General features: G+C 70.9%; 42 protein-coding genes and 2 rRNA genes (1 of these 44 cut by a window edge). 10 read left to right on the top strand and 34 right to left on the bottom strand.

Features of this window, described 5'->3' with window-relative positions; all coding sequences use genetic code 11:
* Together Aiant_RS27820 and Aiant_RS46620 are read left to right on the top strand one after the other, a co-directional pair.
* A protein-coding gene (locus tag Aiant_RS27820; protein WP_425322622.1) for a hypothetical protein crosses the window boundary here: on the top strand, positions 1–613 show its 3' portion. Its footprint begins 248 nt before the window's first position; the window shows 613 of its 861 coding nt (coding positions 249–861); its start codon lies off the left edge, out of view; the stop codon is at positions 611–613.
* 113 nt (positions 614–726) lie between these two features.
* Positions 727–2358 carry a PAS domain-containing protein gene (locus Aiant_RS46620; RefSeq protein WP_189336204.1) on the top strand — a complete coding sequence of 544 codons (1632 nt, stop codon included), beginning with the start codon at positions 727–729 and terminating at the stop codon, positions 2356–2358.
* 78 nt (positions 2359–2436) lie between these two features.
* Here the strand turns inward: Aiant_RS46620 and Aiant_RS27810 are convergent, their stop codons facing one another.
* From Aiant_RS27810 to Aiant_RS27800, 3 genes are all read right to left on the bottom strand, one after another.
* Positions 2437–2712, bottom strand: a complete 276-nt coding sequence (locus tag Aiant_RS27810; RefSeq protein ID WP_189336205.1) for a GlsB/YeaQ/YmgE family stress response membrane protein — start codon at positions 2710–2712, stop codon at positions 2437–2439.
* An 83-nt stretch (positions 2713–2795) separates the two neighbouring features.
* Positions 2796–4700: a translation elongation factor 4 gene (lepA, locus tag Aiant_RS27805; protein WP_229831398.1), complete on the bottom strand. Its 1905-nt coding sequence runs from the start codon at positions 4698–4700 to the stop codon at positions 2796–2798.
* Positions 4701–5077: 377 nt separating this feature from the next.
* Positions 5078–5611, bottom strand: a complete 534-nt coding sequence (locus tag Aiant_RS27800; RefSeq protein WP_189336207.1) for a DUF4240 domain-containing protein — start codon at positions 5609–5611, stop codon at positions 5078–5080.
* A 64-nt stretch (positions 5612–5675) separates the two neighbouring features.
* Between Aiant_RS27800 and Aiant_RS27795 the strand changes: the two genes are divergently transcribed.
* Together Aiant_RS27795 and rpsT are read left to right on the top strand one after the other, a co-directional pair.
* Complete coding sequence (locus tag Aiant_RS27795) at positions 5676–6674, top strand: phosphotransferase (protein WP_189336208.1); 999 nt, start codon at positions 5676–5678, stop codon at positions 6672–6674.
* Positions 6675–7017: 343 nt separating this feature from the next.
* A complete protein-coding gene (rpsT, locus tag Aiant_RS27790; RefSeq protein WP_014688364.1) occupies positions 7018–7284 on the top strand; it encodes a 30S ribosomal protein S20 in 267 nt (88 codons plus the stop codon).
* Positions 7285–7825: 541 nt separating this feature from the next.
* On the opposite strand, the gene Aiant_RS45930 is transcribed toward rpsT, so the two are convergent.
* The 4 genes from Aiant_RS45930 to Aiant_RS27770 all read right to left on the bottom strand — a co-directional run bounded on the left by Aiant_RS45930 (position 7826) and on the right by Aiant_RS27770 (position 13113).
* Positions 7826–8395 (bottom strand): hypothetical protein, encoded by a 570-nt coding sequence (locus Aiant_RS45930; protein WP_229831399.1) that lies wholly within the window; start codon positions 8393–8395, stop codon positions 7826–7828.
* A complete protein-coding gene (holA, locus tag Aiant_RS27780) occupies positions 8392–9375 on the bottom strand; it encodes a DNA polymerase III subunit delta (protein WP_189336209.1) in 984 nt (327 codons plus the stop codon). Before holA ends, Aiant_RS45930 begins: the two co-directional genes overlap by 4 nt.
* A 298-nt stretch (positions 9376–9673) precedes the next feature.
* Positions 9674–11986: a ComEC/Rec2 family competence protein gene (locus tag Aiant_RS27775; protein ID WP_425322719.1), complete on the bottom strand. Its 2313-nt coding sequence runs from the start codon at positions 11984–11986 to the stop codon at positions 9674–9676.
* Between the two features lie 266 nt (positions 11987–12252).
* Positions 12253–13113 (bottom strand): ComEA family DNA-binding protein, encoded by an 861-nt coding sequence (locus Aiant_RS27770; RefSeq protein ID WP_425322718.1) that lies wholly within the window; start codon positions 13111–13113, stop codon positions 12253–12255.
* Positions 13114–13321: 208 nt separating this feature from the next.
* Here Aiant_RS27770 and Aiant_RS27765 point away from each other — a divergent pair, with 208 nt between their 5' ends.
* Together Aiant_RS27765 and Aiant_RS27760 are read left to right on the top strand one after the other, a co-directional pair.
* Complete coding sequence (locus Aiant_RS27765; RefSeq protein WP_189336211.1) at positions 13322–14083, top strand: putative protein N(5)-glutamine methyltransferase; 762 nt, start codon at positions 13322–13324, stop codon at positions 14081–14083.
* Positions 14084–14093: 10 nt separating this feature from the next.
* Positions 14094–14915, top strand: a complete 822-nt coding sequence (locus Aiant_RS27760; protein WP_189336212.1) for a DUF1444 domain-containing protein — start codon at positions 14094–14096, stop codon at positions 14913–14915.
* A 33-nt stretch (positions 14916–14948) separates the two neighbouring features.
* Here the strand turns inward: Aiant_RS27760 and Aiant_RS27755 are convergent, their stop codons facing one another.
* The 7 genes from Aiant_RS27755 to pepN form a co-directional block, all read right to left on the bottom strand.
* The gene (locus Aiant_RS27755; RefSeq protein WP_189336213.1) at positions 14949–15797 is read right to left on the bottom strand and encodes a DegV family protein; all 849 of its coding nucleotides are present in this window, start codon (positions 15795–15797) and stop codon (positions 14949–14951) included.
* A gap of 34 nt (positions 15798–15831) precedes the next feature.
* Positions 15832–16245, bottom strand: coding sequence for a hypothetical protein (locus Aiant_RS27750; RefSeq protein ID WP_189336214.1), 414 nt, complete (start codon positions 16243–16245; stop codon positions 15832–15834).
* Positions 16246–16280: 35 nt separating this feature from the next.
* Complete coding sequence (locus Aiant_RS27745; RefSeq protein WP_189336215.1) at positions 16281–16904, bottom strand: histidine phosphatase family protein; 624 nt, start codon at positions 16902–16904, stop codon at positions 16281–16283.
* On the bottom strand, positions 16901–17305 hold the full coding sequence (gene rsfS, locus Aiant_RS27740; RefSeq protein ID WP_189336216.1) for a ribosome silencing factor: 405 nt from the start codon (positions 17303–17305) through the stop codon (positions 16901–16903). Before rsfS ends, Aiant_RS27745 begins: the two co-directional genes overlap by 4 nt.
* 40 nt (positions 17306–17345) lie before the next feature.
* The gene (nadD, locus tag Aiant_RS27735; protein WP_189336217.1) at positions 17346–17951 is read right to left on the bottom strand and encodes a nicotinate-nucleotide adenylyltransferase; all 606 of its coding nucleotides are present in this window, start codon (positions 17949–17951) and stop codon (positions 17346–17348) included.
* A 26-nt stretch (positions 17952–17977) separates the two neighbouring features.
* Entirely contained in the window at positions 17978–19480 is a 1503-nt protein-coding gene (locus Aiant_RS27730; RefSeq protein WP_189336218.1) for an ATP-binding protein, read from the bottom strand.
* Positions 19481–19599: 119 nt separating this feature from the next.
* On the bottom strand, positions 19600–22098 hold the full coding sequence (gene pepN / locus Aiant_RS27725) for an aminopeptidase N (protein WP_189336219.1): 2499 nt from the start codon (positions 22096–22098) through the stop codon (positions 19600–19602).
* Between the two features lie 252 nt (positions 22099–22350).
* On the opposite strand from pepN, the gene trpS reads away from it, so the two are divergent.
* Positions 22351–23340 (top strand): tryptophan--tRNA ligase, encoded by a 990-nt coding sequence (trpS, locus tag Aiant_RS27720; protein WP_189336220.1) that lies wholly within the window; start codon positions 22351–22353, stop codon positions 23338–23340.
* Here the strand turns inward: trpS and Aiant_RS27715 are convergent.
* From Aiant_RS27715 to Aiant_RS27665, 11 genes are all read right to left on the bottom strand, one after another.
* Positions 23329–23748 (bottom strand): GNAT family N-acetyltransferase, encoded by a 420-nt coding sequence (locus tag Aiant_RS27715; protein ID WP_189336221.1) that lies wholly within the window; start codon positions 23746–23748, stop codon positions 23329–23331. The two genes, trpS and Aiant_RS27715, sit on opposite strands and share 12 nt — an antisense overlap.
* 57 nt (positions 23749–23805) lie before the next feature.
* The gene (gene obgE / locus Aiant_RS27710) at positions 23806–25302 is read right to left on the bottom strand and encodes a GTPase ObgE (RefSeq protein ID WP_189336222.1); all 1497 of its coding nucleotides are present in this window, start codon (positions 25300–25302) and stop codon (positions 23806–23808) included.
* 140 nt (positions 25303–25442) lie between these two features.
* Positions 25443–25700 (bottom strand): 50S ribosomal protein L27, encoded by a 258-nt coding sequence (gene rpmA, locus Aiant_RS27705; RefSeq protein WP_189336223.1) that lies wholly within the window; start codon positions 25698–25700, stop codon positions 25443–25445.
* Positions 25701–25708: 8 nt separating this feature from the next.
* Entirely contained in the window at positions 25709–26023 is a 315-nt protein-coding gene (gene rplU / locus Aiant_RS27700) for a 50S ribosomal protein L21 (RefSeq protein WP_014688346.1), read from the bottom strand.
* Between the two features lie 161 nt (positions 26024–26184).
* On the bottom strand, positions 26185–26694 hold the full coding sequence (locus Aiant_RS27695; protein WP_189336224.1) for a hypothetical protein: 510 nt from the start codon (positions 26692–26694) through the stop codon (positions 26185–26187).
* 105 nt (positions 26695–26799) lie between these two features.
* Complete coding sequence (locus Aiant_RS27690; protein WP_189336225.1) at positions 26800–29949, bottom strand: Rne/Rng family ribonuclease; 3150 nt, start codon at positions 29947–29949, stop codon at positions 26800–26802.
* Between the two features lie 130 nt (positions 29950–30079).
* The gene (locus Aiant_RS27685) at positions 30080–30775 is read right to left on the bottom strand and encodes a TIGR03936 family radical SAM-associated protein (RefSeq protein WP_229831407.1); all 696 of its coding nucleotides are present in this window, start codon (positions 30773–30775) and stop codon (positions 30080–30082) included.
* A gap of 90 nt (positions 30776–30865) precedes the next feature.
* Positions 30866–32809 carry a TIGR03960 family B12-binding radical SAM protein gene (locus Aiant_RS27680; RefSeq protein ID WP_189336226.1) on the bottom strand — a complete coding sequence of 648 codons (1944 nt, stop codon included), beginning with the start codon at positions 32807–32809 and terminating at the stop codon, positions 30866–30868.
* 23 nt (positions 32810–32832) lie between these two features.
* The gene (locus Aiant_RS27675) at positions 32833–33177 is read right to left on the bottom strand and encodes an STAS domain-containing protein (protein ID WP_189336227.1); all 345 of its coding nucleotides are present in this window, start codon (positions 33175–33177) and stop codon (positions 32833–32835) included.
* On the bottom strand, positions 33177–35672 hold the full coding sequence (locus tag Aiant_RS27670; RefSeq protein WP_189336228.1) for a SpoIIE family protein phosphatase: 2496 nt from the start codon (positions 35670–35672) through the stop codon (positions 33177–33179). Before Aiant_RS27670 ends, Aiant_RS27675 begins: the two co-directional genes overlap by 1 nt.
* 29 nt (positions 35673–35701) lie before the next feature.
* Positions 35702–36499, bottom strand: coding sequence for an alpha/beta fold hydrolase (locus tag Aiant_RS27665; protein WP_189336229.1), 798 nt, complete (start codon positions 36497–36499; stop codon positions 35702–35704).
* 233 nt (positions 36500–36732) lie between these two features.
* Here Aiant_RS27665 and Aiant_RS27660 point away from each other — a divergent pair, with 233 nt between their 5' ends.
* Complete coding sequence (locus tag Aiant_RS27660; protein ID WP_189336230.1) at positions 36733–38007, top strand: hypothetical protein; 1275 nt, start codon at positions 36733–36735, stop codon at positions 38005–38007.
* On the opposite strand, the gene Aiant_RS27655 is transcribed toward Aiant_RS27660, so the two are convergent.
* From Aiant_RS27655 to ndk, 4 genes are all read right to left on the bottom strand, one after another.
* Positions 38008–38676: a lysophospholipid acyltransferase family protein gene (locus Aiant_RS27655; protein WP_189336231.1), complete on the bottom strand. Its 669-nt coding sequence runs from the start codon at positions 38674–38676 to the stop codon at positions 38008–38010.
* 140 nt (positions 38677–38816) lie between these two features.
* Entirely contained in the window at positions 38817–41924 is a 3108-nt protein-coding gene (ileS, locus tag Aiant_RS27650) for an isoleucine--tRNA ligase (protein WP_189336232.1), read from the bottom strand.
* Positions 41925–42359: 435 nt separating this feature from the next.
* Positions 42360–43880, bottom strand: coding sequence for an alkaline phosphatase D family protein (locus Aiant_RS27645; protein ID WP_189336233.1), 1521 nt, complete (start codon positions 43878–43880; stop codon positions 42360–42362).
* 103 nt (positions 43881–43983) lie between these two features.
* On the bottom strand, positions 43984–44400 hold the full coding sequence (gene ndk / locus Aiant_RS27640; protein WP_189336234.1) for a nucleoside-diphosphate kinase: 417 nt from the start codon (positions 44398–44400) through the stop codon (positions 43984–43986).
* 249 nt (positions 44401–44649) lie between these two features.
* Here ndk and Aiant_RS27635 point away from each other — a divergent pair, with 249 nt between their 5' ends.
* Positions 44650–48621: a VOC family protein gene (locus Aiant_RS27635; RefSeq protein ID WP_212846528.1), complete on the top strand. Its 3972-nt coding sequence runs from the start codon at positions 44650–44652 to the stop codon at positions 48619–48621.
* A 55-nt stretch (positions 48622–48676) separates the two neighbouring features.
* Here the strand turns inward: Aiant_RS27635 and Aiant_RS27630 are convergent, their stop codons facing one another.
* From Aiant_RS27630 to Aiant_RS27620, 3 genes are read right to left on the bottom strand one after another with little or no spacing between them, the layout of a single operon-like run.
* On the bottom strand, positions 48677–49051 hold the full coding sequence (locus Aiant_RS27630) for a DUF4233 domain-containing protein (RefSeq protein ID WP_229831400.1): 375 nt from the start codon (positions 49049–49051) through the stop codon (positions 48677–48679).
* 26 nt (positions 49052–49077) lie between these two features.
* Positions 49078–50403, bottom strand: coding sequence for a bifunctional folylpolyglutamate synthase/dihydrofolate synthase (locus Aiant_RS27625; protein ID WP_189336237.1), 1326 nt, complete (start codon positions 50401–50403; stop codon positions 49078–49080).
* A gap of 44 nt (positions 50404–50447) precedes the next feature.
* Entirely contained in the window at positions 50448–53087 is a 2640-nt protein-coding gene (locus tag Aiant_RS27620; protein WP_189336238.1) for a valine--tRNA ligase, read from the bottom strand.
* Positions 53088–53161: 74 nt separating this feature from the next.
* On the opposite strand from Aiant_RS27620, the gene Aiant_RS27615 reads away from it, so the two are divergent.
* Positions 53162–53920, top strand: a complete 759-nt coding sequence (locus tag Aiant_RS27615) for a hypothetical protein (protein ID WP_189336239.1) — start codon at positions 53162–53164, stop codon at positions 53918–53920.
* Between the two features lie 131 nt (positions 53921–54051).
* Here Aiant_RS27615 and rrf read toward each other — a convergent pair.
* Both rrf and Aiant_RS27605 read right to left on the bottom strand, forming a co-directional pair.
* A 5S ribosomal RNA gene (gene rrf / locus Aiant_RS27610) occupies positions 54052–54168 on the bottom strand.
* Positions 54169–54268: 100 nt separating this feature from the next.
* Positions 54269–57345: ribosomal RNA gene (locus tag Aiant_RS27605) — 23S ribosomal RNA — on the bottom strand.
* Between the last annotated feature and the right edge of the window lie 326 nt (positions 57346–57671).

The following is a 57671-nucleotide window of genomic DNA, read 5'->3' as shown; positions in this document are numbered from 1 at the left end:
CACCGCGCTCCAAGAGTCCAAGCTGGAAAATCTGGACGACGGCGACCGGGACTCGGTCGGCCTCTTCCAGCAGCGGCCCAGCCAGGGCTGGGGCACGATCGAGCAGATCAAGAATCCGAGGTACGCGGCCGGCAAGTTCTACACCGCCCTGAAAAAGGTGAAGGGCTGGCAGGACATGCGGGTCACCGACGCCGCGCAGCGGGTGCAGCGCTCGGCGTACCCGAATGCGTACGAGAAGTGGGCGGACGAGTCCCGGGTGCTGGCCCGCGCCCTGATGGGCAAGGCCACCGGCGCGGTCGAGTGCACCGTCTCCGGCGCCCCGGTGGTGCGCGGCGCCGCCGCGGCGGCCGCCCTGCTGGAGGGCCTCAAGCTGGACTGGGGCAAGAAACTGGACTACGCGAACACCGAGGCGGCCGGCCTGACGGTCGCGGTCAGCAACCCGAGCAGCGGCTGGCGGTACGCGCACTGGCTGGTCTCGCACGCCTCCGCGACCGGCCTCGAACGGGTACGTTTCGGCGACCTGGAGTGGCACGCCCCGGACGGAAAGTGGCAGCAAGTAACCACCGCCGCCGCGGCCGACGACGGCCGTGTCGTCGCCGAGGTCTTCAGCTGACGACACTCCGCAACTTTCGGTGACTTGCGGTAGTTATCGGCGACGGACCGGCGCATCGCGCTGCGTATACATCGACATGGACACTGCGCAACCGCCCTGGTACTAAGTAGGACGTGTTCTGGGGAGCGCTCGAATGGATCCTGCTGGGAGCGGGGGGCCTCGGAGCGATCGCCTACGGCGTGCGCCGCCACCGACCGGTGCGGCGGGCACCGTGGTGGCTGCTCGCCGGCTCCCTGGTGGCTCTCGCGGCGGGGGACGTCTTCTACTCGTACCGGTTGCGCGATGTCGCCGACGGCTGGTACCTCGCCATGTTCGGCCTGGTCGCGCTCTGCCTGCTCCAGTTCACCCGGGGCGGCGCGCTGCTGGTCGACCGGGCCCGGCTGATCGACCTGCTCGCCTTCACCTGCTCGGCGCTGCTGATCGTCTGGGTGTTCGTGATCGGCCCGGACGGGCAGTTCGGCGCGGTGCCGCCCGCCGACGTGATCGGTGACCTGCTGCTGATCGGGGTGGCCGGCCGGCTGGTCGCCGGGGACCGGCGCAACGTCTCGGCCTGGCTGCTGCTCACCGGCGCGCTCGGGATGCTGGCCGGCGACATCGGCTATCCGCTGGCCGCGGGCCCGCTGACCGAGTCGGCGTACGTGGTGCTCTACGTCTGCTGGGCGCTGGCCGCGCTGCACCCGTCGATGGTCCGGCTCACCGAGCCGGCCGCGACCCCGCCCAGTCCCTGGCAGTTCCGGTGGTCGGCGATGCTCGCCGTGTCGGCCTGCGGGCCGCCCACGGTGCTGCTGATCGAGTCGCTGCACGGCCGGATCGACGACGGCCCGGTGATCGCCATCACCGGGGCGCTCACCCTGCTGCTGACCATCACCCGGCTGGCCGACGCGATCCGGCAGCACGGCCAGGCGCTCACCCGGGAGCGCGGCCTGCGCGCGGCGACCGCGGCGCTGGTCGCGGCCGCGGACCGGCCGGCCGTCGACGCCGCGGTGCGGGCCGCGGTCACCCAGTTGCTGCCGCCGCAAGCGGTGCGCCGGGTGTCGCTCGCCGACGAGCTGTCCCCCGCCGAGCAGCCGCCCGCCGAGTCCGGTCCGGCGGTCCGCAGCTGGTGGCTGGCCGCCGCCGACCCGGACGACCGCACCCTGGTCTGCCCGCTGCGGCTGACGCCGCTCGACGTGGCCCGGCCCAGCGGCGGTGCGCTGATCATCACCGGTCGCCGGGAGGACCTGGTCGCCGGGCACGACGCCCTGGAGGTGCTGGCCGGGCAGGCCGCGCTGGCCCTGGACCGGATCACCCTGGTCGAGGCGGTCGGCCGGCGGGACAGCGACCTCTACCTGCGCGCTGTGATTCGCAACACCGCCGAGCTGATGGCGGTGCTCGACGCCGACCAGCGGGTCCGCTACGCCAGTCCGGCGCTGCGCGACCTGCTCGGCCTGGCCGAGCTGCCCCCGCTGACCACGCTGGACGAGCTGGTGCACCCGGCCGATCGGGCGCTGGTCCGCAACGCGTTGCGCTCGCCGGGCGACGGCACCGCGCACTGCGCCCTCCAGCGGGCCGACGATCGCCAGGTGCTGGTCGAGCTGACCTATCGGGACCTGCGCGAGGACCGACTGGTGCAGGGCCTGGTGGTGACCATGCGGGACGTCACCCGCAACCACGACCCGGCCGAGCGGCACCCGCGGCAGGAGCACACCGGCGAGATGCCCGCCTGGGTCAACCGCCGCAGCGCCCAGCAGCGTTTCCGCTATTGAGCAATGCAAACCCCGTTTCGCGTACGACATAAAAAGCGCCGGGCCTCGTGAAAGAGGCCCGGCGCTTTTCGTACGTCGTTATCGGGTCAGGCCACGACGGCCGGTGACACCGACCGTGAGAGCCACACCGATCGCGGCGAGCACGACCTGGAAGAAGAGCTCGATCCAGTCGAAACCCTTGGTGTCGGCGACACCGAACGCCCGGGCCAGCACCGTGCCCAGCAGCGCCGCGACAACACCGATGACCATGGTGAGCCAGATCGGGATGTTCTGCTTGCCGGGTACGACCAGGCGACCCAGAGCACCGATGATCAGACCGACGACGAGGGCGGTGATGATGCCGGTGATGGTCATGTGGTTCCTCCTCGGGGGTGGAGCTTTTACGGTTGCGTCCGTCGAGCCCCAGGATTCCCGACCTCGGGAAAACTCAAACCGCCCTATTTTTTGGCGCCTTTCGGGTCGGCCGCCTCGGTGGTGGAGAGCGCGGCGATGAAGGCCTCCTGCGGCACCTCCACGCGGCCCACCATCTTCATCCGCTTCTTGCCTTCCTTCTGCTTCTCGAGCAGCTTGCGCTTGCGGCTGATGTCACCGCCGTAGCACTTGGCGAGCACGTCCTTGCGGATCGCCCGGATCGTCTCGCGGGCGATGATCCGGGAGCCGATGGCCGCCTGGATGGGCACCTCGAACTGCTGCCGCGGGATGAGTTTTTGCAGCTTGGCGGCGATCGTCGTGCCGTACGAGTAGGCCTTGTCCTTGTGCACGATGGCGCTGAACGCGTCGACCGGCTCGCCGTGCAGCAGGATGTCCACCTTGACCAGGTCGGCGACCTGCTCGCCGGAGGGCTCGTAGTCCAGCGAGGCATAGCCCTTGGTCTTGCTCTTCAGCTGGTCGAAGAAGTCGAAGATGATCTCGGCGAGCGGCAGCGTGTAGCGCAGCTCCACCCGTTCGGAGGACAGGTACTCCATGCCGAGCAGGCTGCCCCGGCGGCTCTGGCACAGCTCCATGACGGCGCCGACATACTCGTTGGGCACCAGAACTGTGGCGCGCACCACAGGCTCGTGGATCTCGGCGATCTTGCCGGCCGGGAACTCGCTCGGGTTGGTGACCGTCTGCTCCTTCCCGTCCTCGGTGACCACCTGGTACACCACGTTCGGCGCGGTGGAGATCAGGTCCAGGCCGAACTCGCGCTCCAGCCGCTCGCCGATGATCTCCAGGTGCAGCAGGCCGAGGTAGCCGACCCGGAAGCCGAAGCCGAGCGCGGCCGACGTCTCCGGCTCGTAGGTGAGCGCGGCGTCGTTGAGCTTCAGCTTGTCGAGCGCGTCCCGCAGCGCCGGGTAGTCCGAGCCGTCGATCGGGTAGAGGCCCGAGTAGACCATCGGTTTCGGGTCCTTGTAGCCGCCCAGGGCCTCTTTCGCCGGGCGGTTGTTGCCGGTGACGGTGTCGCCGACCTTCGACTGGCGGACGTCTTTCACGCCGGTGATCAGGTAACCCACCTCGCCGACGCCGAGCGCGCCGGCCTTCTCCATCTCCGGCGAGGCGACACCCAGCTCCAGCAGCTCGTGCACGGCGCCGGTGGACATCATCTTGATCCGGTCGCGGGCCTCGATCCGGCCGTCGATCACCCGGACGTAGGTGACCACGCCGCGATACACGTCGTACACCGAGTCGAAGATCATCGCGCGGGCCGGGCCGTCCGGGTCGCCGACCGGCGGCTTGAACTGCCGGACGATCTCGTCGAGCAGGTGGTCCACGCCGACGCCGGTCTTGCCGGAGACCCGGAGCACGTCGGTGGGCTCGACGCCGATGAGCTTGGCCAGCTCCTCGGCGTACTTCTCCGGCTGCGCGGCGGGCAGGTCGATCTTGTTGAGCACCGGGATGATGTGCAGGTCGTTCTCCATCGCCAGGTACAGGTTGGCGAGGGTCTGCGCCTCGATCCCCTGCGCGGCGTCGACCAGCAGGATCGCGCCCTCACAGGCGGCGAGGCTGCGGGAGACCTCGTAGGTGAAGTCGACGTGTCCCGGGGTGTCGATCATGTTGAGGACGGCGGTGTCGCCCTTGCCGTCCCCCTCGCGCACGGTCCACGGCATGCGGACGGCCTGCGACTTGATGGTGATGCCGCGCTCACGCTCGATGTCCATCCGGTCGAGGTACTGCGCGCGCATCTGCCGCGGGTCGACCACCCCGGTGATCTGCAACATCCGGTCGGCCAGCGTCGACTTGCCGTGGTCGATGTGGGCGATGATGCAGAAGTTGCGGATGCGGCTGGGATCGGTCGATCCGATCACGTTCACGCCGGGGTCGAGCGGTCCAGGCACGGTCGTCCGTTCTTCTCGGGCTGGCATGCTTCTCGAGCTGCGCTGTGGTCTGCGGGACGCCGGCTGACACGCCGGCACTCCCTATCGTCCCACGCCCGGATGGGCAGGTCCGATCACACCCGTACGCCAGGCCCACCCGACCCCCGCCGGACCGCCCCCAAAACGCCGACAACCGGATACCCCGGCCAGATCCGCCCGTTCCTCCGTCCGCGCCGTCTCTCCCCCTTCTCCCCGGCTCCCGGCCCGGCGGCCCGGCAGCGTCCGCGGCCCGCCAGCGTCCGCGGCCCGGCAGCGTCCGCGGCCCGGCAGCGTCCGCGGCCCGGCGACGTCCAGCCCCTTGGCGCCCACGTCGCCTGCCCGCGGGCGTCCTCGCCGCCCTGTCCCCCGCTCCCGGCTCGGTGGCGTCAGTCCGGCGGCTCCAGGAACAGCGCCGACAGCTTGGGCAGGCGGCGGCGCATCTCGTCCTCGTTGTCGAAGTCCCACAGGTCGGCGACCTCGGGGCGGATCCGGGCGGGCTCGCCGGGTGGCAGCTGGTCGCCGGTGGCCTGCTGATAGGCCCGGGCCGCGATGCCGAGCACCTCCTCGGCCTCGAAGACCGCGCCGGTGTCCGCCGCCTGCTTGATCACCACCACGTTGGCCAGCACGTCGGGTTTCTGCACGGCGGCGGCGACCGCCTTGCGCCCGTGCGCGATCAGCCAGCCACGGAAGGCGTCGAAGCCCGCCTCGTCGGCGCCGCTGTTGATCAGATAGGCGGCGGCCCAGAGGTCCTCCGTGCCGGAGGCCACCATCACCCGGTCCAGGTGGCGGGCCCAGGCGACGATCTCCTCCGGATCGTGGGTGGCCAGCTCGGCGACGGCACGCTCGGCCACCTCGGCGGGGGACGCCGGCCGCTCGGCGGTCGCGCGGTCGATGACCGCCCAGAAATCGTCGGTTCGCATGCCAGGGATCCTGCCAGTGCCCTCCGACATTTTCCGCGCCGACCGGGCGGGCAGGATGGGACTCATGCGGCCGATCACGCTTCCCGACGTTCCGTACAGTGCCACCGCCGTACGTCCGGAATGGTCCGACCTGCCGCCCGCCGTGCGGGACGCGATCACCTCGCGCCTCGGCTCCCCGGTGTCCGCCGCGCGCAGCGCCGGCGGCGGTTTCACCCGCGCCTTCGCGGCCGTGCTCGAGACCGAGGCGGGGACCAGCGCGTTCGTCAAGGCGGCGCCGCTGAGCGACCCGGCCTCGCAGTGGTACGCCCGGGAGGCGGCGATCACGGCGGCCCTCCCGGCCGAGGTGACCGCGGCCCGCCCATGCTGGACGATGAGCGAGGCCGGCTGGTTCGTGCTGTGCCTGGAGGCGGTCGACGGACGGCTCCCGGCGCTGCCCTGGTCGGCGACCGACCTGGACGCGGCACTGCGCAGCTGGTCGGCGGCGGCGACCGCCCTCGCCTATCCGTCACCGCCGCTGCTGGCGGTCGGGCTGCCCGCGCTGCCGGACATCCTGCGCAGTGAGATGTCGTGGTGGTCACTGATCGCGAAACGCCGCGAGCCGATGCCGGAGCCGGCCCGGGAGACCGTCGCCCCGCACCACCTGGCCGACCTGGCCCGGCTCGAACGCGCCCTGCCCGGCCTGGCCGCCGGTGACGGCATGCTGCACGGCGACCTGCGGCTGGACAACGTGCTGATCGACACGGACGGCCGGGCCTGGCTCTGCGACTGGACCTGGCCGTGTCTGGGCGCACCCTGGTTCGACACCGTGACGCTGCTGGTCAGTGCTTATGCCAGCGGCCGGGACACGGACGCGGTTCTGCGCGCCTGGGGCGCGCCGGAGGAGGGGGTGGACGGGGCGCTGGCCGCGCTTTCCGGGTATTGGCTGGTGTCGGCCGGGAGTGGGCCGAGCAGCGCCTCTCCGCACAGTCGCCAGCATCAGCGGTTCAGCGGGCAGCAGGCGCTGGCCTGGCTCGCCGAACGCCGCGGCTGGGAGGATCCCGGCAAGCGCCGCTGGTGGCGCTGACCCTCCACCACAGCCCGGCCCGCCGCACCCCGCACGCGGCGCCGCCCCCTCCGCCACAGCCCGGCCGACCGCACCCCGCACGCGGCGCCGCCCCCTCCGCCACAGCCCGGCCCAACGCACCCCGCACGCGGCGCCGCCCCCTCCGCCACAGCCCGGCGCGGCGGCCCCCCGCCGGGGGTGCTGGTCCGGAGCCGTTTTGGCGGCTCGGAGGCGTGCTGGTAATCTGTTTCTTCGCGTGTGGTGACACGCTGTTGTTTCCTGCACCGGCCTCGCCGGGTGAGACGGCCGCGCGGTGACCACTCGTCGAGACCATTTTCCGCTCTAGTCAGGACAAGGCTGTCGCGTGGCGAACATCAAGTCCCAGATCAAGCGCAACCGGCAGAACGAGAAGGCCCGTCTGCGCAACAAGTCGGTCAAGTCTTCGCTGAAGACCGTGATCCGCAAGCTCCACGAGGCGAGCGACGCGGGCAACGTCGAGACGGCGACCACTCTGCTGCGTGACGCCTCGCGTCAGCTCGACAAGGCTGTCAGCAAGGGCGTCATCCACAAGAACCAGGCGGCCAACCGGAAGTCGGCCATCGCCAAGAAGATCGCCTCGCTGTCCGCCTGATCCTCGGATCAGATCGGTGGCCGCACGGACGCGGCCAGCAGCTCCGCCCGCCGGCGGGCGGGCAGTAGCAAGCAAGCACACCCGGGCATCGCCGGACCGTTCGCGGTCCGGCGGTGCCCGGTTTGCTGTGTGCCGGGCACCGCGGAGCACCCGCTTCAGGAGTACGCGCGAAAGCCGCCCCTATAGCCCTGGTCGGGCAGCCACAGAAGCGGCAGATCTTCCCGACACGCAGACCGCGCCAGCAGCGACCGCGGGAAGCAGCAGACCGCGCCAGCAGCGACCGCGGGAAGCAGCAGACCGCGCGAAACAGCGGACCGCGCAAAACAGCGGACCGCGCAAACAGCAGACCGCGCCGCAGCAGATCGCGCCCAGGAGCGGACCGCGCCGCAGCAGACCGCGCGAAATAGCAGACCGCGCCCAGCAGCGGACCACGCCGCAGCAGCGGACCCCGGAGAACAGATCAGGCGAACAGCAGAACGCGGAGACTCACTTCGCGACGGAGCCGCCCCACCGGGACGGCCCTCACACACCGCCGAAGCGGCTATTCGTACCGACGAGTCGCCGACTGCCGGGCCATCTGCTGGCGGACATCAAGCTCCTCCGCCCAAGGCCGCCGAACAGGCCCAGCCGCCGTCTGCTCCGGCGCCACCTCCACCGGCCGCCCGGACCGCCCGTACCCGGTGTTCTCCCCCGGGAACCAGACCACACCCGTCGACCGCGCCGCCTCGACCGGCGGCGTCACCACCGGTGTCCGCACCCGCGGCGTCTGCCACTCACCGGTCTGCTGACCGGATCGCGGCCGGTGGGTGTGCCGCTCCCGGTGCACCGCGACCCGGGCCGCCACCGGCTCGACCGCCGGCGCGGGCGGCGCCAGCCACCCGGCGACCAGGTCGTTGAATTTCACCATCACCGCCACCGCTGCCGGCAGCACCAGCACGCCCCACCAGCTGACCAGCTCGGCCAGGGCGAGCAGGACGCCGAGCGCGACCGCTCCCTCCAGGAAGACGAAGCAGAGCAGCCCACCCGGGCTGAGGTGCCGCAGGCGCAGCACCCGCGCGTACAGCGGCTGGTGGGCCGCGCCGGCCCGCCGGGAACGCACCGTCCGGGTCATCGGGCGCCCCCGCCCCGCCGGGCCGCGGCCACCGCGAAGACGGCCTGCTCCAGCGCATAGCCCCGGTCCTCGGCGCCACCCTTGACCGCGGCGTTGCAGTCGGCGGCCGCCCGCATCGCGTCGACCAGCCCCTCCGGCGTCCAGCCGCGGCTGCGCTCCTGCGCCCGCTGAATCTTCCAGGCCGGCATGCCGAGCGTGCTGGCCAGCTGATAGGGGTTGCCCTTGCCGGCCGAAGCGACCCGGGCTACGGTCCGCACGCCGTCGGCGATCGCGTCGGCGATCGGCACCGGGTCGACACCGACGTGCAGCGCCCAGCGCAACGCCTCCAGCGCGCCCGGCAGGTCGCCGACCATCGCCGCGTCGGCCACGGTGAAACCGCTCACCTCGGCGCGTCCCTTGTAATAGCGCGCGACGACGGCCTCGGTCACCTTGCCGTCGGTGTCGGCGATCAGCTGCGAGCAGGCCGCGGCGATCTCCCGCAGGTCGTTGCCGACCGAGGCGAGCAGCGCGGACGCGGCCGCCTCGTCGCACCGGCCGCCGGCCCGGCGGAACTCCTCGCGCACGAAGGCGATCCGGTCCCGGTCGCCTTTGAGCTTCATCGCGGGCACCACGGTGGCGCCCGCTTTCTGCAAGCCGTCGGCGAACGCCTTGCCTTTCGCCCCACCCAGATGGGTCACGATCAGGGTGACCTCGGGATCGGGACTTTTCGCATAGGCCAGCAGGGCGGCGGCGAGCTCCTTGCGTGCGTCCTGCCCGCTGCGCAGCACCAGCACCCGGCGCCCGCCGAACAGCGACGGGCTGAGCATCTCGGCGATCTCGCCCGGGGTGAGCTGACCGGCCTCGTACTCCCGGACGTCCGCGCCCGGATCGGCGGCTCGGGCCGCGTCCACCGCCGCGGTGACGGCACGGGCGGCGAGCAGCTCCTCGTCGCCTTGGACGAGCAGCAACGAGGGCGGTGGCGCGGCGTTCACGCCCGACATCGTCGCACGTCCGGCCGACAGTCCGACGAGGCTCACTCTTTGGCGCAGGGCAACCGATCACCGAACGCGAAACCCGACATATCAACCACCGCGCATGCTTCGCATGCTCTGACCTGCATCGCTGTCCACTTCTGACCGATCTTTCCGCAGACCGCCCGCTATTTCGTACGATCAGAAAAATTGCCCCTTAATCCGGCATGTCGCCCATCTCGCCCAGCCAGGGAGCACCCGCGAACGCGGCGCACCAGCCCACCAAGAACCCAGCGCATCAGCCCACCACGAAGCCGGCAACGCCAGCTCACCCCGGCCCCGGCACACCCCGACTCGTCACCGCGAGCCCGTCCCCGCTGACCAGCACCGCCAGATCCCCGGAAAGATCGGTACGCAACACCCGAGCCCCGTCCCGAGCCAGCCGAGCCAGCAACGCCCCGTTCGGATGCCCGTAGTCGTTCCCCTCCCCCACCGACACCAGCGCCACCGCCGGATCCACCGCGTCCAGCAGCTCCGGCGCCTGCAACGCGCTGCCGTGATGCGCCACCTTCAACACGTCCGCCCGCAGCGCCGCCGCCCCGAGCCGGTCGACCAGATCGGCCTGCTCCTCCGTCTCGGCGTCCCCGGGCAGCAGCACCGTCCGCCCGCCGAGCGTGGCCCGCAACACCAGCGAGTTGTTGTTCGGATCCGAGTTCGTGCCGTGCAGCGCCGCCAGCGGCCCGAGCGCCTCCAGCCGCAGACCACCCACCTCGTACGCCCACCCCGGACCGACCGGCTGCACCGGCGTCCCGGCCCCGGCCGCGGCTGCCGCGACCTGCTCCCGCCCACCGGCCGGCTCCGGCCAGTCCGGCGCCACCACCGCGCCCACCGCCCGCCCCCGGAAGATCCCGGCCACCCCGCCGACGTGATCCGCGTGATAGTGGCTGACCGCGAAGAGGACCACCTGCCGTACGCCCAGCCGCCGCAGGCACCGGTCCACCGGGTCCGGCTCCGGACCGGCGTCGACCACCACCGCCCGACCGGCGCCGGCCGGCAGCACGATCGCGTCGCCCTGCCCCACCGAGCAGGCCACCACCAGCCAGCCCGGCGGTGGCCAGCCCGCGACGAGCAGGCGTACCGGCAGCGCCCCGAGCACCGCGCACGCCGCCACCACCGCGGCCAGCTTCCGGACCACCGCGTGCCGGGCCGCGACCAGCGCCACGACGGTGAGCCCGGCCAGCAGCAGCGCCCCGGGCACCCCGCCCGGCCAGGGCACCGCGCCGGCCAGCAACCGGGCCCCGATCCGGGCGACCAGCACCAGCCACGCGGCCGGCCAGTGCCCGAGCCAGGCGGCGAACTCGGCGCCGGCCGGCCACACCGGGGAGAGCAGCGCGGCGGCCACGCCGAGCAGGGTCGCCGGGGCGATCGCCGGCACCACGATCAGGTTCGCCGGCACCGCGACCAGGCTGACCGTCCCGGACAGCCCGGCGATCACCGGGCCGCAGGCGACCTGCGCGGCGGCCGGCACCGCCAGGGCCTCGGCCGCGCCGGGCGGCCAGCGCCGGGCGCGTAACGCGTCCCGCCAGCCCGGGGCGAGCAGCAGCAGGCCGGCGGTGGCCAGCGCGGACAGCGCGAACCCGGCGTCGGCGGCCAGTTCCGGATCGGCCAGCAGCAGCACCGCGGCCGCCGCGGCCAGCGCGGGGACCGCTGCCCGGGGCCGGCCGGTGGCGAGCCCGAGCAGGCCGATCGCGCCCATCGCGGCGGCCCGGATCACGCTCGGCGACGGGCGGGCCAGGATCACGAAGCCGGCCAGCGCCACCCCGCACACCACCGCGCAGAGCACCGGCCCGGCCCCGGTCCGCCGGGTCAGGAACAGGATCACGCCCAGGATGATCGCTACGTTGGACCCGGAAACAGCGGTCAGATGCGTCATGCCGGTCGCCTGGAAGTCCGCTTTCAGAGCCGGGTCGAGGCGGCTGATGTCGCCCACCACGAGCCCCGGCAGCAGGCCGCCGGAGTCGTCCGGGAGCGGCTCGCAGGCCCGTTGCAGGCCGGACCGCAGCACCCCCGCGGCGCGCTGCGCCCAGGACGGTTCGCCGATCAGACGAGGCGCTTTGCGTACGGAGACGACAGCCGCCCGCAGGTCGCCGGCCCGAGGTGGCAACAGTTTCCCGATCGCGATCACGTGCTGACCGGGCAGCAGCCCGCGCCAGCCGTCGTCGCTGCCCAGGACGAGCGCCCGCGCGGAGAGCCGGACCGGCTCGCCACCGTCCACCCGGCGCACCCGCTCCAACTCCACCGCCACCAGATAGGTGGGCGGCCCGGTGCCCCCGCGCAACGCCCGCGGGTCGTCCCGCACCACCGCCGCCACCTCGACCGGGTCGCCCGCCTCGATCAGCGCGACCAGCGGAGCCGCCTCCCGGACACTCATCCGCGCCGCGGTCGCCACCGCCCCGCACCCCGCCCCGAGCGCCACCGCCACACAAATCCACCGAGCCGCCACCCGAACCCGCGCCCGACCCACCCGGCCCGACAAACCCGCCGCCGCCCGCGCCCGACCCACCCGGCCCGACAAACCCGCCGCCGCCCGCGTCCGATCCACCCGGCCTGACAAGTCCTCAGCCGCCCGCGTCCGACCCATCCCACCTGACGAACCCGCCACCGCCCGCGCCCGGCCCACCGAGGCGGGCGACCCCGGCTCAGCCATCCGCGCCGGGCCCGCCCCGGTCCCCTGGCGCCAGGCTCGGCCGGTCAGCGCACCGGCCCCCGCCACGATCAGCGCCACGCCCCCACCGACCGCCGCGACCCGGGCCGGCTGATAGAGCGCCACCACCGAGGCCAGCCACACTCCCACCGCGAACCCGGCCAGCCGCAGATCCGGCACCACCCGCGCCGCGACCGGGCGACTCACACCGTCACCAGGTCTTTGAGCTGCTCATACCGCGAGTCCCCGATCCCGTCCACCTTGCGCAGGTCACTGACCGCCCGGAACCCGCCCTGCGCATCCCGGGCGTCCAGGATCCGCTGCGCCAGCACCGGCCCCACCCCGGGCAGCGTGTCCAGCTCCGCCAGCGTCGCGGTGTTCAGATTGACCAGCCCACCGCCGGACCCGCCCGACGCCGCCGGCCCCGGCACGGCGGTCTGGCCCGGCGGCGGACTCACCCCGACCATGATCAGCTCACCGTCGGTGACCTTGCGGGCCAGATTTAGCCCGGCCACGTCCACCCCCGGCTCCGCCCCGCCGGCCGCGGTCAGTGCATCAGCCACCCGGGCACCGGGCGCCAGCCGGACCAGCCCCGGCTTGCGAACCTTGCCCCCGACCGCCACCACCACCTCGGCCGTGCCGCCACCAACGGCCGGGGAACCGACGGCCGAGGCGGCCGGGGGAACGGCCGGCGGTCCCGGCGCGACCGGATCCACCCGGGGCCGCGCCCGCCACGCCAGAAACGCCGCGACCAGCACCACCACCACCGCGACCCCGAGCAGCGCCCGCACCCCGGGCCGCCCCGGGTCGAACGCCCGCAACCACCCCCGGGACTCCTCGAACGCCCCCTTCCCGGGAAGGGCCGGCTCCGGTCCGGCCGCCGGCTCCCCCTCGAACTCCCAGGCATACGTGTCCCCGGAAGGACGCGCCCAGTCCGGCACCCCAGCACCTCCGGAAACCCGGGCAGGCACCGGAACCCCACCGGCCCCCCGATCTCTGGCAGGCAAACCACGCTCATCCCCTCTGCCACCTGGTTGATCGTCGGCCTCCGACCAGGCCGGGATGATGTCCGACCAGCGCAGCGGCCCGCCGCGCCCGGCCAGGTCCCCCGGCGCCGCCGGTCCTGCGTCCCGCAGCGCCCGCATCCGGGCCGCCACGACGTCGTCGGTATCCTTCGCCTCTCGCACGGCGCTGAAGTCTGCGACTTCCGCCCGGGCGGGGCCGGTCCCGCTGTGGACAACCCGGCACTGTGGACAACTCCGAGGACGGCGAGTGACCCGAGACCAGGCAATCCTTCAGCTCCGCGCGGCCGGCTGCGTGTTCGCCGAGGAGGAGGCGGACGTGCTGGCCGAGGCCGCCGCCGACGACGCCACGATGCGGGCGCTGGTCGGTCGGCGCTGCGCCGGGGAGCCCCTGGAGCAGGTGGTCGGTTACGCCGACTTCGGCGGCGTCCGGGTCCGCCTGCGCCCCGGCGTCTTCGTCCCCCGGGTCCGCAGCGAGTTGCTGGTCCGCCTGGCCGCCGACGAGGCGGCCGGTCATCCGGAGCCGCTGGTGGTCGACCTCTGCTGCGGCTCCGGCGCGCTCGGCCTGGCGGTCCGCCACCGACTACCCGGCATCACCCTGCACGCCGCCGACCTGGACCCGGCCGCGGTCGCCTGCGCCCAGGACAACCTCGGCGAGAACGTCCACCAGGGCGACCTCTTCACCGCCCTCCCCGCGCCGCTCCGCGGCCGGATCACCGTGCTGCTCGCCAACGTCCCCTACGTAGCCATCCGCCATCTGGAGTTCCTGCCGGCCGAGGCCCGCGACCACGAGCCGGCGACCGCCCTGGACGGCGGCGACGACGGCCTGGCCGTTTTCCGGGCGGTCCTCGCCGGGGCGCGGAGCTGGCTGGCCCCGGACGGCCTGCTGCTGTCCGAGATCACCGAGGCGCAGGTCGGCGCGGCGGTGGCAGCCGTCGACGAGAATGGATTGACGCCCGCAGTCCACACCGACGATGATCTCGACGCCCGTGTGATCACCGCGAGACGTTAGGGGCAGTGCTGTGGGGCTCCTTCGCAGGCTGGTCCGCGCCCGGCTGGCCGCCCGATGCATCCGGCGGCTGCGTCGCGCCGGCATCCCGGGCGCCCGTTACGACCGCGCCCGTTTCGCGGTCCGCTGCACGCTGCCGGGCGACACCGAACCGACCATCCTGCCGCTCGCGCCGCTGCTCGGCCGCGGCCGCCGGGAGCTGGACGCCTACCTGGCGGGCGTGTTGCGTACCGGGACGGTGCCGGACGTCTGGGCGGACGCCGCGCCGCGGCTGCGTCCGGTGCTGCGCGGCGGCGCGCCGGGTGCGGCGCTGCGCCGTCCGGCGTTGCCGCACCTGTCCGAGTTCGTGGTGGTCGACCATCCGGAGACCATCACGTACGTCACTCCGGACCAGCTGGCGACCTGGGGCGTCACCGCCGAGCAGGCGTTCGCCGCGGCGCGGGACAACCTGTCCGGCGCGGTGCTGCGCGGGACTCCGGCGAACAAGCCGGTGGTGGTCCGGTTCGTCGACGACGGGAATGCGTACTGGACCTCGCACCTGCTGCTGCCCGGCTGGCTGGACCAGCTTGCCGGGCAGGTCGGCGGGCGGCCGGTGGCCTTCGCCCCGGAACGCGGGACGTTGCTGGTCACCGCGGACGACAGCGATCTGCTGCGGGGGTTGTTCGCGCAGGCCGAGGAGATCTACGCGAGCTCGGCGCGGTCGCTGACCCCGATGGCCTACGTCAGCGATCCGGACGGCTGCACGGTCCCCTACTCCGCGCCGCCCGGCCACCCGCTGCACGACGCGGTGACGCGGGCCGAGCAGATCCTGGCCGACGAGGAGTGGCCGGAGTGATCAGCCGCCGGCGCGTACCGTCAATGGGGTTGATCAGGCACGCCGGTGCACGACGACGCCGGCCAGTCCCGGGCCGGTGTGTGCCGCGACCACCGCGCCCACCTCGGTCAGATAGCAGTCCTGCAGCCGGTCGCCGAGTCGCATCGAGATCGCGTCGACCAGCGCGTTCGCCCGCTCCGGGGTGCCCAGGTGGTGGACCGCGACGTCGGCCTCACCCGGCCCGGCGGCCTCCACCGCCAGGTCGACCAGGCGGCTCAGCGCCCGCCCGGCGGTGCGGACCTTGTCCTTGACCACCACCACGCCGTCCGCCACGTGCAGGATCGGCTTGACCGACAGGGCGGTGCCGACCAGCGCCGACGCGGCCCCGATCCGGCCGCCGCGGCGCAGGAACTCCAGCGTGTCGACGTAGAAGAAGGTGCTGACCCGGGCCGCGTGCTCGACCGCGGCCTGCTCCACCGCGGCCAGGTCGTGCCCCTGCGAGGCGGCGAAGGCGGCGGCCAGCGCCGGGAAGCCCAGGCCCATCGCCGCGGTGCCGCTGTCCACCACCCGCACCTGCGGGCCGATCTCGGCGGCGGCCAGCTGGGCCGCCTCGAAGGTGCCGGAGAGCTTGGCGGACAGGTGCACCGAGACGACACCGTCGGCGCCGCCGTCGAGCAGCCGCCGATACTGCTCGGCGAACTGGGACGGGGCGGGCCGGGAGGTGCTCACCGAGGAACGGCGCGCGCCGAGAGCCCGCGCCACCTCGGCCGGGGAGATCTCCAGGCCCTCGATGCCGTCCCACCCGTTGATCACGACGGTGAGCGGCACGATGGTCAGCTCATAGCGCCCGTCGAGCTCGGCGGGCAGATAGGCGGTGGAATCGGTGACGACCGCGATGGCCATGCTGGAACTCTACTGATCGCATGCCCGCCGGGGATCAGCGTGGCGTGACCGAGGACACCATGAACGGCTCGCCCTGCTGGCAGGTGGACATCATGCCGGGTTTCGGGACGCCGGTGACCTGCACCTGGCTGCCGACCGGCGCCGACGCGCGGAGCGTCTCGTCCTGGAAGACGAGCAGGTGGGTGGACGAGCCGTCCTGCAGCAGCAGGCAGCCCGGCTCCACGCCGGCCGTCACCGTGCCGCTGATGGTGGTGGTCGGGCCGCTCGCCGGTTTGGTGATGGTCAGCTCCGGCAGTGGGCTCGACGGAGCCGCGGAGGGCGCGGCCGCGCTGGGCGAGGCGACGACGGACGGGGCGGTGCCGGCCGACCCGGCCTCATCCTGCGGCCGCGCGCAGCCGCCGAGGAACAGCGAGAACAGGACGGCGGGGATGACGATGCGACGGATCATGGCAGTTGGACGCTCCGGGTCGAAGGATGGTTCCGTCAGACCGGTGGCGGGACCGGCCGCTCGGCGAAGACGCCCACGTTGTACGCCCCCAGCTGCCACCCACGCGCCTCGTCGTGGGACAGCTCGACCCAGTGACAATTCTGCAGGGCGCGCAGCGTGCGGATCTGCTCGCGGGGCCAGCCGAGCAGGTGCGCGACGCCCTGCCGGACCGCCGCCCCGTGCGTGGCGACCACCACGGTGGCGCCCAGCGTGGCCGCGTCCTCAAGCGCGTCGCTGACCCGTTTGCCCAGCACGTCGAGGTCCTCGACGTCGCCGCCGACCTCCTCGCCGGCTTTCCACCGGGCGAACTCGAGCGGCCTCGCGAGAGCCACCTCGTCCATGGTGAGGCCCTGCCAGGCGCCGAAGTGCCGCTCGCGCAGCCGCTCGTCGTGGGTCACCGCGTGCCCGGTCAGGGCGGCCAGCGCGGCGGCGGTGTCGGCGGCCCGCCGCAGATCGCTGGAGACGATCGCGTCCGGCCGCATCGCCGCCAGCAGCTCCGCCGCCTGCGCCGCCTGCCGGCGACCGAGGTCGTTGAGCGGCACGTCGGTCTGCCCCTGGACGCGGCTGCCCGCGTTCCAGTCGGTGTTGCCGTGCCGCCAGACCAGCAGGCGGCGGGTCACGGAGCCTCGGTGCCCGTGGCACCGGCGTCGACCATGTCACGGTCGACGAACGGAATCGTCGGGCAGTCCTTCCACAGCTTGTCCAGGGCGTAGAACTCGCGCTCCTCGGAGTGCTGCACGTGGACCACGATGTCGATGTAGTCCAGCAGCACCCAGCGGCCCTGACGCTCGCCCTCGCGCCGCACCGGTTTCGCCTTCTCCGGCAGGTTGACCAGGGCTTCCTCGATGGCGTCGACGATCGCGACCACCTGACGCTCGTTCGACGCGGAAGCGATCACGAAGGCGTCGGTGATGGCGAGCTGGTCGCCCACGTCGATGACGGAGATGTCCTGCGCCTTCTTGTCGGCGGCGGCCTGCGCGGCCGTCATCGCCAGTTCGTAAGCGCGCTCGTTAATCGGCAAAAGAGCCCCTTCAATCGGGTTCATGAACAGGTCAAGTCTCTCACGCGGGTCCGACAAACCCCGAGTCCCGATACAGCCCTCGCTTGTTGATGTACTGCACGACACCATCCGGGACCAGGTACCAGACCGGGAGACCCTCGGCGACCCGCCGGCGGCAGTCGCTCGACGAGATGGCCATCGCCGGCACCTCGACCAGGGTCACGCTCTCCTCCGGCAGGTTCGCCGCGGAGAGCTCGAAGCCCGGCCGGGTCACCCCGATGAAGTGCGCCAGGCCCAGCATGGTCAGGGCGTCGCGCCAGGACATGATCCGGGCCAGCGCGTCCGCGCCGGTGATGAAGTACAGCTCGGCGGACTGTCCGTAGACGGCCCGCATGTCGCGCAGGGTGTCGACGGTGTAGGTGGGCCCGTCCCGGTCCATGTCCGCCCGGCTCACGTGGAAGCGCGGGTTGGAGGCGGTGGCGATCACCGTCATCAGGTAGCGGTCCTCGGCGGGCGAGACCTTTCCCTTTTCGTACGGCTGCCCGGTCGGGACGAACATCACCTCGTCCAGCTGGAACCGGGCCTGCACCTCACTCGCGGCGACCAGATGGCCGTGGTGGATGGGATCGAAGGTCCCACCCATGATCCCGACGCGCCTGCTGGACATCGGAGAAGAATAGCGTCGAAGCTGGTTCAGCCGTCCAGTCGTTTCCGGACGGCGGTCAGCAGGTCATTGGCGGAGAACGGCTTCTCCAGCAGCACGACGCCGGGGTCCAGGTTCCCCTGCGAGGCCAGCACCGGCTGGGCATAACCGGACATGTACAGCACCCGCGTCTTCGGGCGCACGTCGGTCAGCCGCTCGGCCAGCTCCTTGCCCAGCATCCCGGGCATCACCACGTCGCTGAGCAGCAGATCGATCTCGCCGGGGTGCCGGGCCGCCACCTCCAGGGCCGTGGCGCCGCACTCCGCCGTGAGCACCTGGTAACCCGCGCCGGAGAGGATCCGGCCGGCCACGTCGCGCAGCGCGTCCTCGTCCTCGGCCACCAGCACGGTCTCGCCGTGCCCGCGGGTGGCGGCCGGCGCCTCCTCGGCCGTCTCCGGCACCACCGGCTCGCCGGCCGGGAGCAGCACGGTGACCGTGGTGCCCAGGCCCGGCTCGCTGGTCAGGCTCACCTCGCCGCCGGCCTGGGTGACGATGCCGTAGACGGTGGCCAGGCCGAGGCCGGTCGCCTCGCCCTTGGGCTTGGTGGTGAAGAACGGGTCGAACGCCCGGTCCACCACGTCGGCCGGCATCCCCCGGCCGGAGTCGCAGATCCGCAGCCGGACCCGGTCACCCAGGCTGCCGGTGTCGATCACCAGGTTGCCGCCGTTCGGCATCGCGTCCCGGGCGTTGGCCACCAGGCTGGTCAGCATCTGCTCGACCTGCCCGGGGTCCCAGGTGACCGACGGCAGGTCCGGGCCGGGCCGGTAGAGCAGGGTGACCTGGTCGCCCAGCGACGCGCGCAGCGTCTCCTCCAGCTCGCCGATAACCGCGTTCAGGTCGAGCGGCTGCGGCCGGACCACGTCCCGGCGGGCGAAGGCGAGCAACTGGTGGGTGAGGTCGGTGCCGCGGGTGCCGGCCCGGACCACCTGCTTGGCGTCGGCCGCGATCGCCGCCAGGTCGGGCTCGGCGGCCTCGGCCTCCTCGATCACGAAGTTGGCGTAGTTGAGGATCACGCCGAGCATGTTGTTGAAGTCGTGGGCGATGCCGCCGGCCAGCTGACCGAGGCTCTCCAGCCGCTGACTGCGGTGGGTGTGCGCCTCGGCGCGCAGCCGGTTCTTCTCCTCCTCGGCGCGCAACCGGTCGGTGACGTCGCGGACCACCGTGACGGCGAACCGGCCCTGCGGCGTCTCGACGATCGCGGTGGACGACTCGACCGGGAACTCGGTGCCGTCCCGGCGGCGGGCGCTGGTCACCACGGTGCCGATCGAGCCGGGCCGGCCGGACAGGATCAGCTCCTGGCGCTCCGGCACCAGGGCCCGGGACCCGTCGGTGAGCAGGACGTCGACGGACTGGCCGACCAGCTCGGCGCTGGGCCAGCCGTACATCTGCCCGGCCCGGTCGTTGGCCAGCACGATCCGCATGCCGTCGAGGACCAGGATCGCGTCCGGCGCGGCCTGTAACAGGCCGCTGGACAATTCAGCGGACCATTCCACGCATTCACCCCCGCAGCATCAGGCTACGGGTTCGAGACGCATAAAACCGGAATTTCGGTCACCCGCGCGCCAGCGAAGCCCCGCGCGAGCCGAAGCCCCGCGCCGGTCGAGGTCACACGTCAACCGAGGCCGCGGGCCAGCAGCGCACGCCGCATGTCGTCGTCGTTGTCCTGCACCACCCGCCGCAGGATCGGGTTCACCCCCGGCCCGGCCAGCAGCCCGGCGGCCAGCTCCCGGGTCCGCTCGGCGACCATCACCGCCGGGAACGCCGCGAGCGCGATCTTCTCGGCGCTCATCCCCGAGCGGATCCGCATCATCTCCGGCATCTCGGCGAAATACCGCGCCACATACGGCTCCAGCAACTCCCGCTGCTCGGCCTGCCAGAATCCGATCGCGGTCAGCTCGGCCAGCCGGTTGGAGAGCGCGGCGTCCCCGACGATCGCCGCCCACGCCGCCTCCTTGGCCGCCGGGTCGGGCAGCGCGGCCCGGCACCGGGCGGCCCACTGCTCGCCGCTCGCGCTGCGGTCGGCGGCCAGCTCGGCCTCGATCCCCGCCGGGTCGGTCGCACCCAGCACGGCCAGCCGGTACCGGATCAGCCAGCGCAGGTCGGCGTCGACGGCCAGCCCGTCCGGCACCCCGTCGCCGGCCAGCCAGTCGCGCAGGCGGGCGGTGTCGACGGTGGCGCCGATCAGTCCGCGCGCCGCGACCAGCTGCCGGGAGCCACCGGCCGGGGACGCGGCGAGCAGCCGGTCGGCGGCCTGGGCGACCAGTTCCAGGGCGGCCGGGCGGGTCTCCGCGGTGGCGTACCGGTCGACCAGGCCACGGGTGGCGCGCAGCACGTCCTCGACGATCACCGTCTCGGTCTCCACCGGCAGCGCGGCCAGCACCAGGGTGACCAGCTCGGCCACCGGGCGCTCGCCGTCGACCACGGAGTCCAGCATCGAGGCCCAGATCACGGCGCGGGACAGCGAGTCGGTGAGCAGCGGGAGCAGCAGCGGGACGGCGGCGGCCGACTCGTCGTCGAGACGGATCTTTCCGTACGCCAGATCCCCGTCATTGAGCAGCAGAAGGTCGGCCACCCGCTGCCCGGCCAGCCCCGGCAGCACGGTCCGCCCGGTCGCGTCCAGTTCCGCCTCGATCAGCTCCCGCCGGACGACGGCACCGTCCCGGTGGTCGTACAGCCCGATCCCGATCCGGTGCGGCCGCAGCGTGCCGTACCCCTCCGGCGCCGTCTGCACGACCGCCACCTCGGCGTACGTGTCCCCGTCCCGCCGCACCTCGGCCCGCAGCGTGTTCACCTGGGCACGGCGCAGCCAGAGCTCGGCCCAGCCGGACAGGTCCCGCCCACCGGACTTGGCGAGCGCCCCGAGCAGGTCGGCGAGCGTGGCGTTGCCGTACGCGTGCGCCTCGAAGTGCGCGTTCACCCCGGCCAGGAACGCCTCGTCGCCGAGCCAGGCGACCAGCTGCTTGAGCACCGAGGCGCCCTTGGCGTACGAGATCCCGTCGAAGTTCAGCAGCGCCTGGTCGGTGTCGGCCACCTCGGACGGCGCCACCGGGTGGGTGGACGGCCGCTGGTCGGCGCGCAGCCCCCAGGCCTTGCGGTGCAGGGCGAAGGTGGTCCAGGTGCCGGTGAACCGGGTCGCCTCGGCGGCCACCCGGGAGCCCAGGTACTCGGCGAACGACTCGTTCAGCCACAGGTCGTCCCACCAGGCCATGGTGACCAGGTCGCCGAACCACTGATGGGCCATCTCGTGGGCGATCACGCTGGCCCGGTACTCCCGCTCGGTGTGCGTCATCGCGGAGCGGGGCACCAGGTCGTCGCGGAACACCACGATGCCCGGGTACTCCATCGCGCCGAAGTTGAACTCCGGGGCGAAGGCCTGCTGGTAGTGCCCGAACGGGTAGCGGATCTCGAACATCTCGTGGAACCGGTCCAGGCACTGCTTGGTGACCTCGAAGATCTCCGGGGCCTGGGCGTCCAGCTGCTCGGCGAGGGCGGCGCGGGCGTACAGCGTCAGCGGGATGCCGTCGTGCTCGTCGACGCACGCGTGCCAGGGGCCGGCGATCAGCGAGGCCAGGTACGTCGAGATCCGCTCGGTGGCGGCGAACTCCCAGCGCCCGCCGTCCCGGGAGACCAGCCGCCCGTTGGTGGCCACCGTCCACTCGGCCGGGGCGGTCACGCTCACCCGGAACGACGCCTTCAGGTCGGGCTGGTCGAAGCAGGGCAGCACCCGGCCACCGTTGTTGATGAACAGGTGCTGGTAGAGGTAGACCGCGCCGTCCGCCGGGTCGGTGTAGCGGTGCAGGCCCTCGCCGTTGTTCGAATACCGCATGGTCGCGTCGACGACCAGCTCGTTCGTCTCGGCCAGGCCGTGCAGCGCGAGCCGGGCGCCGTCGGCCGCGGTGGCCGGGACCGGCTGCCCGTTCAGCGTCATCGAGGCGATCGCGACCGGCTCGAACTCGACGAAGGTGGCGGCGCCGGACCGGGCCCGGAATCGGACCACGGTGCGGGACCGGAAGGTGTCACCGTCCCCGGTGAGATCCAGGTCGACGTGGTAGCTCTCGACGTCGACGAGGGACGCCCGTTCGGCGGCCTCGGCACGGGTCAGGGTCGGCATGCCGACAATCATGCCGGTAACCCCCCGCGCCCCGTGCAGGCACGTCGGTGATCTCTTGCCGGCCGACCGGTGGCCGCGCTACCTTCGTCCCATGCGCGCGTTGCGAAAGAACTGGTGGCGGCCCTGACCGGGCGGCTACTCCTGCACGCGTGACCTCTTCCGCGGCCGCCCACTCCGGGCGGCCGTTTTCGTGTCATCACCAGGTCTCCGGGGTCGGGCGGTCAGTCGTACCGAAAGAATCGGAGACCTGTCATGACCATCACCGTGACCGCCGCGCCGACCCGGACCCGCCGCCTCACCGGCTTCCAGTCGACCGGCAACCTGCACCTGGGCAACCTGCTGGGCGCGATGCGCCCGCTGATCGCGGCGCAGGACGCCGCGGACTCCGTCGTGCTGATCGCGGACCTGCACGCGATGACCGTCGAGCACGACCCCGCCCAGGTCCGCGCCTGCGCGCTGGAGCAGGCGACGATCATGCTGGCCGCCGGGGTGGACCCGGAACGCACCCCGATCGTCCTGCAGTCCCAGGTCCGCGAGCACACCGAGCTGCACTACCTGCTGGAGTGCGTGGCCGGGTACGGCGAGGCGGCCCGGATGATCCAGTTCAAGGAGAAGTCGGCGGCCGGCGGCCCGGTCCGGCTCAGCCTGCTCACCTACCCGGTGCTGATGGCCGCGGACATCCTGCTCTACGACGTCGACCAGGTGCCGGTCGGCGAGGACCAGAACCAGCACCTGGAGCTCACCCGCACGCTCGCCGTCCGGTTCAACACCAGGTACGGCGAGACCTTCCGGGTGCCCGAAGGGGTCCGCCCGGACTCCGCGGCCCGGATCATGGACCTGGCCGAGCCGGCCGCCAAGATGAGCAAGAGCACCGGCACCGGCCGGATCGGCCTGCTGGACCCGCCCGAGGTGATCCGCAAGACCGTCGCGCGGGCCGCCACGGACACCCTCGCTCTGGTGCGCCGGGACCGGGCGAACCAGCCCGGCGTGACCAACCTGATCGACATCCTGGCCGGGTGCACGGGTCGCGCGCCGGCCGACCCGACCTCCTACGCGGCACTGAAACGGGAGGTCGTGGACGCGGTGGAGGCGCTGCTCGCGCCGATCCGCGCGCGGCACGGTGAGCTTTCGGCAGACCCGGCTTTCGTACGGCGGGTGCTCGCGGACGGCGCCGAGCGGGTACGCCCGACCGCCGCGGCCACGGTGCGCCGGGCCCGCGCCGCGATCGGGCTACTGGACTAACGCGGGGAGCCGCTTCTCGAAGCGACTCCCGGCGCCGGGCAGTTGGTGATACCCCGAGGACTGGCAGAGGGCGCTCACCGCGGGCAGGTCGGTCTCCACCCGGATGACCGGGCAGCCCGCGGCGAACGCCTCCTCCTCGACCGCCACGATCAGCTGGCGGGCCAGGCCGCGGCCGCGGAACGCCGGGCGGACGTACATGCGCAGCAGCTCGGCGGCCCCGCGCTCGGGGGCCCGCCAGGCGGCGCAGGCGACCGCCCGTCCGTTCACCACCCCGATCAGATACGCCACGTCATCGTGCGGCTCGAATATCGCGGCCGCCCCGGGCACCGACTCGGCCATCTCGCGCTGCTGAGCAGTGGCGAGAGCGGCAAGTTCGGGGTCAAGGGCGGGTCGCGATTCGATCAGCACAGAGGTGACTCTAGGTGATGACCGTTTCCTGCGGGTTGCGCTGATCTGGACGGTCCGCTATTCGTCGGTGTCGTCCTCGTCGGTAACCAGCACCGGCAGCTGCGAGTTGGCGACGCTGGTGACCGTGCCGTCGGCGGCCATGTGCGCGATCTCGTCCTCGGAGCGCACCCGCCGGGCCTTGCGGGCGGCGAGCCGCTGCGCCGCGGAGGGCCGGTGGTCCAGCTCCTCCAGGCGGGCGTCGCTGCCGCGCGGGCCGGAGACGTACTCACCGGCATTCGGCTGCCAGTCGAACTCGCGGGTGCCGATCCGGACCGGGTCGCCGGCCTGGGCGCCGAGCTTGCCGAGCTTCTCCTCGACGCCGAGCCGCTCCAGCCGGTCGGCCAGGTAACCGACCGCCTCGTCGTTGTCGAAGTTGGTCTGCTTGATCCAGCGCTCCACCTGGGCGCCGCGGATCACGTAGACGCCGTCCTCGTCCTGCTCGATGGTGAAGCCGGTGTCGTCCACCGCGCGCGGGCGCAGCACCACCCGGGTCGCCTCGACCACCGGCTTCGCGGCCCGGAACTCGGCGACGGCCTTGGCCAGCGCGTAGTTGAACTCCCGGAGACCCTCCCGGGTCACCGCGCTCACCTCGTACACCTGGTAGCCGCGGGCCTCCAGATCCGGCCGGACGATGTCGGCCAGGTCCCGCCCGTCCGGGATGTCGATCTTGTTGAGCGCCACCAGCCGGGGCCGGTCCTCCAGGCCGCCGTAAGCGCTGAGCTCGGCCTCGATCGCGTCGAGGTCGGCCAGCGGGTCCCGGTCGATCTCCGGGGTGGCCGCGTCCAGCACGTGCACCAGCACCGAGGTGCGCTCGATGTGCCGGAGGAACTGCATGCCCAGGCCCTTGCCGGTGGCCGCACCGGGGATCAGCCCGGGCACGTCCGCGATGACGAAGGTCTCCTCGCCGGCCTGCACCACGCCGAGGTTGGGCACCAGGGTGGTGAACGGGTAGTCGGCGATCTTCGGCTTGGCCGCGGAGAGCACCGAGATCAGCGACGACTTGCCGGCCGAGGGGAAGCCGACCAGGCCGACGTCGGCGACGCTCTTCAGCTCCAGCACCACGTCCAGCTGGTCGCCGGGCTCACCCAGCTCGGCGAAGCCGGGCACCTTGCGGCGGGTGTTCGCGAGCGAGCGGTTGCCCCGGCCGCCACGGCCACCGCGGGCCACCTCGAACTCGGTGCCGGTGCCGACCAGGTCGGCCAGCACCTCGCCGTCGGTGGTCAGCACCACCGTGCCGTCCGGCACCTTGAGGACCAGGTCCTTGCCGTTCGCCCCGTCCCGGTTGGCGCCGGCGCCACCGCCGCCGTTGCTCGCCTTGACGTGCGGGTGGAAGTGGAAGTCCAGCAGGGTGTGCTGCTGCGGGTCGACGACCAGCGTGATGCTGCCGCCGTGCCCGCCGTTGCCGCCGTCCGGGCCACCGAGCGGCTTGAACTTCTCCCGGTGCACGGAGACACAGCCGTGCCCGCCGTCACCCGCTTGCAGGTGCAGCACGACCCGGTCGACGAACGTGGTCACTTCGGCACTCCTCGCTTCTCCGGCCGCGGCCGTTCCCTGTTCGCCCAACGCCGGCCAGGGTCACCGTCTTCCCGCACGCTTTCCGCACAAACAAAAGCGGGCCGTGGACCTCGAGAGGTCCGCGGCCCGCTTCGGCAGTATTACTCCGCGACCGGCACGATGCTGACGGTCTTGCGGCCACGAGCCGTGCCGAACAGCACGTTGCCCGCGGAGAGCGCGAACAGCGTGTCGTCCGCGCCCCGGCCGACCAGGTCGCCCGGGTGGAACTTGGTGCCACGCTGACGGATCAGGATCTCGCCGGCCTTGACGAGCTGGCCACCGAAACGCTTGACGCCGAGGCGCTGAGCGGCGGAGTCACGGCCGTTACGCGAGCTGGATGCACCCTTTTTGTGAGCCATGTCTACGCCTACTTCCCGCTCTTGATGCCGGTCACCTTGACGCGGGTCAGCGGCTGGCGGTGACCCTGGCGTTTGTGGTAGCCGGTCTTGTTCTTGAACTTGTGGATCCGGATCTTCGGACCCTTGGTGTGCTCGGCGATCTCGCCGGACACCGTAACGTTGGCAAGCTTGGCCGCGTCGGTCACCAGGTTGTCACCGTCGACGAGGAGGACCGCGGCGAGCGTCAGAGCGTCGCCGGGCTCGCCCACGAGCTTCTCGACCTCGATCACGTCGCCCTCGGCAACCTTGTACTGCTTGCCGCCGGTCTTGACGATCGCGTACATAGGACGCGGACTCCCTGAGACTTACGCAGCCGGAAAATAAGCTGCTGGCGGATACTGCTTGGAGTCCCGGCGAGGCCGGCTGGGCCGCGCGCACGGAACAGGCGCCGAAAAAGCGCCGTCGGCAAGCCTACTTCATCGGCGTGCCGAGAGCCAAAACGGGGTTAACTCTTGCCGCAGGCCTTGGCCAGCTTGGCGCTGATCCCGGCGAGCTGTTTGTCGTCAATCTTGGCGAAATCACCCTTGAGTGCGGTCACCTGGGCGCCCATCGAGGCGAGCGCCTTCTTCAGCGACGGGTCGGAGGTGAGCTTCGACATGTCCAGGAGGGCGTACGCGTACCCGTCCACGGTCCGGGCCACCTTCTCCTTGGCCCGCGCCCGAGCCTCCGCGCCCTGCGCCTTGGCGCCCTTGAAGACCTGGTAGTCGGCGGCGAAGTTGGTGCCGAAGCTCTCTCCGGTCCGCTCCGCCTGGGCACAGATGGCCTTGGTGTCGGCGGACAGCGCGGCGTCGGCGGAGGCGGCCACCGCGGGGTCGGCGGCGGCGGTGGTCGCCGCGGCGGTGTCCGTGGCCGGCGTGGGAGCCGCCGCGGTGGGCTCCTGCTTGTCGCCGCCGGAACAGCCGGCGCCGAGCAGGGCGAAGGACAGGGCGGCCACGGCCGCGAAGTGACGTCGCACGGGGATCTCCTCGGGGGACGGGGATCAGTCCGCCGAGGGTAACGGAAAACCCGCCCCGGTAGTTAACCTTCTTTACAGCTAACTTCCGGGGCGGGTCTCAACAAGCTAGGGACGGGTGCGGCGGCGGGTGCTGCTCCGGCGGGACCGGCGGCGACCGGTACCGGCGGCGACCGACTCGTCGTCGTCCTCGTCCTCCTCGGCGGCGTCCGGGTCGTCCGCGCCGACCAGCCGCATCGGCTCCACGTCGGCCTCGTCCACGGACTCGTACCGGGACAGGTCGTAGCCGCTCATGTCGTAGTCGTCGTCGTCCGAGGTGGTCAGCGCCGGCTGCACCGGCCGGATCACCCCGGACCGGATCACGCCGGAGCCGGCGACCGGGGCCGCCGGAGCCTCCGGCGCCGGTGGCACCTCGGCCACCTCCGCCGCCGGACCGGTCTCCTCGGCCTCGGGCTCGATCACGGCCACCGGCTCGATCACCGGCGACTCGACCGGCTCGACCGCCGCGGGCTCGCCACCCCGGCGCCGCCGCGACCGCCCGGTGGTGGCCGCCGGCTGCGCCGGAGCCTCGGTACGCGCGGCCGCCGCCACCGCCTTCACCTGGGTGCCCGCGCCGCCGCCGCCGCCGTTGCCGCCGTTCGACCGCTTCTCCGGCACCGGCTCGGGGTGGATCACCACGCCCCGGCCCTTGCAGTGGTCGCAGGTCTCGCTGAACGCCTCGAGCAGGCCCGCGCCGATCCGCTTGCGGGTCATCTGCACCAGGCCGAGCGAGGTGATCTCGGTGACCTGGTGCTTGGTCCGGTCCCGGCCCAGGCACTCGGTCAGCCGGCGGAGCACCAGCTCCCGGTTGCTCTCCAGCACCATGTCGATGAAGTCGATCACCACGATGCCACCGAGGTCGCGCAGCCGCAGCTGACGCACGATCTCCTCGGCCGCCTCCAGGTTGTTGCGGGTGACCGTCTCCTCCAGGTTGCCGCCCGCACCGGTGTACTTGCCGGTGTTGACGTCGACCACGGTCATCGCCTCGGTCCGGTCGATCACCAGGTGACCGCCGGACGGGAGGAAGACCTTGCGGTCCAGGCCCTTGAGGATCTGCTCGTCGATCCGGTGCTCGGCGAAGACGTCGGCCACCCCGGTGTGCCGGTGCAGCCGCTCGACCAGGTCCGGCGAGACCGAGTGGAGGTAGCTCTCCACCTCGGCGTACGCCTGCTCGCCCTGCACGACCAGCTCCCGGAAGTCCTCGTTGAAGAGGTCCCGGACCACCCGGATCACCAGGTCGGGCTCCTCGGAGAGGGCGCGCGGGGCGTTGCCCTCGGCGGCCTTCGCCTGGATGTCCTCCCACTGCGCCTGCAGCCGCTTCACGTCGCGGGCCAGTTCGTCCTCGCTGGCGCCCTCGGCGGCGGTCCGGACGATCACGCCGGCGCCGTCCGGCACCAGCTTCTTCAGGATGTCCCGGAGGCGCTTGCGCTCGTTGTCCGGCAGCTTGCGGCTGATCCCCGAGGCGTTGCCGTTCGGCACGTAGACCAGGTGCCGGCCGGAGAGCGCGATGTGGCTGGTCAGCCGCGCGCCCTTGTGCCCGATCGGGTCCTTGGTGACCTGGACCAGCACCGAGTCGCCGGAGCGCAGCGCCTGCTCGATCGAGCGGGCCCGGCCCTCCAGCCCGGTGGCGTCCCAGTTCACCTCGCCGGCGTACAGCACCGCGTTGCGGCCCCGGCCGACGTCGACGAAGGCGGCCTCCATGCTGGGCAGCACGTTCTGCACCTTGCCCAGGTACACGTTGCCGACCATGGTGCCGGAGGTGGCCCGGGCCACGTAGTGCTCGACCAGGATGCCGTCCTCGAGCACGGCGATCTGGGTCCGGTCGGCCTTCTGCCGGACGACCATGACGCGGTCCACCGCCTCGCGGCGGGCCAGGAACTCCGACTCGCTCAGGATCGGCGGGCGGGTCCGGCGCTGCTCGCGGCCGTCCCGGCGGCGCTGGCGCTTGGCCTCCAGCCGGGTCGAGCCGGAGACGCCCTGCACCTCGTCGGTGCGGCGCGGCTCGCGGACCCGGACGACGGTGTGCACGCCGTCCTCGATGCCGCCGGTCTCGCCGTCCCCGCTGGAACCCTTGCGGCGGCGACGCCGGCGGCGGCGGGTGACGCCACCCTCGCCGTCCTCGGACTCCTCGTCCTCGCCGTCCTCGTCCTGGACCGCCTCGGCGTCCTCGGTCTCGTCCGACTCCGCGTCGGCGTCCTCGGCCTCGTCCGACGGGCCCTTGCCCCGGCCCCGGCCACGGCGGCCACGGCGGCGGCGCCGGCGGCCACCGGTCTCGTCGTCGTCCGACTCGTCCTCGACGCCGTCCTCGACGTCGTCGGCGGATTCGTCGGCCTCGTCCACGTCGTCGTCCAGCACCGGCTGCTCGACCGCGGCGGCGACCGGCTCGGCGGCCGGCTCCTCGGCGGCGCCCCGGCGCCGGCGGCGGCTGCGCCGGGTGCCCTCGGCGGGCTCCTCGGCGCTCTCCGCCACGGCGGTCTCGGTGACGGCCTCGGCCGGCGCGTCGCCGGCCGGGACCGCCTCGGCGGGCGCGGCCTCGGCGGCCGGCGCGAGCGGGTCGGTGACCGGGCGGCGGCGCCGGCTCGCCGGAGCGGGCGTGGCCTCGGTGGCCTCGGGCGGCATGAACAGCACGGCCGGGGGCAGCGCGGCGCGGCGCGCCCTGGTCGGCTTGGCGGGCTGCTCCTCGACGAAGTCGTCGTCCAGCGGGAGGATGCCGACCACCGGAACGTCGGCGGGCTTCTCCTCCTCGGCCGGCTCCTCCTCGGCCGGAGCGACGGGCTCGGCCGGAGCGACCGGCCCGGCCGGAGCGACCGGCTCAGCCGCGGCGACCGGCTCGACCGGCACCTCGGCCACCGGAGCGACCGGCTCGGCCGGGGCAGCGGCCTTGCGGCGGCTCCGGGTGGCCTTCTTCACCGGAGCCGGTGCGGGAGCCTCGGCCGGGGCCTCGGTGATCTCGGCGGCCGGCGGCTCGGCAGGCGCCTCCGGAGCGGCCGCCTTGCGACGACTCCGGGTGGCCTTCTTCACCGGGGCGGGAGCCTCGGCCGGGGCCTCGGCGTCCGCGGCCGGCGCCGGGTCGGCGGCGGGCTCGGCCGCTTTCCGGCGTGTGGTCCGCGTCCGGCGGACCGGGGTGGTAGCGGTGGCGGCATCGGCGGGCGGGTTAACCGCCCCGTCCCGTTCGCCGCCCTGTTCTCCCAGGTTGGCTGGGGGCTCGTTATCGAGCATGGGCGCTCTCCAGTTCTGGCGGCCCCGGGCGCGGGTGAGCGCTGCCACGCAGGGTCGCTGCAAGTGTTTCGGGCCCGTCCGAGCCGGACGGGCTGCCGAAGTCTGTCAATGAACGCCGGCCGGAATCCGGTCAGCGCTCGCCGATGCCGACGGCCTGTCGATCCGCCTCCAACGGATCGACGATCTCCCCCTGCGCGGTGAGTGTGCCCTGGGCCAGCCGGGTTACCCGAGGGGGAACCGGCGGCTCCAGGCCGGCCACCACGCGCAGGCCGGAAAGGACGTCATCGGGCCGCACAGCGGGCGTTACCTGCCGTACGACAAGGTCGATTATCGCACACGGTACTCCACCGGCCCCGGAAGGTAGGTCCGGCTCGCTTACCACCATGCACCTGTTCACCGCCGCGCGCGCGTCGAACGACCGGCGGCCCTGCTTCGTCATGCGTTCGACCAGCACCTCGTCGGCGGCCAGGAAGGCGGCCACCGCGTCGCGCGCGGCGTCCGGATCGACCTCGAACAGCTCCAGGCGCCACCGGGAGGCGTCGATCCGGTCGGCCAGGCTGCCCTCGCCGGCCCCGACGGCCTCCAGCACGTCGAGGCCCGGGGAGAGGGCCGCGTCCAGGGCGACCCGCAGCTGCTCGGGATCGACCACGGCTTGCAGGCCGATCTCCAGGTACTCCGCCTCGCTGCCGACGCCGGTGGGCGCGGCACTGGCGTACGAAATCTTGGGGTGTGGGGTGAAACCTTGGGAGAAGGCGATCGGGACACCGGCGCGGCGCAGCGCGCGCTCGAAGGCGCGCGCGAAGTCCCGGTGCGAGGTGAAGCGCAGCGGTCCGCGCTTCGCGTAGCGAAGGCGGATCCGCTGCACGACCGGGGCCTGACCGCCCACGGGCTGGTTCTTCGGGGGAATCGTGTACTCCTAAACGGGGACCCGCAGTCCGTTCACCGGGGTCAGGGGAAGAAGCTTCTTACCGGTCGGACCGATCTGGATCTCGGTGTCCATCGACGGGCAGACGCCGCAGTCGAAGCACGGGGTCCAGCGGCAGTCGTCCTGCTCGAACTCGGACATCGAGTCCTGCCAGTCCTGCCAGAGCCAGTCCTTGTCGAGGCCGGAGTCGAGGTGATCCCAGGGCAGGACCTCGGCCTCCTCGCGCTCGCGGGTGGTGTACCAGTCGAGGTCGACGCCGAACGGCTCCAGGGCCTCGGCCGCGGCCTCGACCCACCGGGCGTAGGAGAAGTGCTCGGACCAGCCGTCGAACCGGCCGCCCTTCTCCCAGACCGCGCGGATGACCTGGCCGACCCGGCGGTCGCCGCGGGACAGCAGGCCCTCGATCAGCGACGGCTCGCCGTCGTGGTATCGGAAACCGATCGCCCGGCCCAGCGAACGGTCACTGTTGATCGCCTGCTTGAGCATCTTCAGGCGGCCGTCGATGACCTCGGGCGTGTCCATTTTCGCCCACTGGAACGGGGTGTGCGGTTTCGGCACGAAACCGCCGATCGACACCGTGCACCGGATGTCCTTGGTGCCGGCGGCCTCGCGGCCGGCCCGGATCACCTCGTGCGCCATCTCGGCGATCTCCAGCACGTCCTCGTCGGTCTCGCTGGGCAGGCCGCACATGAAGTACAGCTTCACCTGCCGCCAGCCGTTCGAGTACGCCGTGACGACGGTCCGGATCAGGTCCTCCTTGGTCACCATCTTGTTGATGACCTTGCGGATCCGCTCCGAGCCGCCCTCCGGCGCGAAGGTGAGGCCGGTGCGCCGCCCGTTGCGGGACAGCTCCTGGGCCAGGTCGATGTTGAACGCGTCGACCCGGGTGGACGGCAGCGACAGCGAGACGTTGGTGTCCTTGTACTGCTCGGCCAGGCCGGAGCACATGTCACCGATCTCCGAGTGGTCGGCGCTGGAGAGCGAGAGCAGGCCGACCTCGCTGTAGCCGGAGAACTCCAGGCCCTCCTTGACCATCTGGCCGACCGTGGTGATCGACCGCTCCCGCACCGGGCGGGTGATCATGCCGGCCTGGCAGAACCGGCAGCCCCGGGTGCAGCCGCGGAAGATCTCCACGGCATACCGCTCGTGCACCGTCTCGGCGAGCGGGACCAGCGGCTTCTTCGGGTACGGCCAGGCGTCGAGGTCCATGGTCGTCCGCTTGGCCACCCGGAACGGGACGTCCGGACGGTTCGGCACGACCCGCTGGATGCGGCCGTCGGGCAGGTAGTCGACGTCGTAGAACCGGGGCACGTAGATGCTCTCGGTCCGCGCCAGGCGCAGCAGGATCTCGTCCCGCCCGCCGGGGCAGCCCTCGGCCTTCCACTCCCGGATGATCCCGGTGATCTCCAGGACCGCCTCCTCGCCGTCGCCGAGCACGGCGGCGTCGATGAAGTCGGCGATCGGCTCCGGGTTGAAGCTGGCATGCCCGCCGGCCAGCACGATCGGGTCCTCGACCGTGCGGTCCTTGCTCTCCAGCGGGATCCCGGCCAGGTCGAGCGCGCTCAGCATGTTCGTGTAGCCGAGCTCGGTGGCGAACGACAGGCCGAGGACGTCGAACGCCCGGACCGGGCGATGCGCGTCGACGGTGAACTGGGGAACCCCGTTCTCCTTCATCAGCGCCTCGAGATCGGGCCAGACCGAGTAGGTCCGCTCGGCCAGCACGTCCGGCTGCTCGTTGAGCACCTCGTAGAGGATCTGCACGCCCTGATTGGGCAGGCCGACCTCGTAGGCGTCGGGGTACATCAGCGCCCACCGGACGGTGGTGGCGTCCCACTCCTTGACAACGGCGCCGAGCTCGCCGCCCACGTACTGGATCGGTTTGCTGACCCGGGGCAGCAGCTGCTCGAGCTGCGGGAAGACGGAACTCACGCTCATGGGTGTCCAGCGTACGCGAGAGGCTAACGGCCCAAATCCTCAGCGGCATGGTCCAGATCGACGGCGAAGAGATCTGTCCGGAACGCGCAGAGCTGCAAGGTCATCCGGGCCGCGCCCCGCTCGCCGACCACCAGCCGAATCGGCTTGCCCCGCTCGTCCAGCTCGCCGACGATCAGGTCGAGCAGGCGTACCCCGGCGCTGTCCAGGAACGAGACCGCGGTCAGGTCGATCAGCACGGCGTCGGCCAGCGTGGTCCGGGCCACGATCGCCCGGCCGATGTCATGGGCGTTCGCCAGGTCGATCTCACCCTTCAGGTGGACCGCCTCGGCTCTTCCGATCTTGGAGAATGTCACCCACTCGTCGGTCATCACTGGTCATCTCCCCGGTGCCGGCGCATGGTCACCGTCGTCCCGTCAACCCGGTCGAACAGCACCTCGTCCATCGATTCCTCGATCAGTTTCAGGCCGCGCCCGCGGGAGTGCCCCGGTCCGCGCCAGCTGCCCCGGTCGGAGACCCGGACCTCCACCGCGTCGTCGGTGATCGTGGCGGACACGTCGACCACGCCGAACGGGTCGTCCCGGTACCCGTGCTCGATGGCGTTCGCCACCGCCTCGGAACAGCCCAGCAGCACCGCGCTCAGGCAGTCCTCGTCCACGCCCTGCCCGATCATCCAGGACCGCAGGTCGGAGCGGAGCAGGGCGATCTGGAGCGGGTCGGCGCCGAGCGAGCGCTCCAGCCGCTCCTCGGTGCCCAGGGTGAGGCAGAGCAGGCAGACGTCGTCGATGTGCTCGCGGCCCACCATGGTGTCGGCGAGCCCGGCGGTGAGGCCTTTCAGCGGGGCGCCGCGCACCCGGCTGAACGCCCGGTTGAGCACCTCGAAGCCGCGGTCGATCGGCCGGTCCCGGCGCTCCACCAGGCCGTCGGTGTAAAGCAGCAGGCGGCTGCCCGGGGCCAGCCGCATCCGGTGCTCGGTGCGGCGCAGGTCGGCGGCGCGCGAGCCGATCGGGCCGGAGCGGGCCTGGAGCAGGAACTCGGCGGCGCCGGCCGGCTGGTGCAGCAGCGGCGGCAGGTGCCCGGCACAGGCGTAGACCAGCGTGCACTCGTCCAGGTCGACCTCGGCGTACGCCACGGTGGCCATCCGCGCCGACTCGACCCGCTGGCAGAACCGGTCCAGCCCCTCCAGCAGCCGGGCCGGGCCGGTCTCCCGCGACGCCAGGGCCCGGATCGCGCTGCGCAGCTGGCCCATCGTGCTGGCCGCCTCGAGGCCCCGGCCGACCACGTCGCCGACCACCACGGCCAGCTTGTTCGGCGTGATCAGGAAGGCGTCGAACCAGTCGCCGCCGACCTCGAGATCCTGCCCACCGGCCTGATAGTGGGTCTCCACCGCGAACCGCGGGTCGCCGGAGGGCACGTCGGCGGCGAGCAGGCTGCGCTGCAACGACTGGGCGATCGCGCGTTCCTGCTCGTAGAGCCGGGCGTTCTCGAGAGCCAGCCCGGCCCGGTCGGCCAGGTCGGTGAGGAACGCCCGCTCCGCCTCGGCGCCGCGCCGGTCGGGCGCCATCCGCAGCGACAGGGTGCCGAGCACCCGGCCGCGCGCGGTGAGCGGCAGCACCGTGCAGTCCAGCCGGTCGCCGTCGGCCGCGAAGACCGGCGCCGCGGCGTGGGTCGCCTCGGCGATCCGCGCGGCCAGCAGGTCCTGGTCCGGCGCCGGGCCACCGGCGTCCTCCCGCAGACCGGCCGGGCCGACGTGCAGCCGCACCGCGGCCCAGTCCGCGATGTCCGGGACCACCTGCTCGATCAGCCGGCGGCTGCGCTGGAGCAGCCGGTGCTCCTCGTCCAGCGCCCGGGTGGTGTCGGCCAGGAACGCCGCCCGCTCCTCGCGGCGGCGGGCGTCGTCGTAGAGCCGGGCCCGGTCCAGGGCCTGCCCGGCCTGCTGGCCGAGCAGCCGGATCACCCGCAGCTCGCCGCCGGTCAGCTCGCGCTCCTCGGCGAAGCTGAACGCCAGCACGCCGAGCACGGTCACCCCGGCCTGATCCTCGGCCGGCCCGGTGGTCAGCGGCAACAGCACCACGGTGCGCCGGCCGGACCGGGCCATCGTCTCGGCCAGGTCCGGGAAGTGCTCGGCCGCCTCGGCCAGGCTGCGCACCACGTGCAGGTCGCCGCGACGGGCCACCTCGGCCACCGCGCGGGTGGACGAGCGCGGCATGTCGTCCCAGTTGCCGGTCATCGGATCGGTGGAGGCCACCGCCACCAGCAGGTCCCGCTCCTGGTCGACCAGGTAGATGCTGCTGCTGGTGGCCTCGAAGGCCGGCTCCGGCGCCCGGACCACGGCCTCGGCCACCTCCGCCTCGGTGGGCGCGGCGGCCAGGTCGGCCACTATCTGCTGCAGGACCCGGATCCGGGTCTCCGCGGCCTCGGCGGCGTTGCGGGCGTACAGCAGCTCGTTCTCGTAGCTGCGCCGCTCGGTCGCGTTGAAGACCATGGTCCGGATCACCCGCGGCGCCCCGCCGTCCCCCCGCTCGAGCACCGAGTTGACCAGCACCGGGACCAGCGAGCCGTCCGCGCAGAGCACGTCGAGGGCGATCTCGTGCACCTCGCTCTGCATGGTCAGCAACGGTGCGTAGTGGGTCTCGTGGTAGATCTGGCAACCCGGAGTGAGCAGGTCACGGAACCGCCGGTGACCGATCAGATCGGAGCGTTCATATCCGGTCCAGGTCAGGAACGTCTGGTTGACCCGGACGACGGTGCCGTCCGGGAGCGTCGTCAGATAGCCGCAGGGCGCATGTTCGTACAGCTCCTCGGGATCGTCGTCCCAGGGCAGTCGCAACTCCTGTGTCACGTCCGGCCCACCAGATTCACTCACGCCAGTGCTCCGCCGATCATGCCCGCTGTCTACAACCAGGTCTTGATGGCGTCAACCGTCTCTTCCGGAGCGCTCAGGTTCGGACAGTGTCCCGTCGCGTTCAGTGCGATGAAGGTGCTCTGCGGAGTGTGCTTGTGGACGTACTCACCGACCACGGTGGGCGCGATCACGTCGTCCGAGCACTGGAGCACCAGCGAGGGCACCCGCATGCGCGGCAGATCCTCCCGGTTGTCGGAGAGGAAGGTGACCCGGGCGAACTTCTTGGCGATCGCCGGGTCGGTCCGGCAGAACGAGTTGGTCAGTTCCTCGCCCAGCTCGGGACGGTCCGGATTGCCCATGATCACCGGGGCCATCGCGCTGGACCAGCCCAGGAAGTTGCTGTCCAGCGAGACCAGCATCTGCTCGATGTCGGCCCGGCCGAAACCGCCGACGTAACCGGCCGCCTCGTCGTTGATGTAGCGCGGCGACGGGCCGATCATCACCACGCCGGCGAACCGCTCCGGCTCGCGGACCGCGGCCAGCAGGCCGATCATCGCGCTGACCGAGTGCCCGACGAACACGACGTCGCGGAGGTCGTTCTCGGCGACGATCTCCAGGACGTCGGTGGCGTAGCCGTCCAGGCTGGAGTACTTGGCGTCGTCGTACGCCGACAGGTCCGACTTCCCGTTGCCCACGTGGTCGAAGAGCACGAGCCGGTGGGTGTCGGCGAAGGCCGGAGTGACCAGCCGCCACATGTTCTGATCGCACCCGTAACCGTGGGCGAACACCATCGGCTGCCCCGATTGGTTGCCGGACATCGTGACGGCGTTTCTGTGCGTGCTGCTCATGCGGTAAGCGCCCTCCCCAGTGCACCAAAGCATCAAGAACGTGGTGAGCGGAATCACCCGCGCGGTGGGTTAGCAGGTCCGGGTAACCATACGACTCCGGAGCGTTCCGCACATCGCCCCCGTTGTCCGGCATTCGTGTCCGGTGGGCGGATTCGACGTGGTCGCCGCGCTGGCACACCGTCCCTAACCTGGAGGAAGCGCTCGCCGCCGACGACGGAAGGAGATCGACAACTATGACGGACCCGACCCGCGTGGCCGATTCCTCCGACGAACCACCGACCAGTCACGTGCCCAGCCGGTGGAGCGGGGCGGCTCCGGTGCCGGCGGTCGCGCCGCGCAAGTCGATGTGGGACCGTCTGGTCGAGCGGGTGACCGGGCCGCCCGAGCCGGAGCACTGGGCGACGATGCCGGCGGTGGATCCGTGGGCCGGTCAGGACACTCCGGTCTGGACCACCGAGCACCTGGCCCCGCCGCCGGTCGAGATGCCGCCGACCCGGATCGACGCCCCGGCAGCACCGACCGGCATGTCGCCCACTCGGAGAGACGCCCCGGCAGCACCGACCGGGATCTCGCCCACCCTGAGGGACGCCCCGGCGGCACCGATCGGGATGGCACCCACCCGGAGTGACTCCCCGGCACCGGCGACCCGGCTCGACGCGCCCGCAGCACCCCGGCCCCTGCCCGAAAAAGAGCGAAAAATCCGGGCATTGCTGAGCCAGATCGCCGCTAAGGCCGTCGAGCGCCCGGCCACCAAGAGCCCTGCAGCCACCGCCCCGCCACCAGCCGCGCCGCCCTTCACCGCGCCACCGTTCGCCGCGCCACCCCCGAGCACCCCGCCGCAACCCCGCGGCTGGTTCTCCCGCCCGACAGCGAAAACCCCGAACCGCATCCCGATCCAGCCCCGCCCCCCGGTCACGGCCCACCCGGAAAGGCCACCCCGGCGCAAGCGCCGCCGCCTGCGCCGCCTCACGCTGATCGTCGCGGTCCTGGTCGCCGCCTGGTTCGCGGCCCCTTATGCGTACGCCCAATGGCCCGCCCTGGCCCAGTTCCCCGTCGCCGCCCAGCTCCCGGAGCGGGTCGGCGACCTCAGACTCCGCGCCGACGAGGCGAGCCGCCGAGCCCTCGACCGGCTGGCCGACCAGCTGACCGCCGCCGGATCGGCCGGCGCCGCGTTCGCCGGCGTCTACGGCGACGGCAACGGCAAACGCGTCACCCTCTACGGCGTCACCGGCTGGCGGTTCACCCCGGAGTCGGACGTCCTCCAGCAGTTCGACCGGATCGCCGGCGACGTCACTCTCAGCGACGTGCAGGACTTCACGCTGAACGAGTCCGGCGCCTACGAGCGCTGCGGCAAGGGCCGGCTGAACGGCGCCTCCACCGTGGTCTGCACCTGGGCCGACCACGGCAGCATGGCCACCGTGCTGCTCACCCGGCGCTCGATCTCGGAGAGTGCCGAGCTGGTCGCCCGGCTGCGCGGCGAGGTGCTCACGCCGAAGTTCGGCGCGTGATCACTCCTCGCGCTTCGGCGCGTACCGGGGCACGTACTCCTGGCCGGTGAGTTTCTGGATCTCGCTCATCACCTGGTCGGTGAGCTCGCGCAGCGAGGTCCGGTCGTCGGACCGCCCGACCGTCTCGATCGGCTTGCCGAATTTCACCGTCACCACGCCGCGCATCAGCTTGGGGGCGAGCCGGCCGATCGGCTGCACCACCTCGGTGCCGAGCATGCCGACCGGGATGATCGGGACGCCGGCCGCGACGGCCAGCCGGGCCACGCCGGTGCGCCCGCGATAGAGCTTGCCGTCCGGCGAGCGGGTGCCCTCCGGATAGACCGCAACCAGGTCGCCACCTTTAAGCGCCGGGATCGCCGCGTCGAACGCGGTGAGCGCGGCCCGCCCGCCGGCCCGCTCGACCCGGATCGCGCCCAGACCCTCCATCAGCTTTCGCGAGAAGAAACCCTTCACGCCTTTGCCCACGAAGTAGTCCGACTTGGCCCAGAACGCCAGGTGCCTCGGCACCGCGGCGCCGAGGAAGAGCTCGTCGGCGACCGAGAGGTGGTTACCGGCGAAGATCGCGCCGCCGGTCTTCGGTATGTACTCGAGGCCCTCGATGCGCGGCTTCCAACCCACCATCAGCGCATTGCCGACCGTGAGCTTGCCGATCGAGTAGATCAGGGGCAACTCGTCCTCCGAAGACCAGTACAAAGAAAGTTGAGGGGGTGAGGGAAGGTTATCGGACGCGGGGCCGCCGTGGACTATTGATCTTGCCGATGGCCCGGACATTCGCCGCGTCAGGCGAACATCCGGGCCAGTCGGTTATGTCACACGGCAGTGACCGAGACGGTGATCTGCTCCCCGTCGCCCACCTCGCCGCCGAAACCGGTCACCTCGCCGTACGTCAGCGACGTGGCGAGCGTCTCACCGGCGACGAACTCCCGGTGCGCCTCGACCGCCGCCCGCACCGCCGGCGACGCGGAGACGACCAGCGCGATCCGGTCCGAGACGTCCAGGTCGGCGTCCCGGCGGGCCTGCTGGACCACCCGGATCACGTCCCGGGCCAGGCCCTCGGCGGCCAGTTCCGGGGTGACCGTGGTGTCCAGCACCACGACGCCGGCGCCGGCCGGCAGCGGCGCGGAGTTCTCCGGGTCCGCGGCGACCAGCTTCAGCTCGTACTCGCCCTCGGCCAGGGTCACGCCGGCCGCGACCGGGGCGCCGTCGACCAGCTCCCAGTCACCCGACTTGACCGCCTTGATCACCTGCTGGACCTGCTTGCCGACGCGCGGGCCGAGCGCCCGGGGCACGACCGTGAGCACCTGCTGGCAGTACGCCGCGACGTCGTCGGTGAAGACCACGTCCTTGACGTTCACCTCGTCCTTGAGCAGGTCTTTCAGCCCCTCCAACGATCCGGCGGAGGACGCCACGGTCAGCTTGGCCAGCGGCAGCCGGACCCGCAGCGCCTTCGCCTTGCGCAGCGAGAGCGCCGCCGAGGCCACGTCCCGGATCGCGTCCATCGAGGCGACCAGCTCGTGGTCGGCCGGGAACGCGCCGGCGGCGGGCCAGTCGGTCAGGTGCACCGAGCGCCCGCCGGTCAGCCCGCGCCAGACCTCCTCCGCGGTGAGCGGCGCGAGCGGCGCCACCACCCGGCAGAGCGTCTCCAGCACGGTGGCCAGAGTGTCGAACGCGTCGGCGTCACCCTCCCAGAAACGGTCCCGCGACCGGCGGACGTACCAGTTGGTCAGCGCATCCAGATAAGAACGGACAGTTCCGGCCGCACCGGAGATATCGTATTCGTCCATCTGCTGCTGCACGGCGCTGGCCAGCTCACCGGTCTTCGCGAGGATGTACCGGTCGAGCAGGTGCTCCGACGAAGTCCGGAATTTCGCCTCGTATCCCGAAGCATTCGCATAAAGGCTGAAGAAGTACCAGACGTTCCAGAGCGGCAACAACACCTGCCGCACCGAGTCCCGGATCGCCGTCTCGGTGACCGGCATGTCCCCGCCCCGCAGCACCGGCGACGACATCAGCATCCAGCGCATCGCGTCCGACCCGTAGGTGTCGAACACCCGGTACACGTCCGGATAGTTGCGCAGCGACTTCGACATCTTGCGCCCGTCCTCGCCGAGCAGGATGCCGTGGCTCAGGCAGTTCCGGAACGCCGGCCGGTCGAACAGCGCCGTGGCCAGCACGTGCATCGTGTAGAACCAGCCCCGCGTCTGCCCGATGTACTCCACGATGAAGTCACCCGGGTAGTGGTGCTCGAACCAGTCCTTGTTCTCGAACGGGTAGTGCACCTGCGCGAACGGCATCGACCCGGACTCGAACCAGCAGTCCAGCACCTCGGGAACCCGGCGCATGACCGACTTCCCGGTCGGGTCGTCCGGGTTCGGCCGGGTCAGCTCGTCGATGAACGGCCGGTGCAGGTCACTGATCGTGACCCCGAAGTCGCGTTCCAGCTCCTCGTAGGACCCGTAGACGTCGACGCGGGGGAAGGCCGGGTCGTCCGACTTCCACACCGGGATCGGCGAGCCCCAGAACCGGTTCCGGGAGATCGACCAGTCCCGCGCGTTCGCCAGCCACTTGCCGAACGAACCGTCCTTGATGTGCGAGGGCGTCCAGGTGATCTCCTGGTTCAGCTCGACCATCCGGTCCCGGAACTTGGTCACCGCGACGAACCACGACGACACCGCCTTGTAGACCAGCGGGGTGTCGCAGCGCCAGCAGTGCGGGTAGGAGTGCGTGTAGCCGTCGTGCCGGACGACGACGCCGCGCTCCTTGAGCCGGGCGATCACCGGCTTGTTCGCGTCGAAGACCTGCACGCCCTGGAAGTCCGGGACCAGCGAGGTGAACCGGGTCTGCTCGTCCACGGTGACCACGGTCGGGATGCCGGCCGCGTTGCAGGCGTTCTGGTCGTCCTCACCGAACGCCGGCGCCATGTGCACCACCCCGGTGCCGTCCTCGGTGGTGACGAAGTCGGCGCCGAGCACCTGGAAGGCGTTCTCCCCGCCCGGCTCGACCAGGTAGTCGAACAGCGGCGTGTACCGGCGTCCGACCAGCTCGCTGCCCAGCACCGTGCCGACCTGCTCGAAGCCGTCGAGCTCCTTGGCGTAAGCCGCCACTCGCCCGGCACCGACGATGAGCTTCTGCCCGTTGTCATCCGACAGAACCGCGTACTCGATGTCCGGCCCGACGGCGAGCGCCAAGTTCGACGGCAGCGTCCACGGCGTGGTCGTCCAGACCGCGATGTCCTCGCCGGTTTCCAGACGGAACTTGACCGTGAGCGCCGGGTCCGTCCGGTCGCGATAGACGTCGTCCATCCGCGTCTCGGTGTTCGACAGCGGCGTCTCACACCGGTAGCAATAGGCGAGCACCCGGAAGCCCTCGTAAACCAGGCCCTTGTCGTGCAGCGTCTTGAACGCCCACATGACCGACTCCATGTAACTGGGGTCGAGCGTCTTGTAGTCGTTCTCGAAATCCACCCAGCGCGCCTGGCGGGTGACATATCCCTGCCAGTCCTTGGTGTAGGCGAGCACGGACGTGCGGCAGGCCTCGTTGAACTTGTCGATGCCGAGTTCGACGATCTGCGCCTTGGTGGTGATGCCGAGCTGCTTCTCCGCCTCGATCTCGGCCGGCATGCCGTGCGTGTCCCAGCCGAAACGGCGTTCCACGTGCTTTCCGCGCATCGTCTGATAGCGCGGAACGACGTCCTTCACATACCCGGTGAACAGGTGCCCGTAATGCGGCAGCCCGTTCGCGAACGGCGGCCCGTCGTAGAAGACGTATTCGTTGCTGCCGTTCTCCCCGGCCGGCCGCCGCTCGACGGACGCCTCGAAGGTCTTGTCCTGCTCCCAGTGCGACAGGACGGCGCGCTCCACCGCGGGCAGATCCGGCGAGGCCGGGACGCCCGACGCGTCGGTGTGCTTCGGATACATGGTGCTCCTCAAACAGTCATGACCTGACTGCGAGGACGAGCGATTGCCCGCGGTACCACCTCGCTTGACGGGTTGTCACCCGCCCGCTCATTCGCCGGCTGTCGCGCGTGCCGATCCGCCCGGTTCTACTAGGGGGTCGACCCCGTTCTTCCGGAGGCTCCCCGGTGATGGCCGGTTCGTCGCCTGCGTTCCGACAACGATACCGGCCACGCAAGGATTCCCTCATCCGCATTCCCCGCCACCGGAAGATCCAGATCAAAGACCTGATTCGGTACGGCGACGCGAAGTCCCGTGGCTGCCCGCGAGGTCCGCGGGCGCCCCAGGCCGCCCGGCGGGCATCCGGGCTGAATCCCGGCTCCGGGCCGCCGCCCATCGCGGGCGGTACAGGCCGCTTCAGTGGGGTCCGAGCGCCGGGCGCCCGGACCCCGCACCCGGTCAGGGATGCAGCGTGGTCGACCAGAGCGAGCCGCCGTCACGGTCGCGCAGGTGGACGGTGAGCGCCCCGGAGTGCCCGTCGATCTGCACCTCGCCGAAGTGCTGATAGCCCAGCGCCGGCGAGGTGTTCGCGGCCGGCGGCGCGTGCACGAACACCGCCTCCGGCCCGAACGTCGCGTCCAGCGTGTTCGGCCCGAACGCGCCCGCGTGCGCCGGCCCGGAGACGAACTCCCAGAACGGCGAGAAGTCCTGCACCGCGGCCCGCTTCGGGTCGTAGTGGTGCGCCGCGGTGTAGTGCACGTCCGCGGTCAGGAACACGATGCCGGTCACGCCGTGCCGGTGCGCCGCCCGGAGCACCTCGGCGAACTCCAGCTCCCGGCCCCGCGGAGCACCCCCGTCGCCCTGCGCCACCCCCTCCTGCCCGACCGGTGAGTCCGGCACGATCAGGCCGAGCGGCAGGTCGTTGGCGATCACCTTCCAGGTCGCCCGGCTGTGCCGGAGCCCGTCGATCAGCCACTGCCGCTGCTCCCGCCCGAGCAGCCCGCGCTGCGGGTCGGCGTACGTGTCGTCGGTGTTCGGGTCCTTGAAGGTGCGCATGTCCAGCACGAAGATGTCGAGCAGCGGCCCGTAGGAGATCTTCCGGTGGACCGGCCCGCTCCGCGCCGGGATGGGCACCCACTCGTGATAGGCCTGGTGCGCCCGGGCCGCCAGCACGTCCACCCGCTTCTCGGTGTACCGCGCGTCCTCCAGGATCTCCCCGGGGTACCAGTTGTTCACGACCTCGTGGTCGTCCCACTGGTTGATCTGCGGCACCGCCGCCGCGAACCGCTTGTACGCGTCGTCCAGCAGGTTGTACGCGTACTGCCCACGGTACTCGTCGAGGGTCTCGGCGACCTTCAGCTTCGCCTCGGTGAGCCGGTTGCGCCAGATCCGGCCGTCCGGCAGCGTGACGGTCTCCGCCAGCGGGCCGTCGGCGTACACGGTGTCGCCGCTGTGCAGGAGGAAGTCCGGCTCCCGCAGCCGCGCCGCGTCGAACAGCTTCATCCCGCCGAAGTTCGGGTCGATCCCCCAGCCCTGCCCGGCCACGTCCCCGGTCCAGACGAACCGGATGTCGGCCCGCCGGGTGGGCGCGGTCCGGAACGTGCCGTCCACCGGCAGGCTGAACAGTCCCGGCCGCTCCAGGCTCTCCACCCGGGCCCGGTAGTACACCTTCGCGCCGGCCGGCAGGCCGCGCAGCCGCACCTTGCCGGTGAAGTCGGTGTCCGGCGAGACCAGTGGCCCCCGGACCACCCGCGATCCGCGGAAGTCGGGCCGCCGGCTGGCCTGCACCCAGAGCCGGCCGGGCCGGTCCGCCCGGGTCCAGACCACCGCCGAGTCCGCGGTGGCGTCGCCGCTCTGCACCCCGTGGGTGAGCACCGGCCGGCTGCCCGCGCTGGAGAACGCCGGCGCCTCGAAGAGCGCCCCGGCAACGCCACCGGCCACCCCGGCCCGCAGCAGGTTCCGTCGTGAGATCGAAGTCATGCCCTGATGCCTATCGATCCCACGTGACCCCGAGGTGGCCACGCCCTGAACATCCGGCCGTCCCGCCGCTGTGGATGATCAGCGGCGGACAGCCACGACGGGATCAGAGGTGGGGGAACCAGAGCGCCAGCTCGCGCTTGGCGCTGTCCGGCGAGTCCGAGGCGTGCACCAGGTTCTCCCGGTTGGACAGGGCCAGGTCGCCACGGATCGTGCCGGCCGCCGCCTTGCGCCCGTCGGTCGCGCCGATCATGGCGCGGATCACCTCGATCGCCGAGTCACCGGAGAGCACCAGGGCGGCGAGCGGGCCGCTGGTCATGAACCCCTTCAGCGGGGGGTAGAACGCCTTGTCAACGTGCTCGGCGTAGTGCTGATCAGCCAACTCGGCATCCATCGTGCGCAGTTCCAGCGCCTCGACGACCAGCCCCTTACGCTCGAAACGCGACAGAATCTCGCCGAGCAGACCGCGGCGAACCGCGTCAGGCTTGATGAGCACGAGCGAACGTTCGGTGGTGCTGGACACGTGATTCCTCCGGAAGACGACAGGCCGAAACGCCTGAGGTTCAGCCTATCGGTACCTCCGACACGGCGAGCGACGATGTCGGTACTACCGCACTTTCGCTCAGTGACCGGCGGGTCATAACCTGACGGGAACAACGGGAGGTCCACAGTGGCGAACCAGACCGGCCGACCCATCGCACCGGCACGCAAGTTGATGGCGGTGGTCATGGGCACGATCGCGGTCTTTATGATCGTTTACGGACTCGGGCTCTTGAGCTGGTCCGTGGCGATCCTCGGCTTCGTCCTGCTGGCGATAGCCATCGCGCTCGCGATGCTGAGCAATGTACGCCGTAGTGGCCGGGCCACCGTGGCCGGCACCGCCGAGATCGTCGACATCACCCCGCCACCGCTCGCCGGCGCCTACGGCCGCGCCGAGATCAAGGCCATCGTGGTCGCGCCCGGCCTGGGCACGTTCGACAAGGTGATCCGCGACGGCCGGGTGCCGGTCGCCAAGTGGCCGGCGATCAACTCGACCGTGCCGATCACCGTCGACGTCGACGACACCCGCCGCGTCCGGATCAACTGGAAGGAGGCGGCAGACGTCGGCCCGGCCGGCGACCCGCCCCCGCCGGCACAACCCGACCTGGGCGAGGACCCGGAGGAGGAAACGGACGACGACGTCCTGGGCGCCGTCGCCCCCAGCCCGTGGGAGGGCCGCGAGGAGTCCGGCTTCACCTCGCCCGACGACGCCGAGCCGGCCACGACCTTCCCGGACGACCGGGTGACCACTCCGGTCGTGGTCCGGGACACCCCGCACGGCAAGGTGGTCGAGGGCCAACTGGTCACCACCGACGACCAGGCCACCCCCCTCCCCCGCCGAGCCGCCGCCGGCCCGACCACCGCTCCACCCGGGGCCCCCTCAGCCACCGGCTCACCCGCGACCGCCCCAGCCACCGGCTCACCCGCTGGCCCTCCCGATGCCACCTCAGCCACCGGCTCACCCGCTGGCCCGGCCGACGCCACCTCAGCCACCGGCTCACCCTCGGGCCCTCCCCACGCCACCTCAGCCACCGGTTCCGCTGCCGACCCCACCGCCGGGTCCTTCGCCGCCGACTCGTCCGCAGGCAGCCGCACCTCTACCGACTCTTCCTCAGCCACCACCAGCGCCCGGCCGGCCGCAGGCACGTCCGCCGGTCAGGCCACAGCCGCAACCGGCGGCACCACCGTGGGCACCGCCACTGACCGCCCCGGTTCGGGCGCTTCCTCCGAGGCCTGGCCCTCCGCCAGCTACCCGCCACCTCCGGGCCCGTCCTCGGCCAACTACCCGTCCGGCGGATCAGACTCCTTCGACTTCCCGCCACCCCCAGCGCCCTCCGCCGCCACCTACGCGGCCTCGTCCGACTTCCCCCCACCGCCTCCCCCGTCGACGAGCAGCTACGCCGCCGGCTTCGACTACCCGCCACCCCCAGCCCCGGCCTCCTACGCCGCCGCCACCCCCAGCGGCGCGGACTACCCACCACCCCCCACCTCACCGGCCCACACCCAGTCCGCCACCCCCAGCGGCTACCTACGGTCCGAACCCCCCGCCGCCTACTCCCGCTCCGAAGCTCCCGCCGACTCCGCCCGAACCGAAGCCCCCGCCGGTTACTCACGGACAGAACCTTCCGCCGACTACTCGTCATCCGAGGCTCCCACCGGCTACTCACGGTCCGAGACACCCGCCGGCTCCTCCCGGACCGGGGCTCCCGCCAGTTACTCACGGTCCGAAGCTTCCGCCGACTATTCGTCGTCCGAGGCTCCCACCGGCTACTCACGGTCCGACGCGTCCGCCGGCTACTCGCGGTCCGACGCTCCCGCCAGTTACTCACGGTCCGAGGCGCCCACCGACTACTCCCGGTCCGACGCCCCTTCGGCCTATTCGGGGCCCGACACCGCTGAAACGTCCCGCTACGAGGCGGCCTCGGGCGCTGCCGCCGGTGCGGCGGCCTTCGCCGCCGCCGGCGCGGCCGCCTCTGCCTCCCGCACCAGCACCACACGCCCGCCCGGCTCCCGCCCGAGCCCCAAGCGACGCACCACCGCAACAGCCGCAACCGCAACGGCCGAGCCGGAAACCATCACGCCCCTCGCCGGATCCACGGCGACGGAGACCCCGGCCGGATCCACGGCGACAGAGGCCCCCGCCGGTTACCGCCAACCGCAGCCCTCCGCCACGGAAGCCCCGGCGAGCGCCGGCAACCCGCAGCCACCGGCCACGGAGGCCCCGGCAAACTACGGCCGCCCGCCCACCCAGCGAGTCCCGCTCGACGACCAGGACATCGACCCGCTGATCGACATCCCCCTCGACGACCCGGCCGAGCCCACCCCACCGAAGTCCACTGCATCGAAGTCCACCGCGGCCGCCGCTGCCGCCGGGGCTGCGGTGGCAGGCGCCGCCGCTGTGGCGGCGACGAAGGGCCGGACCGCCCCGGACGAGCCGGCCACCTCCACCCCGGAGCCCACCGCCGCGACCACCGAGCCGGAAACCCACGCCCCCACACCGGCGTCGACCCATTCCGGCCGCACCCGCTTCGTCACCCAGCCCGGCGAACCAGCCGAATCCACGCCCCCGGCCCAGGCCGACAAGTCCACACCCACGGACCCTGCCGACAAGCCCGCGCCCACGGCCCAGGCCGACGAATCCACACCCACCGACCCTGCCGGCAAGCCCGCGCCGACGGCACAGCCCGACGAGGACGACGACGCCGACCACCCGACGATCGAGTTCCCCACCAGCGCGTACCCCTCAGCCGACACCGACCACCCAGATCCCGCACCGAACGCGCCCACCTCCGCGACCGGCGCCCCGGACATGTCGGCCTCCGCCGCACCCGGCCGGGACGTAGCCGCCTCGGCTGTTCCCCGGGCGGACCTGTCCGACTCCGGCACCGGCTCCGCCACCGGCACCTCGAACCTGCCCAGCTCCGCCACCGGCACCTCGGACCTGTCCGACTCCGCCACCAGCGCCCCGGACGTGTCGGCAGCGTCAGCCGCCGCCGGCCCCAGCCCGGCGGGCGCAACCCGGCCCGAGCCAACCCCGGCCGCCTACCGGTCCGAGCCGCACCCGGAGCCCACCACGTCGTCGGCCTCCGCCGCCCCGACCCCGCTGGCACCCCCGCCGACAGCTCCGGCGCCGGACCGGCCGTTCCCCACCGCGCCGCCACCGGCCACCCCGCGCCCGTCCGGCCCTACCCTCCCCCCGGACGACATCGACATCCCCCTCGACGACAACCCGGACACCCCTCCGGAGCTCACCCCGGCCGCCGCTACCGCGGTAGCCACCGGCGTCGTCGCGCCCCCTGCCGACGACCCGACCGCCGAGAAGCCGGCGCCCACCAGGCCCACCGACAGCGAGCCTCCGACCGGCGAATCGGCACCGAGCGGTCCGGCGACCGACGATCCCGCAGGCACCGAACCGGCAGGAAGCGGTCCGGTGACCGGCGATTCCGCGGGCAATGAACCGGCCGCGAGCCGACCGGTAGCTGCCGATCCCGCGGACAACGAACCGGCCGCGAGCGGACCGATAGCTGCCTATCCCGCAGGCAACGAACCGGCCGCGACCGGACCGATAGCTGCCTATCCCGCAGGCAACGAACCGGCCACGAGCGGACCGGTGGCCGGCGGACCCGCCACCGACGAATCCGTGGCCGAGAAATCGCCGACCGCCGAGACCCCGGTGATCGATGACGCTCCCACGGTCCCCCTGGCCCCCGCCAAACCCACCGGGAGCCCATGGGGCGACTTCTCCGGCCGTTCCGAGCCCGACGAGCACGCCGCCGAGGTGATCACCGCCTATCCGAGCGCCCGCCCCGGCCCGGCCGGCGCCATCCACGGGGTCGGCATCACCATCCTGGTCACCGAACTGGCCCGCTCGATCGTCTTCTACCGGGACACCCTCGGCTTCTTCGAGATCGACGCTGGCGAGGGCTCCTCCGTGCTGGCCTCCGGCGACACCCGGGTGGTGCTCCGAGCCGTACCCAACCTGTCCTCCGAAGCGGGCCGCCAGATCTACCTCAACCTGGAGGTCGGCGACATCGAGGCGGTGCACGACGAGTTGAAGGCCAAGGGCGTCAAGTTCGTCCACTCCCCGCGCCCGGTCAACCGCGGCGACAAGCTGGAACTCTGGTCCGCCACCTTCCGCGACCCGGACAACCACAACATCGCCATCACCCAGTGGCGAGCCATCCGCCCCAACCCCGAGTCCTGAACGAAGAAAGGGGAGCCACCTCGGTGGCTCCCCTTTCTCGTTGGTCTCGACCGGCTCAGCCGAGGATCGACCGCCGGACATACGTTGCATAGGCCCAGGCCAGCCCGAACATCACCCCGAGCGCGGTGATCGACCAGTGCACCACCAGCCCGCCGGCGAGCAGCGCCACTTGCAGCGCCGTCCCGGTACCCCAACCCCACGGCCGCCGCATGCACCCGGCGAGCAGCGCCGCCACCACCGCCAGACCGATCACCAGCCCGATCTGCCAGCCCCTCAGGTCACCGCCGAGGATCCGGATCGGCTGGATCGCCAGGAGCAGCACGATCGCCTCGAGAGCCAGCGTGCCCGCGCCCAAACCGCGTACGGCAGCTTCGGGATTCTTCAGACCGGAACGCCGCGGCGCGGCGCCTGCCTGGCCCTCAGCGGGCATCGCGTCCTCCTCAGGTCCCGGCGCGGTCATCGCTTGAGCAGTTTCCGCGCGTCCGCGACGGTCACCACCGAGCCGGTGATCAGCACACCGACCCCGCTGAGCTCGCCGGACGCGTCCTCCTCGGCGAGCACCACGGCCTCCTCGATGGCGTCCGGCATGGTTTCCGCGACCGTCACCCGGTCCTCACCGAACACGTTGGCCGCGAGCTGCGCGAGCTCGGCCACCGGCATCGAGCGCGGCGAGCTGTTCTGCGTCACGACGATCCGGGCGACGACCGGCTCGAGCAGGTCGAGCAGCCCGGTCACGTCCTTGTCGCCGAGCACCGCGAGCACCGCGACCAGGTGCCGGAAGCTGAACTCCTCCTCCAGCGCGGTCACCGTGGCGGCCATCCCGTGCGGGTTGTGCGCCCCGTCCAGCAGGATCGCCGGCGCGCTGCGCACCCGCTCCAGCCGGCCCGGCGAGTCGACCTGGGCGAAACCCTCGCGGATCAGGTCGATGTCGATCTGCTTGTTCGGCCCCGCACCCAGGAACGCCTCGACCGCGGCCAGCGCGAGCGCGGCGTTCTGCGCCTGGTGCGCGCCGAACAGCGGCAGGAAGATCTCCTCGTAGACGCCGCCCAGGCCCTGCAGGACGAGCACCTGCCCGCCGACGGCCTGCGTCCGCTGGACCACTCCGAACTCGCTGCCCTCCCGGGCCAGGGTGGCGCCCATCTCGGCGCAGCGCTCCAGGATCGGCCGCATGGCCTCCTCGTCCTGGAGCGCGGTGATCACGGTGGCGCCCTTGTGGATGATCCCGGCCTTGGCCCAGGCGATGTCCTCGATGGTGTCGCCGAGCCACTCGGTGTGGTCGAGCCCGATCGGGGTCAGCACACAGACGCCCGCCTCGATGACGTTGGTGGCGTCCTCCTCGCCGCCCAGCCCCACCTCGACGACCGCGATGTCCACCGGCGCGTCCGCGAACGCCGCGTACGCCATGGCCGTGGTCATGTCGAAGTAGGTCAGCGGCTCGGTGTTGCGCGCGTCGATCAGCTCGGCCAGCGGCGCGATCTCCCGGTACGTCCCGACCAGCCGCTCCTCGGAGACCGGCTCGCCGTCCAGGCTGATCCGCTCCCGGACGGTCTCCAGGTGCGGGCTGGTGTATCGCCCGGTGTGCAGCCCGCACGCCCGTAGCAGCGAGTCGATCATGCGAGCCGTACTGGTCTTGCCGTTGGTGCCGGTCAGGTGGATGGCCGGGTACGCCCGCTGCGGGCTGCCCAGCACGTCCATCAGGTCCCGGATCTTCTGCATGTCGAAAACCATGCGGGTGAAGCCGCGCTCGTTGAGCGCGGCCTCGACCTCGGTGTACTCGCTCATGTCCAGCTTCCTTCAGGCGGGACCACGTGGATCCCGCAAGCGAGTCATGCCGCCGGCAACGCCTCGAGCGCGGCGGCGATCCGGACCAGGTCGGCCTCGGCGGCCGCGAGCCGGTCCTTGATCTTGGCGACCACGGCCTCCGGCGCCTTGCCGACGAACGCCTCGTTACCCAGCTTGCCCCGGCACTGCGCGGCCTCCTTCTCGGCGGCCGCCCGGTCCTTCTCCAGCCGGGCACGCTCGGCGGCGACGTCGATCGCCCCGCGGGTGTCCAGGTCGACGGTGATCCCACCGGTGACCGCCAGGGTGGCGGTCGCGGTGAAGTCGGCCGCCGGGGCGTCGAGCCGGACCAGCGACCGGATCAGCGCCTCGTGCGTGTCGATCCCGACGTTGCCCAGCCCGGTCAGCGCGGCCGAGACCCGCTGGCTGGGCTTGAGGCCCTGGTCGGACCGGAACCGGCGGACCTCGGTGACCACCTTCTGCAGGGCGGCCAGCTCCTCCTCGGCGGCGTCGTCGACCAGCGCGTGGTCGACGGCCGGCCAGGCCGAAGTCATCACGGTCTCGCCGCCGGTGAGCGCGATCCACAGCTCCTCGGTGACGAACGGGATGACCGGGTGCAGCAGCCGCAGCAGCTGGTCGAGCACGTGCCCGAGCACCCGCCGGCTGCGCGCCGCCTCGGCGGTGTCCTGCGCCAGCACCGGCTTGCTCAGCTCGACGTACCAGTCGCAGACGTCGTCCCAGGCGAAGTGATACAGCGTGTCGCAGACCTTCGCGTACTCGTACGAGTCGAACTGCTCGTTGACCTCGGCGATGGTGTGCTGCAGGCGGGACAGGATCCACTTGTCGATCGTGCTCAGCTCGCTCGCGGCGGGCAGGTCACCCGTCACCGTCGCGCCATTCATCAGCGCGAAGCGCGTGGCATTCCACAGCTTGTTGCAGAAGTTGCGGGAGCCCTGGCACCACTCCTCGCTGGTGGCCACGTCGGAGCCCGGGTTGGCCCCGCGCATCAGGGTGAACCGGGTGGCGTCGGCACCGTACTTGTCGATCCACTCCAGCGGGTCCACCACGTTGCCGAACGACTTCGACATCTTCTTGCCGAACTGGTCCCGGACGATGCCGTGCAGGTTGACCACGTTGAACGGCTGCACGCCGTCCATCGCGTAGAGCCCGAACATCATCATCCGGGCGACCCAGAAGAACAGGATGTCGTAGCCGGTGACCAGCACGCTGGTCGGATAGAACTTCTCCAGCTCGGGCGTGCGCTCCGGCCAGCCCAGCGTGGAGAACGGCCACAGTCCCGACGAGAACCAGGTGTCCAGCACGTCGGTGTCCTGCGTCCAGCCGTCACCGGTAGGCGGCTGCTCGTCCGGCCCGACGCAGACGACCTCGCCGTCCGGCCCGTACCAGACCGGGATCCGGTGGCCCCACCACAGCTGGCGGGAGATGCACCAGTCGTGCATGTTGTCGACCCAGGCGAAGTACCGCTTCGACAGCTCCTCCGGCTCGATCGTGACCCGGCCGTCCCGGACCGCGTCGCCGGCCGCTTTCGCCAGCGGCGTGGTGTTGACGAACCACTGCAGCGACAGCCGCGGCTCGACCGTGGTCTTGCACCGCGAGCAGTGCCCGACCGAGTGCTCGTACGGCCGCTTCTCGGCGACGATCCGCCCCTGCTCGCGCAGCGCGGCGACCACGGCCGGCCGGGCCTCGTAACGGTCCAGCCCCTGGAACGGGCCGGGCACGGTGATCACCGCGCGCTCGTCCATCACGGTCAGGCTCGGCAGGTTGTGCCGCTGGCCGATCTCGAAGTCGTTCGGGTCGTGCGCCGGGGTCACCTTGACCGCACCGGTGCCGAACGCCGGGTCGACGTGCTCGTCCGCCACGATCGGGATCCGGCGGCCGGTCAGCGGCAGCTCCACCTCGGTGCCGACCAGGTGCTTGTACCGCTCGTCGTCGGGGTGCACGGCCACCGCGGTGTCGCCGAGCATCGTCTCGGCCCGGGTGGTGGCGACGACGATCGCGTTCTCCCCCTCGCCGTAGCGGATCGAGACCAGCTCACCCTCGTCGTTGGTGTGCTCCACCTCGATGTCGCTGAGCGCGGTGAGACAGCGCGGGCACCAGTTGATGATCCGGTTGGCCCGGTAGATCAGCTCGTCCTCGTACAGCCGCTTGAAGATCGTCTGGACGGCGCGGGAGAGCCCCTCGTCCATGGTGAAGCGCTCCCGGGACCAGTCGACGGAGTCACCCAGCCGCCGCATCTGCCCGAGGATCGCGCCGCCGGACTCGGCCTTCCACTCCCAGACCTTCGCCACGAACTTCTCCCGGCCCAGGTCGTGCCGGGAGAGCTGCTGCTCGGCGAGCTTGCGCTCGACCACGTTCTGCGTGGCGATGCCGGCGTGGTCCATGCCGGGCAGCCACAGCACCTCGTAGCCCTGCATGCGCTTGAGCCGCACCAGGGTGTCCTGGATCGTGTGGTCGAGGGCGTGGCCGACGTGCAGCGAACCGGTCACGTTCGGCGGCGGGATGACGATGGAGAACGGCGGCTTGTCACTCTTCGGATCCGCGGTGAAGTAGCCCTGCGATACCCACCGCTCGTACCGCGACTGCTCTACGTCGCCCGGCTGGTACTGAGCGGAGAGGCCACCGGTGGGCCGGCTGTCGGGAGTGCGGGTATCGGTTGCATCGGTCACCCGGCAAGTCTACGGATTCCCCAGCGCGACCCGGTATTCGCACTGCCACCTGTGGATAACGGTAGGCTCGCGGGATGTCGGACCGCGGCCAGCCAACGCCCCCTCCCGCCGCTCCCACCCCCGATCCCGATCCCAGCACCGCCGGTTCTCCCAGCGCCTCCGCTGCGGAGCCGGCCCCGGTCGCGCCGATCGAGATCCAGGAAGCGCCGTTCAGTCTTCTGGGCGACGACGCACCCGAGGAGTCGACGGATTCCGAGGCCGCCCCGCCCGGTTCCCGCCGCAAGCGGACCCGCACCATCGTCCTCGCCTCGCTGCTCGCCGTCGGCCTGGCCGGCGTCGGCGCGCTGGGCGCGTTCTACTGGCAGATCAGCAGCCAGCGCGACACCACGCTGAACCTGCCCGCGCAGATCGGCGAGCTGACCCTCGACACCGGTGCGAACGCTCAGGAAACCGCGGACTACCTGCAAACCGCCCTGTCCGCCGAGGTCGACCTGGACAAGACGGTCGGCGCCGTCTACACCGCCACCGCTGGGAAGAACGTCCTGTTCTTCGGCGGCACCACCCTGTTCTGGTCCCCGGACAAGGATCTGGACACCTCGTTCGACCTGATCTCCGACGAACAGGGCGCCGTTACCGGCCTCCACGAAGTCGACGCCGGCGCCCTGGGCGGCACCATGAAATGCGGAACCACCAAAACCGAGAACGGCGACCTCTCCGTCTGCGGCTGGGCCGACCACGGAAGCCTGGCCCTGGCCATGTTCCCCGACCGCCCCGAATCCGAAGCCGCCCCCTTGATGCGCCAAATGCGAGAAGCAATCCAAACCCGCAATTAACGTACGCCCACAGCACCCACCCAAACGCAAAACGCCCCGCCACCGATCACGGTGGTGGGGCGTTCTTCCTTTTCCGGGCATAAAAAGGAACGCCCACCCCGTCTCCGGGGTGGGCGTTCCATTCACGTTGAGTCCGGCGGCGTCCTACTCTCCCACACCCTCCCGAGTGCAGTACCATCGGCGCTGGAGGGCTTAGCTACCGGGTTCGGAATGTAACCGGGCGTTTCCCCTCCGCTATGACCACCGAAACAGCCATCAGCAGAACCAACCAGCAACCCGAACCACATGGTCGGGGTGGTTGTTCGTTTGCTGTGAATCACACAGTGGACGCTAAGCATAAAATTTAGGGTGGTTAAGCCCTCGGCCTATTAGTACCGGTCAACTCAACACGTTACCGTGCTTACATCTCCGGCCTATCAACCCAATAGTCTCTTGGGGGCCTTACCCACTCAAAGGTGGTGGGATACCTCATCTCGAAGCGAGCTTCCCGCTTAGATGCTTTCAGCGGTTATCCCTTCCGAACGTAGCCAACCAGCCGTGCCCTTGGCAGAACAACTGGCACACCAGAGGTTCGTCCGTCCCGGTCCTCTCGTACTAGGGACAGCCCTTCTCAAGTATCCAACGCGCACGGCGGATAGGGACCGAACTGTCTCACGACGTTCTAAACCCAGCTCGCGTACCGCTTTAATGGGCGAACAGCCCAACCCTTGGGACCTGCTACAGCCCCAGGATGCGACGAGCCGACATCGAGGTGCCAAACCATCCCGTCGATATGGACTCTTGGGGAAGATCAGCCTGTTATCCCCGGGGTACCTTTTATCCGTTGAGCGACACCGCTTCCACACGCAAGTGCCGGATCACTAGTCCCGACTTTCGTCCCTGCTCGACCCGTCAGTCTCACAGTCAAGCTCCCTTGTGCACTTACACTCAACACCTGATTGCCAACCAGGCTGAGGGAACCTTTGGGCGCCTCCGTTACCCTTTAGGAGGCAACCGCCCCAGTTAAACTACCCACCAGACACTGTCCCTCGACCCGATCAGGGCCGCAAGTTAGATACCCAAACCCAACAGAGTGGTATTTCAACAACGACTCCACCCGAACTGGCGTCCGAGCTTCACAGTCTCCCACCTATCCTACACAATCGAATTCAGATACCAATGTCAAGCTATAGTAAAGGTCCCGGGGTCTTTCCGTCCTGCCGCGCGTAACGAGCATCTTTACTCGTACTGCAATTTCGCCGGGCCTGTGGTTGAGACAGTGGGGAAGTCGTTACGCCATTCGTGCAGGTCGGAACTTACCCGACAAGGAATTTCGCTACCTTAGGATGGTTATAGTTACCACCGCCGTTTACTGGCGCTTAAGTTCTCCGCTTCGCCCCGAAGAGCTAACAGGTCCCCTTAACGTTCCAGCACCGGGCAGGCGTCAGTCCATATACATCGTCTTACGACTTGGCATGGACCTGTGTTTTTAGTAAACAGTCGCTTCCCCCTGCTCTCTGCGGCCATACCACGCTCCACCCGCAAAGGGGCTTCACGCGTCCGGCCCCCCTTCTCCCTAAGTTACGGGGGCAATTTGCCGAGTTCCTTAACCACAGTTCACCCGTCGCCTCGGTATTCTCTACCTGACCACCTGTGTCGGTTTAGGGTACGGGCCGCTCGAAACATCGCTAGAGGCTTTTCTCGGCAGCATAGGATCAATGACTTCACCAGAACGGCTCGGCATCACGTCTCAACCTATATGTGTCACGGATTTGCCTATGACACGGCCTACACGCTTACCCCGGCACAACCACCGGCCGGGATCATCTACCTTCCTGCGTCACCCCATCACTAAACTACTACCCGTGAAGGTCCTGGCCGCCGCCGGCTCAGACCGAAGTCCTCACCAGTTTTGGGCAGTTAGTACCACGAGGTTCGTCTTGGGCGTTTCTTTGCGGGTACGGGAATATCAACCCGTTATCCATCGACTACGCCTCTCGGCCTCGCCTTAGGCCCCGACTCACCCAGGGCGGATTAGCCTGGCCCTGGAACCCTTGGTCATCCGGCGGAAGGGGTTCTCACCCTTCATTCGCTACTCATGCCTGCATTCTCACTCGTACAGCGTCCACGACTGGATCACTCCGCCGCTTCACCCGCTGCACGACGCTCCCCTACCCATCCACACACAAAGTGTGAATGCCACAGCTTCGGCGGTGTGCTTGAGCCCCGCTACATTGTCGGCGCGGAACCACTTGACCAGTGAGCTATTACGCACTCTTTAAAGGGTGGCTGCTTCTAAGCCAACCTCCTGGTTGTCCATGCGATCCCACATCCTTTTCCACTTAGCACACGCTTAGGGGCCTTAGCTGGCGATCTGGGCTGTTTCCCTCTCGACTACGAAGCTTATCCCCCGCAGTCTCACTGCCGCGCTCTCACTTACCGGCATTCGGAGTTTGGCTGATTTCAGTAAGCTTGTGGGCCCCCTAGACCATCCAGTGCTCTACCTCCGGCAAGAAACACACGACGCTGCACCTAAATGCATTTCGGGGAGAACCAGCTATCACGGAGTTTGATTGGCCTTTCACCCCTAACCACAGGTCATCCCCCAACTTTTCAACGTTGGTGGGTTCGGTCCTCCACGCAGTCTTACCCACGCTTCAACCTGCCCATGGCTAGATCACCCCGCTTCGGGTCTAGAACATGCGACTAAAACGCCCTATTCAGACTCGCTTTCGCTACGGCTACCCCACACGGGTTAACCTCGCCACATGCCACTAACTCGCAGGCTCATTCTTCAAAAGGCACGCCGTCACCCCTAAAGGCTCCGACGGATTGTAGGCGAACGGTTTCAGGTACTATTTCACTCCCCTCCCGGGGTACTTTTCACCATTCCCTCACGGTACTAGTCCGCTATCGGTCACCAGGAAGTATTCAGCCTTACCAGGTGGTCCTGGCAAATTCACAGCAGATTCTAGGAGTCCGCTGCTACTCGGGAACACTGCAAGAAGGTCACACGCTTTCGTCTACCGGGCTCTCACCGTCTACGGCTGGCTTTCCCACACCATTCGACTAACGAGTGACTTTGTAACTTCTTGAGGCAATGTCAGTAACCTCCAGCAGGTCCCACGACCCCGGATATGCAACGCCTGACAGCTATCACACATACCCGGTTTAGGCTAGATCCGCTTTCGCTCGCCACTACTCACGGAATCACGGTTGTTTTCTCTTCCTACGGGTACTGAGATGTTTCACTTCCCCGCGTTCCCCTCACACACCCTATGAATTCAGGTGCGGATGACACGACATGACTCGTGCCAGGTTTCCCCATTCGGACACCCTGGGATCACAGCTAGGTTGACAGCTCCCCCAGGCCTATCGCGGCCTCCCACGTCCTTCATCGGCTCCTGGTGCCAAGGCATCCACCGTTCGCCCTTGACAACTTAACCACAGAAAACAAGATGCTCGCGTCCACTGTGCAATTCTCAACCAACGACCAACCCACAACCCGATCAGCCCAACACCAGCCCGGCAACCGCCGACGGTATGAAGGGCCAGGCCGTGCCTGGCATTGAAAAACAACCACCCCGCCTCGCGGAGCTCGCCGGCCTCAGCCAGCATGGTTGTTCTTTCAGATACCCAACAGGGTGCTTATCGCCAAATTCCAGCCGCACTTCAAGATTTTCCCTGCCCAAAGGGCTGTACTCGTCTATGAAGCCGTTGCCGGCTCTGACTGGCCAGTGTCTCCGCCTATGAGCACCCCGGTTCGACGTTT

This window comes from Actinoplanes ianthinogenes, assembly GCF_018324205.1.
GTDB lineage: Bacteria > Actinomycetota > Actinomycetes > Mycobacteriales > Micromonosporaceae > Actinoplanes > Actinoplanes ianthinogenes.
The sequence above is the reverse complement of the archived record's forward strand: the minus strand, read 5'-3'. Positions and strand labels throughout refer to the sequence as shown.

Coding starts and splice junctions, on each gene's coding strand:
- Aiant_RS27810 (WP_189336205.1), bottom strand. CDS start 2,712: ATGACCATCACCGGCATCATCACCGCCCTCGTCGTCGGTCTGATCATC.
- lepA (WP_229831398.1), bottom strand. CDS start 4,700: ATGCCAGCCCGAGAAGAACGGACGACCGTGCCTGGACCGCTCGACCCC.
- Aiant_RS27800 (WP_189336207.1), bottom strand. CDS start 5,611: ATGCGAACCGACGATTTCTGGGCGGTCATCGACCGCGCGACCGCCGAG.
- Aiant_RS27795 (WP_189336208.1), top strand. CDS start 5,676: ATGCGGCCGATCACGCTTCCCGACGTTCCGTACAGTGCCACCGCCGTA.
- Aiant_RS45930 (WP_229831399.1), bottom strand. CDS start 8,395: ATGACCCGGACGGTGCGTTCCCGGCGGGCCGGCGCGGCCCACCAGCCG.
- holA (WP_189336209.1), bottom strand. CDS start 9,375: ATGTCGGGCGTGAACGCCGCGCCACCGCCCTCGTTGCTGCTCGTCCAA.
- Aiant_RS27775 (WP_425322719.1), bottom strand. CDS start 11,986: ATGGGTCGGACGCGGGCGGCTGAGGACTTGTCAGGCCGGGTGGATCGG.
- Aiant_RS27755 (WP_189336213.1), bottom strand. CDS start 15,797: ATGGCCATCGCGGTCGTCACCGATTCCACCGCCTATCTGCCCGCCGAG.
- Aiant_RS27750 (WP_189336214.1), bottom strand. CDS start 16,245: ATGATCCGTCGCATCGTCATCCCCGCCGTCCTGTTCTCGCTGTTCCTC.
- nadD (WP_189336217.1), bottom strand. CDS start 17,951: ATGTCCAGCAGGCGCGTCGGGATCATGGGTGGGACCTTCGATCCCATC.
- pepN (WP_189336219.1), bottom strand. CDS start 22,098: ATGCCGACCCTGACCCGTGCCGAGGCCGCCGAACGGGCGTCCCTCGTC.
- trpS (WP_189336220.1), top strand. CDS start 22,351: ATGACCATCACCGTGACCGCCGCGCCGACCCGGACCCGCCGCCTCACC.
- rpmA (WP_189336223.1), bottom strand. CDS start 25,700: ATGGCTCACAAAAAGGGTGCATCCAGCTCGCGTAACGGCCGTGACTCC.
- rplU (WP_014688346.1), bottom strand. CDS start 26,023: ATGTACGCGATCGTCAAGACCGGCGGCAAGCAGTACAAGGTTGCCGAG.
- Aiant_RS27690 (WP_189336225.1), bottom strand. CDS start 29,949: ATGCTCGATAACGAGCCCCCAGCCAACCTGGGAGAACAGGGCGGCGAA.
- Aiant_RS27680 (WP_189336226.1), bottom strand. CDS start 32,809: ATGAGCGTGAGTTCCGTCTTCCCGCAGCTCGAGCAGCTGCTGCCCCGG.
- Aiant_RS27675 (WP_189336227.1), bottom strand. CDS start 33,177: ATGACCGACGAGTGGGTGACATTCTCCAAGATCGGAAGAGCCGAGGCG.
- Aiant_RS27665 (WP_189336229.1), bottom strand. CDS start 36,499: ATGAGCAGCACGCACAGAAACGCCGTCACGATGTCCGGCAACCAATCG.
- Aiant_RS27660 (WP_189336230.1), top strand. CDS start 36,733: ATGACGGACCCGACCCGCGTGGCCGATTCCTCCGACGAACCACCGACC.
- ileS (WP_189336232.1), bottom strand. CDS start 41,924: ATGTATCCGAAGCACACCGACGCGTCGGGCGTCCCGGCCTCGCCGGAT.
- Aiant_RS27645 (WP_189336233.1), bottom strand. CDS start 43,880: ATGACTTCGATCTCACGACGGAACCTGCTGCGGGCCGGGGTGGCCGGT.
- Aiant_RS27630 (WP_229831400.1), bottom strand. CDS start 49,051: ATGCCCGCTGAGGGCCAGGCAGGCGCCGCGCCGCGGCGTTCCGGTCTG.
- Aiant_RS27625 (WP_189336237.1), bottom strand. CDS start 50,403: ATGAGCGAGTACACCGAGGTCGAGGCCGCGCTCAACGAGCGCGGCTTC.
- Aiant_RS27615 (WP_189336239.1), top strand. CDS start 53,162: ATGTCGGACCGCGGCCAGCCAACGCCCCCTCCCGCCGCTCCCACCCCC.